The organism is Ectothiorhodospira sp. 9100 (assembly GCF_022227565.1).
Lineage (GTDB): Bacteria > Pseudomonadota > Gammaproteobacteria > Ectothiorhodospirales > Ectothiorhodospiraceae > Ectothiorhodospira > Ectothiorhodospira marina.
In genome coordinates this window covers 1-43,556 of the sequence record NZ_JAJNAN010000025.1, presented here as the reverse complement: position 1 = coordinate 43,556, position 43,556 = coordinate 1, and the positions used below count along the sequence as shown (strand labels likewise).

The 43,556-nt window shown below is 64.0% G+C and carries 42 protein-coding genes; 23 read left to right on the top strand and 19 right to left on the bottom strand.

The window, feature by feature from the left end; all coding sequences use genetic code 11:
- Window positions 1-128: 128 nt before the first annotated feature.
- From htpG to LPW29_RS09315, 11 genes are all read right to left on the bottom strand, one after another.
- A complete protein-coding gene (gene htpG / locus LPW29_RS09365; protein WP_238627773.1) occupies window positions 129-2,015 on the bottom strand; it encodes a molecular chaperone HtpG in 1,887 nt (628 codons plus the stop codon).
- Window positions 2,016-2,164: 149 nt separating this feature from the next.
- The gene (gene soxX / locus LPW29_RS09360) at window positions 2,165-2,914 is read right to left on the bottom strand and encodes a sulfur oxidation c-type cytochrome SoxX (RefSeq protein WP_238627772.1); all 750 of its coding nucleotides are present in this window, start codon (window positions 2,912-2,914) and stop codon (window positions 2,165-2,167) included.
- 15 nt (window positions 2,915-2,929) lie between these two features.
- Window positions 2,930-3,733 carry a sulfur oxidation c-type cytochrome SoxA gene (soxA, locus tag LPW29_RS09355; RefSeq protein WP_090254256.1) on the bottom strand — a complete coding sequence of 268 codons (804 nt, stop codon included), beginning with the start codon at window positions 3,731-3,733 and terminating at the stop codon, window positions 2,930-2,932.
- A 194-nt stretch (window positions 3,734-3,927) separates the two neighbouring features.
- Window positions 3,928-4,395 (bottom strand): methylated-DNA--[protein]-cysteine S-methyltransferase, encoded by a 468-nt coding sequence (locus LPW29_RS09350; protein ID WP_238627771.1) that lies wholly within the window; start codon window positions 4,393-4,395, stop codon window positions 3,928-3,930.
- Between the two features lie 4 nt (window positions 4,396-4,399).
- Window positions 4,400-6,205, bottom strand: coding sequence for a tetratricopeptide repeat protein (locus tag LPW29_RS09345; protein WP_238627770.1), 1,806 nt, complete (start codon window positions 6,203-6,205; stop codon window positions 4,400-4,402).
- Window positions 6,206-6,231: 26 nt separating this feature from the next.
- Window positions 6,232-6,579 carry a 50S ribosomal protein L19 gene (rplS, locus tag LPW29_RS09340; RefSeq protein ID WP_238627769.1) on the bottom strand — a complete coding sequence of 116 codons (348 nt, stop codon included), beginning with the start codon at window positions 6,577-6,579 and terminating at the stop codon, window positions 6,232-6,234.
- Window positions 6,580-6,592: 13 nt separating this feature from the next.
- Window positions 6,593-7,357: a tRNA (guanosine(37)-N1)-methyltransferase TrmD gene (gene trmD, locus LPW29_RS09335; protein WP_090254250.1), complete on the bottom strand. Its 765-nt coding sequence runs from the start codon at window positions 7,355-7,357 to the stop codon at window positions 6,593-6,595.
- A gap of 6 nt (window positions 7,358-7,363) precedes the next feature.
- Window positions 7,364-7,867 carry a ribosome maturation factor RimM gene (rimM, locus tag LPW29_RS09330; RefSeq protein ID WP_090254248.1) on the bottom strand — a complete coding sequence of 168 codons (504 nt, stop codon included), beginning with the start codon at window positions 7,865-7,867 and terminating at the stop codon, window positions 7,364-7,366.
- A gap of 19 nt (window positions 7,868-7,886) precedes the next feature.
- Window positions 7,887-8,147, bottom strand: a complete 261-nt coding sequence (rpsP, locus tag LPW29_RS09325; protein WP_090254246.1) for a 30S ribosomal protein S16 — start codon at window positions 8,145-8,147, stop codon at window positions 7,887-7,889.
- A 147-nt stretch (window positions 8,148-8,294) separates the two neighbouring features.
- Complete coding sequence (gene ffh / locus LPW29_RS09320; RefSeq protein WP_090254244.1) at window positions 8,295-9,656, bottom strand: signal recognition particle protein; 1,362 nt, start codon at window positions 9,654-9,656, stop codon at window positions 8,295-8,297.
- Window positions 9,657-9,690: 34 nt separating this feature from the next.
- Window positions 9,691-10,557, bottom strand: coding sequence for an MBL fold metallo-hydrolase (locus LPW29_RS09315; protein WP_238627768.1), 867 nt, complete (start codon window positions 10,555-10,557; stop codon window positions 9,691-9,693).
- A 67-nt stretch (window positions 10,558-10,624) separates the two neighbouring features.
- Between LPW29_RS09315 and LPW29_RS09310 the strand changes: the two genes are divergently transcribed.
- From LPW29_RS09310 to folE2, 8 genes are all read left to right on the top strand, one after another.
- Complete coding sequence (locus LPW29_RS09310) at window positions 10,625-11,446, top strand: cytochrome C assembly family protein (protein ID WP_090254241.1); 822 nt, start codon at window positions 10,625-10,627, stop codon at window positions 11,444-11,446.
- 117 nt (window positions 11,447-11,563) lie between these two features.
- A complete protein-coding gene (locus tag LPW29_RS09305; protein WP_090254239.1) occupies window positions 11,564-12,856 on the top strand; it encodes an HlyC/CorC family transporter in 1,293 nt (430 codons plus the stop codon).
- A gap of 42 nt (window positions 12,857-12,898) precedes the next feature.
- A complete protein-coding gene (gene radA, locus LPW29_RS09300; protein WP_090254236.1) occupies window positions 12,899-14,260 on the top strand; it encodes a DNA repair protein RadA in 1,362 nt (453 codons plus the stop codon).
- Between the two features lie 83 nt (window positions 14,261-14,343).
- Entirely contained in the window at window positions 14,344-14,604 is a 261-nt protein-coding gene (locus LPW29_RS09295; RefSeq protein WP_090254234.1) for an exodeoxyribonuclease VII small subunit, read from the top strand.
- Window positions 14,605-15,489, top strand: a complete 885-nt coding sequence (ispA, locus tag LPW29_RS09290; protein WP_090254232.1) for a (2E,6E)-farnesyl diphosphate synthase — start codon at window positions 14,605-14,607, stop codon at window positions 15,487-15,489. It begins immediately after the preceding gene.
- A gap of 65 nt (window positions 15,490-15,554) precedes the next feature.
- Window positions 15,555-17,471: a 1-deoxy-D-xylulose-5-phosphate synthase gene (gene dxs / locus LPW29_RS09285; RefSeq protein ID WP_238627767.1), complete on the top strand. Its 1,917-nt coding sequence runs from the start codon at window positions 15,555-15,557 to the stop codon at window positions 17,469-17,471.
- 5 nt (window positions 17,472-17,476) lie between these two features.
- On the top strand, window positions 17,477-17,875 hold the full coding sequence (gene queD / locus LPW29_RS09280; protein WP_090254228.1) for a 6-carboxytetrahydropterin synthase QueD: 399 nt from the start codon (window positions 17,477-17,479) through the stop codon (window positions 17,873-17,875).
- Window positions 17,872-18,708, top strand: a complete 837-nt coding sequence (gene folE2, locus LPW29_RS09275) for a GTP cyclohydrolase FolE2 (RefSeq protein ID WP_090254227.1) — start codon at window positions 17,872-17,874, stop codon at window positions 18,706-18,708. Before queD ends, folE2 begins: the two co-directional genes overlap by 4 nt.
- A 68-nt stretch (window positions 18,709-18,776) precedes the next feature.
- Here the strand turns inward: folE2 and bamC are convergent, their stop codons facing one another.
- Both bamC and dapA read right to left on the bottom strand, forming a co-directional pair.
- On the bottom strand, window positions 18,777-19,925 hold the full coding sequence (gene bamC / locus LPW29_RS09270; RefSeq protein ID WP_238627766.1) for an outer membrane protein assembly factor BamC: 1,149 nt from the start codon (window positions 19,923-19,925) through the stop codon (window positions 18,777-18,779).
- Window positions 19,922-20,815, bottom strand: a complete 894-nt coding sequence (dapA, locus tag LPW29_RS09265) for a 4-hydroxy-tetrahydrodipicolinate synthase (protein WP_090254222.1) — start codon at window positions 20,813-20,815, stop codon at window positions 19,922-19,924. The genes bamC and dapA overlap by 4 nt, the downstream gene beginning before the upstream one ends.
- 160 nt (window positions 20,816-20,975) lie before the next feature.
- On the opposite strand from dapA, the gene LPW29_RS09260 reads away from it, so the two are divergent.
- The 3 genes from LPW29_RS09260 to LPW29_RS09250 all read left to right on the top strand — a co-directional run bounded on the left by LPW29_RS09260 (window position 20,976) and on the right by LPW29_RS09250 (window position 23,559).
- On the top strand, window positions 20,976-21,530 hold the full coding sequence (locus LPW29_RS09260) for a glycine cleavage system protein R (RefSeq protein WP_238627765.1): 555 nt from the start codon (window positions 20,976-20,978) through the stop codon (window positions 21,528-21,530).
- Between the two features lie 43 nt (window positions 21,531-21,573).
- Window positions 21,574-22,065: a peroxiredoxin gene (locus tag LPW29_RS09255; protein WP_238627764.1), complete on the top strand. Its 492-nt coding sequence runs from the start codon at window positions 21,574-21,576 to the stop codon at window positions 22,063-22,065.
- 78 nt (window positions 22,066-22,143) lie between these two features.
- Window positions 22,144-23,559 (top strand): PhoH family protein, encoded by a 1,416-nt coding sequence (locus tag LPW29_RS09250; RefSeq protein WP_090254216.1) that lies wholly within the window; start codon window positions 22,144-22,146, stop codon window positions 23,557-23,559.
- Between the two features lie 53 nt (window positions 23,560-23,612).
- On the opposite strand, the gene LPW29_RS09245 is transcribed toward LPW29_RS09250, so the two are convergent.
- From LPW29_RS09245 to LPW29_RS09230, 4 genes are read right to left on the bottom strand one after another with little or no spacing between them, the layout of a single operon-like run.
- Window positions 23,613-24,698, bottom strand: coding sequence for an AI-2E family transporter (locus tag LPW29_RS09245; protein ID WP_238627776.1), 1,086 nt, complete (start codon window positions 24,696-24,698; stop codon window positions 23,613-23,615).
- The gene (locus tag LPW29_RS09240; RefSeq protein ID WP_238627763.1) at window positions 24,698-25,063 is read right to left on the bottom strand and encodes a Crp/Fnr family transcriptional regulator; all 366 of its coding nucleotides are present in this window, start codon (window positions 25,061-25,063) and stop codon (window positions 24,698-24,700) included. Before LPW29_RS09240 ends, LPW29_RS09245 begins: the two co-directional genes overlap by 1 nt.
- 19 nt (window positions 25,064-25,082) lie before the next feature.
- Window positions 25,083-25,820: a type 1 glutamine amidotransferase gene (locus LPW29_RS09235; protein ID WP_238627775.1), complete on the bottom strand. Its 738-nt coding sequence runs from the start codon at window positions 25,818-25,820 to the stop codon at window positions 25,083-25,085.
- Window positions 25,821-25,861: 41 nt separating this feature from the next.
- Complete coding sequence (locus tag LPW29_RS09230) at window positions 25,862-26,806, bottom strand: LysR family transcriptional regulator (protein WP_090254211.1); 945 nt, start codon at window positions 26,804-26,806, stop codon at window positions 25,862-25,864.
- 91 nt (window positions 26,807-26,897) lie between these two features.
- Between LPW29_RS09230 and LPW29_RS09225 the strand changes: the two genes are divergently transcribed.
- On the top strand, window positions 26,898-27,530 hold the full coding sequence (locus tag LPW29_RS09225) for a TM2 domain-containing protein (protein ID WP_238627762.1): 633 nt from the start codon (window positions 26,898-26,900) through the stop codon (window positions 27,528-27,530).
- Window positions 27,531-27,554: 24 nt separating this feature from the next.
- Here the strand turns inward: LPW29_RS09225 and LPW29_RS09220 are convergent, their stop codons facing one another.
- Window positions 27,555-27,860, bottom strand: a complete 306-nt coding sequence (locus LPW29_RS09220) for a hypothetical protein (protein WP_090254207.1) — start codon at window positions 27,858-27,860, stop codon at window positions 27,555-27,557.
- 95 nt (window positions 27,861-27,955) lie between these two features.
- Window positions 27,956-30,520, bottom strand: coding sequence for an ATP-dependent chaperone ClpB (gene clpB, locus LPW29_RS09215; RefSeq protein ID WP_238627774.1), 2,565 nt, complete (start codon window positions 30,518-30,520; stop codon window positions 27,956-27,958).
- 319 nt (window positions 30,521-30,839) lie between these two features.
- Here clpB and LPW29_RS09210 point away from each other — a divergent pair, with 319 nt between their 5' ends.
- The 11 genes from LPW29_RS09210 to hemG all read left to right on the top strand — a co-directional run.
- A complete protein-coding gene (locus tag LPW29_RS09210; protein WP_238627761.1) occupies window positions 30,840-32,327 on the top strand; it encodes an isochorismate synthase in 1,488 nt (495 codons plus the stop codon).
- 8 nt (window positions 32,328-32,335) lie between these two features.
- Complete coding sequence (gene menD / locus LPW29_RS09205) at window positions 32,336-34,027, top strand: 2-succinyl-5-enolpyruvyl-6-hydroxy-3-cyclohexene-1-carboxylic-acid synthase (RefSeq protein WP_238627760.1); 1,692 nt, start codon at window positions 32,336-32,338, stop codon at window positions 34,025-34,027.
- Between the two features lie 249 nt (window positions 34,028-34,276).
- Window positions 34,277-35,062 carry a 2-succinyl-6-hydroxy-2,4-cyclohexadiene-1-carboxylate synthase gene (gene menH, locus LPW29_RS09200; protein ID WP_238627759.1) on the top strand — a complete coding sequence of 262 codons (786 nt, stop codon included), beginning with the start codon at window positions 34,277-34,279 and terminating at the stop codon, window positions 35,060-35,062.
- Window positions 35,059-35,910, top strand: coding sequence for a 1,4-dihydroxy-2-naphthoyl-CoA synthase (gene menB, locus LPW29_RS09195; protein ID WP_090254197.1), 852 nt, complete (start codon window positions 35,059-35,061; stop codon window positions 35,908-35,910). The genes menH and menB overlap by 4 nt, the downstream gene beginning before the upstream one ends.
- A gap of 293 nt (window positions 35,911-36,203) precedes the next feature.
- Window positions 36,204-37,217, top strand: a complete 1,014-nt coding sequence (gene menC, locus LPW29_RS09190) for an o-succinylbenzoate synthase (RefSeq protein ID WP_238627758.1) — start codon at window positions 36,204-36,206, stop codon at window positions 37,215-37,217.
- Complete coding sequence (gene menE / locus LPW29_RS09185; protein WP_238627757.1) at window positions 37,214-38,647, top strand: o-succinylbenzoate--CoA ligase; 1,434 nt, start codon at window positions 37,214-37,216, stop codon at window positions 38,645-38,647. The genes menC and menE overlap by 4 nt, the downstream gene beginning before the upstream one ends.
- A gap of 18 nt (window positions 38,648-38,665) precedes the next feature.
- Entirely contained in the window at window positions 38,666-39,100 is a 435-nt protein-coding gene (locus tag LPW29_RS09180; protein WP_090254192.1) for a hotdog fold thioesterase, read from the top strand.
- Between the two features lie 278 nt (window positions 39,101-39,378).
- Window positions 39,379-40,869, top strand: coding sequence for a DUF2867 domain-containing protein (locus LPW29_RS09175; RefSeq protein ID WP_238627756.1), 1,491 nt, complete (start codon window positions 39,379-39,381; stop codon window positions 40,867-40,869).
- An 89-nt stretch (window positions 40,870-40,958) separates the two neighbouring features.
- Entirely contained in the window at window positions 40,959-41,432 is a 474-nt protein-coding gene (locus tag LPW29_RS09170) for an SRPBCC family protein (protein WP_090254186.1), read from the top strand.
- Between the two features lie 37 nt (window positions 41,433-41,469).
- Complete coding sequence (gene ubiE / locus LPW29_RS09165) at window positions 41,470-42,180, top strand: bifunctional demethylmenaquinone methyltransferase/2-methoxy-6-polyprenyl-1,4-benzoquinol methylase UbiE (RefSeq protein WP_238627755.1); 711 nt, start codon at window positions 41,470-41,472, stop codon at window positions 42,178-42,180.
- Window positions 42,181-42,245: 65 nt separating this feature from the next.
- A partial coding sequence (gene hemG, locus LPW29_RS09160; RefSeq protein WP_238627754.1) for a protoporphyrinogen oxidase occupies window positions 42,246-43,556 on the top strand: 1,311 nt, incomplete at its 3' end.

Genomic DNA, 43,556 nt, shown 5'->3' with positions numbered 1-43,556 from the left:
AGACAGGCACTGTGCCAGCCCTCGCCCCTCACCCCAACCCCTCTCCCCGCAGGGGAGAGGGGCTCGGAGCGTCTCTTTCATCATCGGGGGTGCCTCACCCGCCGTGATGCACGAGAGTTAACCGTGGGTCAGCCGTGGGTGATCAGGGTGTTGAGGCGCTTGACGAAGCCTGCCGGATCTTCCAGTTGTCCGCCCTCGGCCAACACCGCCTGATCCAGGAGCAGGCTGGACCAGTCCTTGAAACGGGCCTCGTCCGTCTCCTCGCCCATGCGCTGGATGAGGCGATGGCCAGGGTTAACCTCCAGCACGGGCTTGGTATCCGGCAGATTCTGACCCGCCTGCTTGAGCAACTGCTGCATGTACAGGGCCATCTCATCCTCGGACAGCACGATACAGGCCGGGGAGTCGGTGAGGCGGTGGGAGAACCTGACCTCCTTCACCCGCTCGCCCAGGGCCTCCTGGATGCGCGGCAGCAGATCCTTGACCTGCTCCTCGGCCTCCTGCTGAGCCTTTTTCTCTTCTTCCGTCTCGGTATCGCCCAGGTCCAGGTCGCCCTTGGCCACGGACTTGAGGGACTTGCCCTCGAATTCGTGCAGGTGCGAGACCAGCCATTCGTCCACACGGTCGGACAGCAGCAAGACCTCAATACCCCGTTTCCGGAAGACCTCCAGGTGCGGGCTGTGCAGGGCCGCCGTGTGGCTGTCGGCGGTGATGTAGTAGATGGTGTCCTGTCCCTCCTTCATGCGACCGATGTAGTCGGACAGGGAGACATTCTGGGCGGACTCGCCGGTGTGGGTGCTGGCAAAGCGCAGCAGGCGACCAATCTGCTCCCGATTGGCATAGTCCTCGGCGGGTCCTTCCTTGAGCACACGACCGAAGGCGTCCCAGAAGGTCTGGTACTCCTCGGGGTCCTTCTTGGCAAGATCTTCCAGCAGCCCCAGGACCTTTTTCACCGAACCGGAGCGAATGCCGTCGATCAGGCGATTGTTCTGCAGGATTTCACGGGAAATGTTCAGCGGCAGGTCGTTGGAGTCCACTACCCCGCGCACGAAGCGCAGATAGGTGGGCATGAGTTGCTCGGCATCATCCATGATGAACACCCGCTGCACGTAGAGCTTGATGCCGTGGCGACGGTCCCGGTCCCACAGGTCGAAGGGGGCGCGCTTGGGGATATACAACAGCGACGTATACTCCTGACGCCCTTCCACCCGGTTGTGGGTCCAGGTGAGCGGCTCCTCGAAGTCGTGGGCCACGTGCTTGTAGAACGCCTTGTACTCCTCATCGGAGATCTCCGATTTGGAACGGGTCCACAGGGCCGAGGCCCGGTTGACCGTCTCCCATTCCTCCAGGGCCTTGCCGTCGTCATCCCGCTTGCGCATGGTGATGGGCAGGGGAATGTGATCGGAGTAGCGGGTGATGATGTGGCGCAGGCGGAATTCATCCAGGAATTCATCTTCATCCTGCTTCAGGTGCAACACCACCTCGGTGCCACGCTCGGGCCTTTCCACCGTCTCCACGGTGAACTCGCCGCTGCCGTCGGACTCCCAGCGCACACCGTGCTCGGCGCCCATGCCGGCACGACGGGTGGTGAGCGTCACCCGATCGGCCACAATGAAGGAAGAATAGAAACCCACACCGAACTGACCGATGAGGTGGGCGTCCTTTTTCTGGTCACCGGTGAGGCGACTGAGGAACTCACGGGTACCGGAATGGGCGATGGTGCCGATGTTGTTGATGACATCATCCCGACTCATGCCGATGCCGTTGTCGCGCACGGTGACGGTGCGGGCATCCTTGTCGTACTCCACCTGGATGCTCAGGTCGCCCTCGCCTTCCATCAGGGCATCATCGGCCAGGGCCTCGAAGCGCAGCTTGTCGCAGGCATCAGCCGCGTTGGAGACAAGTTCACGCAGGAAGATCTCCTTGTTGGAGTACAGCGCATTGATCATCAGGTGCAGCAGCTGGCTGACCTCGGTCTGAAACTGTCGGGTTTCCTTGTGCGTATCGACGCTCATGGGGGCTCCGCTATTGATAGGTTGGGTTGAGATGTCGCCAAGGTATGGGGATGCGACGCGCGGATTTCAAGGGCATCACGAAAAAGCCCCTCCCCGCGCCAGGCGGTGGAGGGGCCAACAAGGTCAAATCAAGGGATGCCCGTATGGACCTAGAACCCGGTACTCCCCGGCGGGGCACTGACCGGATCCATTTCGGCATCCGTATCGGCGTGACGAGCATTCACCGGAGACTCCGGGTCCAGCAGGTAGGCCATGATGTGCGAGATGCTTTCCTGCTCCAGGAACCCATTGTGTCCCATGCGCGGCATGGCGGTGCAGGGGAAGTAGGCATGGGGGTTATAGATCATCTCGTACACGAAGCGCCGTACCGCCTCGGTATTGCCACGCAATTCCCCATAATTGCTGAGGCTGGGGCCGATATTGCCATAGGCCAGCTCTTCCGGGTCCATCTGATGGCAGGCATAGCAATTGCCCCCCACCGTGCGTTCCGGATTGTCGTACCGGTGGCCAATCCGGTAACCATAGCCGCTGCGGGCCAGTTCGGCCCCCTTCTCCCAGTCACCCAGCTGGATGCCGCCTTCCGGGTACTCAAAGCTCTCCCGGGCCATGGCAACGATGCGATTGGCGACCTCTCCGTGGGGGCGGTTGCGGGTATCGCTGCACAGGCGTTGCAACTCGTCCTGCTGCATGCGTTCCCGCGCAGTCCCTCCCTCCTGCACCTCTTGATCCAGTTTGAAGCTGTTTGATTCGAAGATCAGATACTCCGCATACTCCTCGGCGGACATCTCCGTCAGATCGGGCTCATCATCGCTCTGTTCGCCCACCTGCACACACCCGGCGAGCAAACCCGCAGACAGGGCCAGCCCCATGTAGGTCATATGTCTTGTCTTGTTGGTCATATCGACTCCCCCTGATCAGCGCTTCAGATCCGGCAATGTAGCCTCACCACCCCGGGCCTGATCGGTCCAGTAGGAGAGGATGGCGATGGATGCATCGGACCCGAATTTCACGCCGGCCTGGCGCATCTGGTAGTAGCAGCCACGCACGCGGTGCTGCGAGCTTCGCACTACACCATGGCCAATACGATAGGCTGGCCAGGAGACCGCCTTGGACCATTCCTCCTGATGGGAGACCACGGGCAGGAAGGAGAGACGGATGCGTTTGCGGGGTTCGCTATGGCAGGAGACGCAACCAAAATCCATGTTGCCGGCGCGACGATAGAACAGCACCTCGCCGGCATCCCGGGTGAGGCGTTCCATGGGGTGATCCATGGGCGGATCCCAGGCCATGCCGTTGGACTGGGCTGCAATGTAGGTGTAGAGGGCGGTCAGATCCGCCTCGCGGGTGTCCGAGGAGTGCTTGCGGGCGATCGGATCATCTTCCTCCGTGAATCCCTGCAAGGTCTTCATGCAGTGGATGAGACGGCTTTCCAGATCCATCACCCGGCCGGTGTCCTCAAAATACCGGGGCATCTGCACATAGGCACCCTCGAGCACACCGGGACCGAGACCGAAATCACACTGCTCAAGAGAGACATTCTTGGGGCCTCGAGGCTCATGAAACAAATCCTCGCCCCGCCACTCGGTCAACTCGGCGGGATTGTTATCGGCCAGCATCATGAGCTGTTCGCGCCCTGTGAGATAAGGCGAGTCCGATGCGGTCGCCCCCCCGACCACGCTTGCGGCCAAGGCCGTGGCGACCAACCATTGCTTGATCATTTCCGTCTCCTCCACGAATTATTGTCTTGAAGGCCTCCTCCCGCCCCCCTGATGCCCGGGAGGTGATGGCGGACCTTGGGAATAGACTGCGTTCAGAACCGGGAAATGTCAATCGTTTTGGAATAACGAAATAACTATTAGTGATTTCTTATGAAGAGCCGCTCCCACAAGGCGGCAAGAGCAATCTCAGGGGGTCAGCGGTTTTTTTCGTGGGTGAGGAGCCATTGCTTGATGCGGGGGCCGGCGCCCTGGGTTGCGCCGCCATAGCCGCCTACGCCGCCGTGGGCGGGGATGATGCGATGACAGGGGATGATGATGGGCAGAGGATTACCGCGGCAGGCGCCGCCGACAGCCCGGGCGCCGGAGTTCAATTGCCGGGCCAACTGGCCATAGGTGATTGGGGCACCCGAGGGAATACGGCACAGGGCCGCCCACACACGCAGCTGAAAGGACGTGCCCCCTGGGGCCAGGGGTAGATCGAAGCGGAAGGCGGGATCCAGGAAATACGCTGCCAGCTGGAAGGCGGCCTCGGCGCCAAGGCCCGGGGGCGGCGGGCACGGGGCTTCACCGCCAGCGACATAATCCAGGGCTGTCAGGCCGGCGGCATCCCAGGTCAGCGCGATACGCCCCAGGGGGCTTTCGATCACCGCCCGGGATGGCATCCGGCTAATCCACCAGCATCAGTTGCTGGAGGCGCTGGCGGAGCATGATCCGTCGGCCCGGCTCGGTGGCCCGCTCCAGCAGGTCTTCATACAGGGCTCGCGCATCGTCCACCAGGCCCGCATCGGCCAGGGCCTGGGCGGCCTGGAAGCGGGCACTCAGGCCCCAAAGGTCAGTGCTGTTACCCGCCATGGCCGAGCGCAGGTAGTAACGCGCCGCCTGCGCATGCTCGTCCAGGGCGCGATAGGAGTCCGCGGTCCAGAACCACAACTCCCGCCGCTGGCGCGCCTCCACAAGCCGGGGGGCCAGCGCCTGGAAAAGGTTCAGGGCCTCGTCATGGCGGCCCACCGTCTGCAGATCGAACATCACCTGCATGAAGCGATCTCCCGGGTCAGCCTCCAGGCGGCGCACATCAGAGAGAACATCATACAGGCCATCAATCCCTGCCTCCTCCTGCCCACCCAGGATCAGGGCCCGAGCCCGGCGAAGCCCCCAGTCGAAGGGATCGACCCCCTCCGGGGGACGGTGCAGGCCCGCCATGAGTGCCGAGGCGGTGGCAAGATCCCCCGCCTCCAGCGCCTGCTCCACCAACAAATGGCGCACCGGATCCGGCACCTGCCCGGGGCTGCCGAAGGGCCCCTCCCCCAGATACAGTGCATGGAGCAGAGCCGGACCGTGGCCCTCCACCCGCGCCAACTGCTCGCCCAACTGACGATGGGCCTGTTCACGACCGGAAGGGGAGGGGGATCTCAAGGCCACCAGGGCCAGTATCCCGCGGGAGAGATGAGGTTCGCGGCTGTGCAGTTGCGCGGCCCGTTCAAGCCAGTCTGCATCGTCGCCGAGCAGCCACTGTCGGCGGTTGGCCTCACGTTCACCCAGGCGGGCATAGTGTTCCCAGAGCAGATCGGCAGAGAGGTGAAAGACCTCATCCCCATCCCCCAGGATTCGCTGGGATGCCAGGGCGCGCTCCATGATGGCCAGGCCATTGGTGGTGTCACCGCCCCTCTGGACAGCATGCGCGGCTATTGCCTGATAGCGGGCACCGTCCCGGGTGTCTCGCCCCACAGCCTGGGCACGGGCGAGGGCCTGCTCCAGGGTGTCCGTCGCGGAGAGGTCTTCCGCACGGAGGCGCGCCAGCAGACGCAACGCGTCCGCCTCAGATTCCTCCACGCTTTCCAGCGCATCGACCGCTTCCCGGGGACGTTCCAACTGCAGCAGCAGGTGAGCCTCCATCAGGGCCACCCGGGCCACATCATCCGGATAATCAAAACGGTAGCGCCGCAGCGCCGTGAGGGCGTCCTCGGGACGGTCGTCCAGATCATAGGATTCAGCCACCAGGCGACGCCAGGAGCGAAACCAGCTTTCGCTGGCGTTATGGCGACCAAACCAGATCAGAGGGCGCAGGACATCGCGGGCCTCGTGACCCCGGCCCAGGGCAATGAGGGCGTGGGCCTGACGGGTTCGCGTCCAGATGACGAACTCCACCGGCATCTCCACCGGGATTCGGGCGGTGCGCTCCACCACCTGCTCCCAGCGACTGTTCATGCCCAGGATTTCGATGCGGGCCTGCTCCCGCTCCATCCAGCGCACGGGTTCGGCGCGCGGGTCGGGCATTTCCTCCGCCAGCAGGTTCAGAGCCAGTTCCGCAGCCCCGACACGGGCCATGGCCATGGCCTCGTCCACCACACGGTCGGCCTGCGCCGATGTCATGCAGAGCAGCAGGAGACACAGCAGAACCAGACGATGCGGAACCTGGGTCACCGCACGCACGACAAAGCGCCCCGGCACGCCGGGACGCTTTGCAGAATCCATACGAATGAAACCCAGGAGGGCCGTACTTACTTGACGTCTTCCTTGATGCGAGCAGCCTTGCCGGTACGTCCACGCAGGTAGTACAGCTTGGCGCGACGGACTTTACCGCGGCGCTTGACCTGGATCTCGGCCACCGACGGGCTGTAGGTCTGGAAGACCCGCTCCACCCCTTCGCCGTGGGATACCTTGCGCACGGTGAAGGCGGAGTTGATGCCGCGGTTACGCTTGGCGATGCACACGCCTTCAAAGGCCTGCAGGCGCTCGCGGTTACCTTCCTTCACCTTTACCTGGACGACCACGGTGTCGCCAGGGGTAAAGTCGGGCACCTCGCGGTTCATCTGCTCGGCGTCCAGTTGCTGGATGATGTTGCTCATGGTTCGACCCCTGTCAGTCACTGCTCGGCGCGGCCTGCCCCTCGGCATGCTCGCGTTGATATTCTTCCAGCAGGCGGCGATCCGCCTGACTCAATTCCTGTTGCGCCAGTATGTCCGGGCGGCGCATCCAGGTACGCCCCAGGGCCTGTTTGCGACGCCAGCGCTCGATCCGTCCGTGATCGCCGCTGCGCAGCACCGGGGGCACTTCCAGCCCATCGATCATCTCCGGGCGAGTGTAGTGCGGACAATCCAGCAGGCCCGTTGAAAAGGAATCCTGGGCGGCGGAGTCCTCGTCGCCGAGGGCCCCGGGCAGCAGCCGGGCGCAGGCATCCATCAGCACCATGGCCGCCAGCTCGCCGCCGGATAGCACATAATCCCCGATGGACCATTCCTCGTCCACTTCCAACTGAATGAGGCGTTCATCAATACCTTCATAGCGCCCCGCCAGCAGGATCAGCCTGGACTGACCGGCCATGTCATGGACAGCGGCCTGGTCCAGGCGGCGCCCCTGCGGGCTCATGTACAGCACCTTGGCCGGCCGGGGGTCGGCCCCACGGGCCGCACCAATCGCCCGACGCAAGGGCTCCACCTTCATCACCATGCCCGGCCCTCCCCCATAGGGGCGGTCGTCCACGGTGCGATGTCGATCCTCCGTGAAACACCGAGGATCCCAGCACTGCAGGGACATCAATCCCCGCTCCCGAGCCCGGCCGGTAACACCGCATCGGGTCACTGAGGCGACCCACTCGGGAAACACGCTGATTACATCGAAGCGCATGGGATCCTAGAAATCCGGATCCCAGTCCACTCGCATCCTTCCGGCCTCCAGGTCGATCTCGTGGATCACCCGTTCCCGTAGATAGGGGATCAGGCGCTCCCGGTCGCCACGGACCACCAGCACATCGTTGGCACCGGTCTGAATCAGGTTATCCACCTGCCCCAGCAAGATGCCATCCAGTGTTTCCACTGTCAGACCGATCAAGTCGGCCCAGTAATATTCACCTTCGGGCAGAGGTTCGAGCTGTTCTGGCCGGATCGCCAACTGACAACCCACATAGGTGGCTGCCACATCCCGATCATCCATACCCGCAAACTTGGCTACCACCCCCTTACCCTGGGGGCGGCCGTCCTCCAGGGGGACAGCCTGCCATTGCCCATTCCGCTCCATGAGCAGGGGCTCGTACTGCAGAATGCGGTCACGCGGGTCGGTCTCGGAGAAGAGCTTGACCCAGCCGCGAACACCGTGAACGCCGGATATCCGGCCAACAACAATCGGGTCCGAGCCCACGTGCCTGCCTCGTGGCGCCTTAGGCGGCAGCCTGATTCTGCTTCTGGAATTCCTTGAGCAGCTTGGCCACGCGCTCGGAGGTCTGAGCGCCCTTGGACAGCCAGTGCTCCATGCGATCGGAGTCCATGTGCAGGCGCACCTCCTGACCGCGCGCCACCGGGTTGAAGTAACCCAGGCGCTCAATGTAGCCGCTGTCACGGCGACTGCGGGAGTCGGTGACCACAATTTTGTAGAAGGGCGCCTTCTTGGCGCCGCCGCGAGCGAGTCGAATCGTTACCATCTGCGCTTAGCCCTGCTTGTCAGGTATTCCGAGCGGGGGGGTTCCCCGGAGAAACGCGGCATTATACACACGCCGCCCCCGGGCACAAGTAGGGACCGGGGGCCAACACCCCCCTGGCTCCCGGAAGACCCCCTTGCCACCCCGGGGTTAAAAGGGCATCCGGCCGCCCGGCATGCGACCCTTCAGGGACTTCATCATCTTGTTCATGCCGCCCTTGGAGAACTGTTTCACCATCTTGCTCATCTGCATGTGCTGCTTGAGCAGACGATTCACATCCTGCACCTGCGTGCCGGAGCCGGCGGCAATGCGGCGCTTGCGCCGACCCTTGATGATTTCAGGATGACGCCGCTCCTTGGGCGTCATGGAATTGATGATGGCCACCATGCGGCCCATGTCCTTGTCGTGAGCCTTGTTCTTGATGGCATCGGGCAGGTCGCTGGTGCCCGGCAGCTTTTCCAGGAGGGAGTTGACGCCTCCCATTTTCGACATCTGCCCCAACTGGTCCCGCAAGTCCTCCAGATCAAAGCTCTTGCCCTTCTTGATCTTGCGGGCCAGCTTTTCCGCCTTGCCCTGATCCACCTCGCGGGTGGCCTCCTCCACCAGGCTGACCACATCACCCATCCCGAGGATGCGCGAGGCCACCCGGTCCGGATGAAAGGGCTCCAGGGCAGTGGTCTTCTCACCCATCCCCAGAAACTTGATGGGCTTGCCGGTGATGTGGCGCACCGACAGGGCCGCCCCGCCGCGGGCGTCTCCATCGGCCTTGGTGAGCACCACGCCCGTCAGCGCCAGGGCATCATTGAAGGCCTTGGCGGTGTTGGCGGCGTCCTGACCGGTCATGCTGTCCACCACGAACAGGGTCTCGGCGGGGTTGAGGGCCTCGTGCAGACGACGGATCTCGTCCATCATCTCGGCATCCACATGGAGACGACCGGCCGTGTCGATGATGAGCACATCCCGGTGTTGCTTGCGGGCCTGCTCCAGTGCCGCCCTGGCAATATCCACCGGATCCTGTCCGGCGTCACTGGGGAAAAACTCGGCCCCCACTTCGCCAGCCACGGTCTCCAACTGACGAATGGCCGCTGGCCGGTAAACGTCACAACTGGCCACCATCACTTTTTTGTCACGGCGTTCGGTCAGCCAGCGTGAGAGCTTGCCCACGGTGGTGGTCTTACCCGCCCCCTGCAGGCCGGCCATGAGGATGACCGCCGGGGGCTGAACATTCAGGTTCAGGTCGTCGTTGCCCTCGCCCATGACGGCGATCAACTCATCGTTGACCACCTTCACCAGGGCCTGCCCCGGGGTCAGACTGGACAGCACCTCCTGCCCCACCGCTCGCTCCTTGACCCGGGCAATGAATTCCCGAACCACCGGCAGCGCCACATCCGCCTCCAGGAGGGCCTTGCGCACCTCCCGGATGGTCTCCTGGACGTTTTCCTCGGTCAGTCGCGACTGCCCGCGCAGGCGCTTGATGGTGCCCTGAAGGCGATCTGAAAGGCTGTCAAACATGGGAACCTGCCTGGAACGTCGGTAAAAGCGCGGATTATATCTTGAATACATCCCCGCTGCCGAGGCGCACCAGATCTCGCTCGGGCAGCCGCCGCCGCAAGTCCGCGAATATCTCGGACTCCGCGCCGGGCTTGAGATGGGTGATCCCCACCCTGGGCTGGTGCCGCAGCTTGACCAGATCCTGGGCCAGCAGACTGGGGCAATAGTGGCCGGCTCGACGCCCCAGGTCGCGCTCCGCCTCGGGAAAGGCACATTCCACCATCAGCCAGTCCAGGCCCGCATGGTCATTCAGCGCGGCCCACAGATCGTCATTACTGGTGGTATCGCCGGTAAAGGCAAAGGCGCCACGGCCATCCTCCACCCGGTAGCCCACCGCCGGCACCGTATGATTGGCTGGCAGCATATGCACGCGCCGGCCATCGATATCCAGGGGGCGCGTGGCATCCATCTCCTCGAAACAGACCACGGGCCGCTCACGCTCCGGTAACTCGAAAAAGTCGGGCCAGATCTGCCAGTTGAAGATGTGGTGGTGAATGATACGCATGCAGTCGGAGCGGGTGTGAATCACCAGCGGCCGGGACTGCAACCGACTGAACAGGGTATCCACCAGCAAGGGCAGGCAGGCAATGTGATCCAGATGCGTATGGGTAATGAAGACGTGCCGCAGCCGCGCCATGGCCTCCAGGGACAGATCGGCCACGCCCGTGCCACAGTCGATGAGGATGTCATCATCCACGAGCAGTGCCGAGGTACGCCGCCCCGCACCGATACCGCCACTGCAACCCAGCACCTTGATCTCCATGGTCTGCACATCCCCGTCCGCGGCACTGAACACCCTGGGGCTCGATCGTAGCATGGCCGCGAAGGCGGTGACCAAGTCAACGGAGGCCCATGCGCGCATGCACCTTCACCGGGCCTCGATTTTATGCAATGATTCTCGGTCGAAATTTAAGGTTTGGAATCCCTGCATGCTCGTAGCCGCCTTCGGATTACTCGCCACCGTGTTCTACTTCATGGGTGGAGCCCTGTTGATGCAGCGGCTACGCCGTGCCGCCGGCGGGGAGCCCCCCACCGAAAAGGGCAGACCCCTGCTGTTTGCCACGTGGGGCGCCGCCATCGTCCTGCACGCCGTGGTGCTCTACCACTTCATGTTCGGGGCCAACGGGTTTGGCATCGGCGTCTTCAGCGTTGTCTCGATGACAGCCTGGATCATCGCCGTGTTCCTGTTCGTCTGGTCGCTACGCCACCCCATCCATGTGCTGGGCATCATCCTGCTGCCGTTTGCCGGCGTCACCGTGGCGCTGGAGATGGCGCTGGCCGGCGGCACGCCCACGGCCGCGGTCAGCGATCCGGGGCTGCGTGCCCACATGCTGCTGGCCATGATCGCCTTCAGCCTGCTCACCATCGCCGCCATTCAGGCCGGGCTGCTGGCCCTGCAGAACTACAGCCTGCATAACCATCGCCCGGGCGGGTTGATCCGGGCACTACCGCCACTGTCCATGATGGACTCCATGCTGTTCCACATCATCGGCTGGGGCTTCATCTTCCTTACCGCGGCGCTGGCCACTGGCCTGTTCGTGCTGGATGACATTCTTGCGCAACAGCTGGTCCATAAAGTGGTGTTCGCCATCATTGCCTGGGTGGTGTTCGCCATCCTGCTCTTCGGACGCTTCCGTTTCGGCTGGCGTGGTCGCAAGGCCGTGCGCTGGACGCTCATGGGCTTTGCCTGGCTGGTGGTGGCCTACGTGGGCACCAAAGTGGTCATCGACATGATGCTGGGCGTCGGCTGACGCCCCCGCGCGCGTCGGCCCGTCACGCGGGGGGCACTGGCAACCCTTGACAGGGTGGCCGGCCTCTCCGTGTAATGCGGAGGATGTACAACTTCCCCACGGGATGTTAAAGCGACCTTGGAACAAATTCCTCTAGGCGCACTGGCGGCGGTGCTGGTGACGCTGTTTTTCTGTTCGGCCTTTTTCTCCGGGTCGGAAACCGCCCTGATGTCACTGAACCGCTATCGCATGCGCCACATGGCGCAGGCGGGGCATGGTGGTGCGCGGCGCGCCCAGAAGCTGCTGGACAAGCCCGACCGGCTGATTGGCCTGATTCTGCTGGGCAACAACTTCGTCAACATCCTGATCACCCAGCTGGCCACCTATATCGGCTTCAGGATCCATGGCGACGTGGGCGTGGCCGTGGCCACCGGCCTGCTCACCCTCACCCTGCTGGTCTTTGCCGAGGTAGCCCCAAAAACCCTCGCCGCCCTGCACTCGGATCGTATCGCCTACCCGGCCGCCTACGTCTTCACGCCGCTGCTGGTGGTCGCCTATCCCCTGGTATGGACGGTGAACCTGGTGGCCAATGCCGTGCTGCGCGCCGTGGGCATCCGCTCTCATGACCGCGCCCACCACGCCCTGTCCAGCGAGGAATTGCGTGTGGCGGTGAACGAGGCGGGCAGTCTGATCCCCGCCCGCCATCAGCGCATGCTGGTGGCCTTGCTGGATCTGGAAAAGGCCACTGTCGAAGACATCATGGTGCCCCGCAACGAGATCGTGGGTATCGACCTGGAGGATGACTGGGAAGAGATCGAAGACCAGATCATCCACAGTCAGTACACCCGCCTGCCGGTCTTCAAGGGCAACGTGGACAACATGCTGGGTTTCATTCACCTGCGACGGGTATTGCCCATGGTCCACCGGGATGAATTCACCCCCGACCAGCTGCGCGACAACCTGCGCGAGCCCTACTTCATCCCCCAAGGCACCAACCTCAACCGCCAGTTGCTCAATTTCCAGCGCGAGCAGCGGCGCATCGGCATGGTGGTGGATGAATACGGCGACATCGAAGGCCTGGTCACCCTGGAAGACCTGCTGGAGGAGGTGGTGGGCGAATTCACGACCGACCCATCCGCCGTCTCGCCCGAGGTGCTGCCCCAGGAGGATGGCAGTTATCTGGTGGACGCCACGATCCACCTGCGGGAACTCAACCGCATCGTGGGTACGCGGTTCGCGGTGGACGGTCCGCGCACCCTCAATGGCATGCTGCTGGAGTACTTGGAAACGATCCCGGATGCGAATACCAGCGTCCTCATTGACCGCTACCCCATCGAGATCGTGCATGTGAAGAGCAACGCCATCAAAACCGTGCGCATCGGCCCGCGCCTGCCCGCCAAGGCCGGGGGCCAGGACAGCAGCACTCACTGAGCCTGTTCAGGCCCCGCCCCGGCAACTCACGGAACCACGATCATGGCCAAGCCCCGCGTCCAGCATGAATGCACCGCCTGCGGGGCCCTGTCTCCCAAATGGGCCGGCCAGTGCCCGGACTGCGGCGCCTGGAACACCCTGACGGAAGTGATGACCCAGCCGACGGCCCATGCTGCCACCGGCAGCCGCTTCGCTGGCTACGCAGGCGGTCCCGCTCAGGTAAAGCGCCTGGGCGAGGTCACCACCGAAGGCGATGCCCGCAACACCACGGGCATCTCGGAGCTGGACCGCGCCCTGGGCGGCGGACTGGTGCAGGGCTCGGTGGTGCTCATCGGCGGCGACCCGGGCATCGGCAAGTCCACCCTCCTGCTACAGGCCCTCGCCACCCTGCCTGACCTGGCCAGCCTCTACGTCACTGGCGAGGAATCCCCTGAACAGGTTTCCCTGCGCGGCCGCCGCCTGGGCCTGCCCTGTGAAGACCTGCGTCTGCTCACCGAGACCTGCGTGGAACGCATCATCGAGCATGCCCAGCGGGAAAAACCCCAGGTCATGGTGGTGGACTCCATCCAGACGATCCATTCCGAACAACTGCAATCGGCCCCCGGTTCGGTGGCCCAGGTCCGGGAAAGTGCGGCAATCCTGGTACGCTATGCCAAGCAGACCGGTACTGCCGTGTTCATCGTGGGCCACGTCACCAAGGAAGGCCAGATTGCCGGCCCACGTGTGCTGGAACATATGGTGGACACGGTGCTCTATTTCGAGGGAGATCCCGGTGGCCGCTACCGCGTGCTCAGGGCGGTAAAGAACCGCTTCGGCGCCGTGAATGAACTCGGGGTCTTCGCCATGCTGGAGACGGGCCTCAAACCGGTGAGCAACCCCTCGGCCATCTTCCTGTCGCGCCACGAGGAACCGGTGCCCGGCAGCGTCATCATGGTCACCCGGGAGGGCACGCGTCCCCTCATGGTGGAGGTACAGGCCCTGGTGGCCGAGAGCCACGCCCCTCAGCCCCGGCGCGTGACCGTGGGACTGGAACAGAACCGCCTCGCCATGCTCCTGGCGGTACTGCATCGTCACGGCGGCCTCGCCCTCTATGACCAGGACGTCTTCGTCAATGTGGTGGGCGGCGTGCGCGTCACGGAAACCGCGGCCGACCTGCCCATGCTGCTCTCCGCCTTGTCCAGCTTCCGCGACCGCCCCCTGCCCCATGAACTGGTGAGCTTTGGCGAGGTGGGCCTGGCCGGCGAGATCCGTCCGGTCCCCAATGGCGAGGAGCGCCTGCGGGAGGCCGCCAAACACGGCTTTACCCGCGCCGTGGTACCCGCCGGCAACGCACCCCGCAAACCCATCCAGGGCATGGAGATCACCGCTGCCAGCCGCCTGGCCCAGGTCCTGGACGTCATCTGAGACCGGTCACCCAGGCAACCACAACGGCGCTTCGTGCTACCCTCTGTTTCGCGTATCATTCCACTCCCAGCCCGAGGCCCAGAATGACCACAGGCGACACCCCCGACAACCCTGCCGAATTCGAAAAGGACCTGGAAGCCCTGGAGGCCCTGGTGGCGCGCATGGAACAGGGGGAATTGTCGCTGGAAACCTCGCTGGAAGAATTCGAGCGCGGTATCGCGCTCACCCGCCGCTGCCAGAAGGCCCTGACAGCGGCGGAACAGAAGGTGCGTCGACTCACCGAGGATGGCACCGAGATCGATCTCGACACGCCCGAACCAGCGGGCCCGGACGGAGAAGACTGAGTGGAATCACGTATTTCCGATCTGCAACAACGGGTTGAAGCCGCCCTGGCCGGCTGGCTGCCCGAATCCAACATCCTGCCAGGCCGTCTCCACGAGGGCATGCGCTACTCTGCCCTGGATGGCGGCAAGCGCATCCGCCCGGTGCTGGCCTATGCCACGGGCAGTGCCCTGGGTGTGCCCCTGGATCAGTTGGACGGTCCTGCCTGCGCCGTGGAACTGATTCATGTGTATTCCCTGGTGCATGACGACCTCCCCGCCATGGATGACGACGACCTGCGCCGTGGCAAACCCACCTGTCACAAGGCCTACGACGATGCGACCGCCATCCTGGTGGGAGACGCCCTGCAGGCCCTGGCCTTCCAGATCCTGGCCACCGACCCCAAAATGGTGGACGACCCGGGTGCCCGGCTGCGCATGGTGGATCAACTGGCCCGCGCCTCGGGCTCCCGGGGCATGGTCGGCGGCCAGGCCATCGACCTGGGCTCCGCCGGCAAGCAACTGGATATTGCCGAACTGGAGGGCATGCACGTGCACAAGACCGGCGCCCTGATCCGGGCCGCCGTGCTCATGGGCGCCACCAGTCGTCCTGACGTGGACCCGCAGACCCTCGAGGGCCTGGACCGCTTTGCCAAATGCATCGGCCTGGCCTTCCAGATCCGCGACGACATCCTGGACGTGGAAGGCGACACCCAGACCCTGGGCAAGACCCAAGGGGCAGACCAGGCCCTGGGCAAGGCCACCTACCCGGCCATCATCGGTCTTGACGCCTCCAAGCAGCAGGCCCGGGAGCTGGTGGACCGGGCCCTGGACGGCATTGCCGGGCTGGATGAACGGGCCGACCTGCTGCGCTGGATCGCCCGCTTCATCGTCGAGCGTATCAACTGAAGGGTTCGGCTTGCACACCCGGCCACCCCCCGTGATAATGAAAGTTTTCCTCGAATGGCAGTGAGATGACACAGACTGATTCGTATCCCCTGCTCTCGCGCATCCACGGTCCGGAGGACATCCGCGGCTGGTCCATGGATGAACTCTCCTCCCTGGCGGAAGAGATGCGGGCCTTTCTGCTGGAATCCGTCTCCCGAACCGGCGGCCACCTGGCGGCCAACCTGGGTACGGTGGAACTGACCATTGCCCTGCACCATGTCTTCAACACGCCCGAGGATCGTCTGGTGTGGGACGTGGGCCACCAGAGCTATCCCCACAAGATCCTTACCGGCCGGCGCGAGGCCATGCAGTCCCTGCGCCAGAAGGACGGCCTGGCCGGCTTTCCCAAGCGCGACGAAAGCTGTTACGACTGCTTTGGCGTGGGCCATTCCAGCACCTCCATCAGTGCCGCCCTGGGCATGGCCCTGGGGGCCCGCCAGCAGGGCGAACGGCGAAAATCCGTGGCCATCATCGGCGATGGCGCCATGACTGCAGGTATGGCCTTTGAGGCCCTCAATCATGCGGGCGACGAAAAGGCTGACCTGCTGGTGGTGCTCAACGACAACAACATGTCCATCTCGGCCAATGTGGGTGCCCTCAACCGACACCTGGCCAGCCTGCTGTCCGGCCCCATGTATTCCAGCATGCGCGAGGGCAGCAAGCGTGTCCTGGACCACGTGCCCCCCATGCGGGAATTCATGCGCCGTGCCGAGGAACACGTGAAGGGCATGATTGTTCCCAGCACCCTCTTCGAGGAACTGGGCCTGAACTATTTCGGACCGGTGGACGGTCACGACGTGAACGGCATGGTGAAGATGCTGCGCAACCTCTACACCATGGAGGGCCCGATCCTGCTGCATGTGGTCACCCACAAGGGGCGTGGCTACGGACCGGCCGAGGAGGATCCCTGCACCTATCATGGCGTCGGGAGCTTTGACCCTGACCAGGGCATTCAGAGCGGCAAGAGCAGCGGTTCGCCCACCTACACCCAGGTGTTTGGTCAGTGGCTATGCGACCAGGCCGAAGCGGATGAGCGCATGGTCGCCATCACCCCCGCCATGAGCGAGGGCTCGGGCATGACGGCTTACGTGGAGCGCTTCCCCGAACGCTACCATGACGTGGGCATTGCCGAACAACATGCCATCACCCTGGCTGCGGGCCTGGCCTGCGAGGGCGTGAAGCCCGTGGTGGCCATCTATTCCTCATTCCTGCAACGCGGCTACGACCAACTGATACACGATGTGGCCCTGCAGAACCTGCCCGTACTGTTTGCCGTCGACCGCGCCGGCGTGGTGGGCCCTGACGGCCCCACCCACGCGGGAAGCTTCGATCTCTCATTCCTGCGCTGCATCCCCAACATGGTCATCATGGCCCCGGCGGACGAGAACGAATGCCGGCGCATGCTCTCCACCGGTTTCCTTCTGGATCAACCCGCCGCCGTGCGCTATCCCCGTGGCAAGGGCCCGGGCGCCCTGCCCGAACCGGGCCTGGTCCCCCTGCCCGTGGGTGAGGCGGAAGTCCGCCGCCGCGGCAAGGGCGTGGCCATTCTGGCTTTCGGCACCCCCCTCGCTCAGGCCCTCGAGGTGGGTGAGCGACTGGACGCCACGGTGATCAACATGCGTTTTATCAAACCCCTGGACGAGCAGCGGGTGCTGGAAGCCGCCCGGGCGCACGACCTGCTGGTCACCGTGGAAGACAACGTGGTGGCCGGCGGCGCCGGCGGTGCTGTGGCCGAGTGCCTGGCCCACCATGACATGGCCATCCGGCTGCTGCAGCTGGGCTTGCCGGATCGTTTCCAGAGCCACGGCAGCCGCGAGGAACTGCTGGTCGATGCAGGCCTCGACGCCGACAGCATGGAGGCCGCCATTCGCAAGCGCCTGGGCCCGCAGGCTTGTGCCAGTGCGGCGGGTGGCGTAATATCCGACAAAATTGGTAAAGTTTAATCGCGGTGCCCAAATATACTCTCAAGGTGCTGACCGACTTCGCGTCAGCGCACACCCTGCGGGACTATCCCGGAGATTGCGCCCGGCTGCACGGCCACAACTGGAAAGTCGAGGCCGAAGTGGAGGCCTCGCAGCTCGATGCGCTGGGTATGGCGGTGGACTTCAAGACCATCAAGGGGTTGGCGCGGGAGATTGCCGGCCAGCTGGATCACCAATACCTGAATGATCTGGAACCCTTCCGGGACCTGAACCCGACCGCCGAAAACATTGCCGCGTGGTTCTTCCACGAAATGACGGCACGACTCGACGCCCCCCATGTGCGGGTCAGCGCCATCACCCTGTGGGAGACCGAGAGGGCTTGTGTGCGGTACTCGGAAGACCAGTCAAAGGACTCAGCCTTATGAGCACAATCGTTCCGAAGTTGATCACGCCGGCCATCCCCGACGTGCAGGCCAGCGCGGATACCCGCGAGATCCCCATCAACAAGGTGGGCATCAAGGACATCCGCCACCCGGTGCGGGTGACCGATCGCACCGGCAACGACCAGCATACCGTGGCCCGATTCTCCATGTATGTGAACCTGCCCCATAACTTCAAGGGCACACACATGTCACGTTTCGTGGACATCCTCAATGCCCACGAGCGTGAAATCACGGTGGAAACGTTCAAGCTCATGCTGCATGAGATGGCCGAACGCCTGGAGGCGGCCGCCGGTCATCTGGAGATGAACTTCCCTTATTTCGTGAACAAGCCGGCCCCTGTCACCGGGGTGTGCAGTCTCATGGACTACGATGTGAGCTTTATCGGCGTGATCCAGGACGGCAAACCGCAAATGAACATTCAGGTTCTGGTCCCCGTGACCAGCCTGTGCCCCTGTTCCAAGGGCATCTCCGAGTATGGCGCTCACAACCAGCGTTCACACGTCACCGTGAACGTGCGCATCAAGGACTTCATGTGGGTGGAAGAACTCATCGACCTGGTGGAGAAAGAGGCCTCTTGCGAGCTTTATGGACTGCTCAAGCGCCCGGACGAAAAATACGTCACCGAGCGGGCCTATGATAATCCCAAGTTCGTGGAAGACCTGGTGCGGGACATTGCCGTGCGCCTGAATCAGGACGAGCGCATCTCCGCCTACTCCGTGTCATCGGAGAATTTCGAATCCATTCACAATCACTCCGCCTACGCCCTGATCGAACGGGACAAGGAACTGGAAGCACTGGCACTGGCCGGGGCCTGAGCCCCCAGCATGTGCTCATGGCCGGGCCCTGGCCCGGCCATCCCGTGGCACTTCAGCCCAGCGGGCGTCTATTCAACACCCTCGAACTGGTTACGAATGCGTTCCAGTACGGCCTCGGCCTGCTGGGCATCCAGAATCTCCCCCTCCTGATCCCTCGCCACGATTCGCACGCGCCCCTCGGCTTCACCGAGCAAGATGCGGTACTGGGTATCCCGGCGCAGGGCTGGCGCCTCTTCACTACCGAACAGGCGACTGAGGAACCCTCCCTCCTCGGCATCCTGCTCCGGGCGGTAGGTGACGAAATATGTCCCGGCGCTGCGGTCCTGATCATCCACCAGCAGGGAGGCACGATCCAGCATCACACCCAGACGACGCCACACACTCAGAAAACGATCCTGAATCTCCAGTACCGGTTCCCCCTCCATCTGAGTGATGCGCAGTGACGGCGTCACATCCCGGGCCTCCTCGGCCACGGCCTGTGCCGCCTGTTCTTCCGCCGGCCCCAGGTGGCTCATGATCTGCACCAGCATACGGGCCTCGGCCTCGGGATCGGCCGGTGCCATCCGCCAACGCACCTCATCCTGGCCCACTGCCACCTCGCGGGTACTGCGATGACTGACAAACACCACGGCGGCGGAATCCCCGTCCGGCTCCACCCTCACCCGGAACTGATCCCGCGTACTGGCGTCGTAGGAATCCCCGAACACACGTCCGATCAACTGGCGGATGCCCCCTTCGATGGGCACACCGGCCTCCATCTGCATCCACTCCGTCTCGAGCAGGCCCTGGCGCGGCTCATGCCGAGCCAGCGGCACGTCCTGCTGGTCGAAAAATGCACGCAGCCGCGGCCAGAGTTCATCCGGTGGCATGTCCACTTCCAGCCAGCGCACGGGACCGTCCCTGACCACCCGAACGCCCTCGGGATAACTCAGTACCCGCTCAGAGCGCATCGCCGTACCCTGCGAGCGCTCCTGGGCCTGAGTCTGCACGTTGCTTGCCGCCCCGCCTGCACTGGCACGCCCCGCCGGGGCATCGGGAATCCGGAACGAACCATCCACTTCGGGAGCCACCAGATCAGGCGGCACCTCCAACGGAGGTGTCTCGGCACGGTCGGCGCTATCACGTTCACCGAGCAGACCGCAGCCACCAATCAACAGGGTGCCCGCCAGGACCGGCAGCAGGTGCCGGGGCTTTGGAAAAACCGATGATGCTTTCATGAATACGAGGGACTCAGGGGAATGTCGGCGGCCTTGAGGGCGTCACGCAAGGGCTCACGCAGGTGCTCGGACAGTGGCGTCAGGGGCAGGCGGATCCCGGGAGGGATCAGCCCCATTTCGTGGAGCGCCCACTTCACCGGGATGGGATTCGACTCCACAAACAGTGCACGATGCAGCCCCCGGACAGGGGCCTCGGCGGCCTCCGCGGCGGCCCGGTCACCCGCCAGGGCCGCCTTGCACATCTCGTGCATTGCCCGAGGCGCCACATTGGCGGTCACAGAGATCATGCCTCGCCCACCGGCCAGCATGAAGTCAAGGGACGTGGGGTCATCGCCGCTGTAAAGATCCAACCGATCGCTACAGCGGGCCAGCACATCCCGTGCCCGTTGAACATCGCCTGTGGCCTCCTTGAGACCAATGATATTGGAAATGCTGGACAGACGTTCCGCCGTCTCGGGCAACAGATCCACCGCCGTGCGGCCGGGCACGTTGTAGAGGATCTGAGGGATGGGCACCGCATCCGCCACGGCCTTGAAGTGGCGATAGAGGCCTTCCTGGGTGGGCTTGTTGTAGTACGGCGTCACCAGCAGACAGGCATCGGCCCCGGACTGCATGGCCAGACGGGTAAGCTCAATGGCCTCTGCCGTGGAGTTGGCCCCGGTTCCGGCAATCACCGGTACCCGTCCCTTGGCGAACGCCACCACCTGCCGCACCACCTGGCAATGTTCACGCACATCCAGGGTGGCGGACTCACCTGTGGTGCCCACGGCGACAATGGCGTCCGTGCCGTGGTCCACGTGAAACTCCACCAGCGCCTCCAGCGCCGCCTCGGCGAGGGAACCATCCTCGTTCATGGGCGTGGCCAGGGCCACCATGCTGCCGTGAAACATCGAAACCTCCGCACTGGATACAGGCCCACATAGTAATGTCCACCCCCTCCCCCATCAAGCGTGATGGCATGCCAACGACCACCACACCCCACCATCACGGTGGCTTTACCCTCGGGCTCCTTGATAATCTCTGGGATCAGCCGCACCGGATTCCCCCAGGATGCCCCAATCCCCGCGTCACTCCCGTAGTACCCATCTGCTCATCTCAGCCATGGGTGAACAACAACCCGGACTGCTGGACCACCTGACCCGGGCAATACTCGACAGTGGCTGCAGTATTCAGGACAGTCACATGGCCGTGCTGGGCAATGCCTTCACCGCCACCCTACTGGTCTCAGGCAATTGGAACACCCTGAGCAAACTCGACGGCGCCCTGGTCAGCCTGGCCCGCCAGCAGGGCCTGGACGTACACACCCGGCGTACTGGCCCCGGACAGCGGGAAGGTCATAGCCTGCCTTACTCGGTGGACGTGATCGCCCTGGACCAACCGGGAATCGTTCACCAACTGGTCGGCTTCTTCTCCTCCCGAGGCGTGACGATTCGCGAGATGAACAGCCAGGCCTACACCGCCGCCCATTCCTCCACCCCCATGTTCACGGCCCACCTGTCGGTGGAAATCCCCGCCACCGAGCACATCGCCTCACTGCGGGAGGATTTTCTGGACCTGTGCGATGAACTGAACCTGGATGGCGTGATCGAACCGATCAAGGGTTGAGTCCACCTCACCCCGACCACCCCACTGCCAGAAGGAATGTCTCATGTCCCAACCCGCCCCCCAGGTTGCCCTCGACCAGCCAGTGCCGGACTTCGAATTGCCTGCCACCGGCCATGACGCACCGCTGCGCCTGTCGGACCTGCTGGGAGACCGACATCTGGTGCTGTATTTCTACCCCCGGGACGATACTCCGGGCTGCACCACCGAGGGCAAGGACTTCACTGAACACTACGCGCGTCTGGAACAGGCCGGCGCCCGCGTGCTGGGTGTCTCCCGGGACACGCTCAAGTCCCATGACAAGTTCAAATGCAAGTACGGATTCCCCTTCGAGTTGCTCTCGGACGAGGAGGAACGGGTCTGCGAGTTGTTCGGGGTCATGAAACTGAAAAACATGTACGGTAAACAGGTGCGCGGCATTGAGCGTTCCACCTTTCTCATCGATCGCCAGGGTGTCCTGCGCAAAGAATGGCGCAAGGTCAAGGTGCACGGGCATGTGGACGCAGTCATCGAAGCCCTGGAGTCACTGGACCGGTAGCCCACTCGCCGGCCCAGGATCCACCGGGGCCCTTCCTGCCATCAGCAACTCCCAGGGTGCTTCCATGGTAAAGACGGCATGGTAAAAAAAGAGATCCACGGCAAGCGGCTGCTCGTCCTGGACACCAATGTGCTCATGCACGACCCCACCGCCCTGTTCCGCTTCCAGGAACACGACATCTACCTGCCCATGGTGGTGCTGGAAGAACTGGATCGCAGCAAGAAAGGCGTCTCGGAAGTGGCCCGCAATGTGCGGCAGGTCAGCCGCTTCATCGATGAACTCATGGGAGAGGCCCGTCAGGAAGATATTGCCCGCGGCGTGCCCCTGACGGGCGTGGGCTTTGCCGATCCGGCCAGACTCAATGGCCACGGCCGTTTGCTGTTCCAGACCCACGCCATGGCCAGCCGACTGCCGGACACCCTGCCCGGAAACACGCCGGATCACACCATTCTGAGCACCGCCCTCACCCTGCAGCAGGAACGCCCGGATCAGTGCGTCACGCTGGTATCAAAGGACATCAACCTGCGGATCAAGGCCACCGTCCTGGGCATCCACGCAGAGGATTATTACAACGACCAGGTGCTGGACGACGTCAACCTGCTCTACGCCGGCACCCACGAACTGCCGACCGACTTCTGGGACAGTCACGTCAAGGCCATGGACTCCTGGCAGGACAGCGGCCGCACCTTCTATCGCATTACCGGCCCCATCACCGGACAATGGCACCCCAACCAATTCCTGTATCGCACGGACGACCCCGCCTTCGTGGCCATGGTCCGGCAGGCGGAAACCAACACCGCCGTGGTGGAGATGGTCCGTGACTACACCGGGCCGCGTCACACCGTATGGGGCATCAACGCCCGCAACCGGGAGCAGAACTTCGCCCTCAACCTGCTCATGGACCCGGAAGTGGACTTTGTCAGCCTGGTGGGCGCGGCCGGCACGGGCAAGACCCTGCTCACTCTGGCCGCCGGCCTGGCACAAACGCTGGAGGAGAACCTCTACAAGGAAATCATCATGACCCGGGTCACGGTACCCGTGGGCGAGGACATCGGCTTCCTGCCGGGCACCGAGGAGGAAAAGATGGCCCCCTGGATGGGCGCACTCATGGACAACCTGGAGGTACTCACACAAGCCGACACCGGCGGCGACTGGGGCCGTGCCGCCACCCAGGAATTGCTCAAGAGCCGGGTGAAGATCCGCTCACTGAATTTCATGCGCGGCCGCACCTTCCTCAACCGCTACGTAATCCTGGATGAAGCCCAGAACCTTACCTCCAAACAGATGAAGACCCTGATCACCCGTGCCGGCCCCGGCACCAAGGTGGTCTGCCTGGGCAACGTGGGCCAGATCGACACCCCCTACCTCACCGAGACCAACTCCGGGCTCACCTACGTGGTGGACCGCTTCAAACACTGGGAACACAGCGGCCACGTCACCCTGCAACGCGGCGAACGCTCCCGCCTGGCGGATTTTGCCTCCACGAACTTGTAAGCCAGGCCTTCGCGGGCGAGGCCCGCTCCCACGGCTCCCCACAGCTGCCCCGATCAAGCGGCTTCATCCTGGGCTTCTTCTTCCGGGACATTCTCGTAGCGGGGCCAGGAACGGATCACGGCCTGAATCAGGGTGGCCAGCGGAATGGCAAAGAATGCCCCCCACAACCCCCATATGCCCCCAAAGATCATCACCGCCGCGATGATCGCCACCGGATGCAGGTTCACCACCTCGGAGAACAACAACGGCACCAGCACATTGCCATCCAGGAACTGGATCACACCATAAGCGATCAGCACATAGGTGAACTCACTGGTCAGCCCCCACTGGAAATAGGCCACCAGTGCCACCGGGAGGGTCACCACCGCAGCCCCCACATAGGGAATGATCACCGACACCCCTACGGTGAAGGACAACAGCAGGGCATAGTTCAGATCAAAGAAGATGAAAGTGAGATAACTGGCCGCCCAGACAATGAGGATCTCGATGAACTTGCCACGTACATAGCTGGCAATCTTCAGGTTCACCTCCTGCCACACCTCGGCGGCCAGGGCGCGATCCCGGGGCAGGAAGCCGGTAATCCATCTCAGGATCGCGTCCCTGTCCTTGAGCAAAAAGAAGACCATCAGGGGCACGATCACCAGGTAGACCATGATCGTGGCCATATGCACCGCCGAGGCCAGTGTCAGATTGACCATACGCTGCCCCAATGCGACCGACTCGGCGCGGATGGAGCCCATGATCTCGCGCACCTGCTCCTCAGAGATGAACTGCGGATAACGCTCCGGTAATTGCAACAGGATGTTCTGCCCCTGAGCCACCATGTTGGGCAATTCACGCACCAACTGAGTGATCTGCTGCGTGAGCACCGGCACCACCACGAGCAGTGTGGCCACCAGCATGGTCAGGAACAACAGGAACACGATGGCCACCGCCGGCATGCGAGGAATGCGCCAGTCCTGCAGTTGACGCACGGCCCCCTCCAGCAGATAGGCAAAGATCACACTGGCCAACAGGGGTGCCAGCAGCTTGCCGGCGAAGATGACGATGGCAAATCCCAGGGTGAGCAGGAACGCCAGGATCACCACTTGGGGATCGGAGAAATGCCGGTCGTACCAGCGCTTGAGGACCGGGATCATCATCTCTCGCCCTCGCCTTCGCACAACTCACGGTAATGGCGCGCGAAGACCGCTTCCAGGTCATCAATGACCTCCCGGGCCTCACGCCCCTGGAGCATGTGCTGACTCATGAGCATCGAGGTCTCATTGAGCAAGCGTGCCTTGTCCAGCATGGGGTAGGTACTCGACAGACGCTTCATGGCCTTGATCACCGTCTCCTCTTCCGGCCGCGGTATGGCCTGGGGCTCGGGCACCGGTACATCCTTCCGGCCACCACGGGTGGCCAGAAACTCGGCAAAGGCCAGCAGCATCTCCCGTTCCGCCTCCGGCAAATCCCGATACAGCCCCACCAGGCGTTGCTGGGAATCCTTTTGGAGAGGGTTCATTCCAGACACGTTCAAACAGTTACTCCATCTTCAGGCTGAATACAGGCATCTTGCGACGCTCCTGCATCAGTTGCAGTTCGGTGACCAGCGCCATCACCACCTGGTCAGTGATCTTTTGCATGCCACCCCACTCCCGCCGGGCCTCCACCAGTAGTTCCGTGATCACTGGAGGTGGATTATGTCCCTGCTCCATGATGATGTCTTCCAGCATGCCGGGTTTCACTTCCGGACGGAACAGCAGGCCATAGGTGAGCGGATCCGGCCTGACGGCCAACCATCGGCCCGCGTCATCCACAAGGAGGGGTTCCAGCCCATCGGGCAAGGTGACCGAGCCATGATACAGGGTCAGTACCCGCTGCCCGTCCAGTGCCTCGGCCAGCGCATCACCCGCCCCGGCCGCGGTCTTGCGGGCGGTGACAAAACCAATGGTATAGGCCGGCTCCATGGAGGCGGCCCCCCCGGCCGCCTGAGCCACCAGCAGGCCGCCCATCCCCAGGCCGACCACCGGTCGCCGAGCCTTCTGAAAGATACGGATCAATTGCAGTTCATCGGCAACCTGTGGGTTGTTCTCCTCATCCGCCGTGGGCCAGGCCCCGCCCAACAGCCACAGGCCGTCGAACTGGCCGGCAGATCCAGGCAACCCCTGCCCCACAAAGGGCCGATAATAACTGAACCCGATGTCCCGTTTTTCCAGCTGGGTCTCGATCAGGCCGAGAAATTCCGAATAGGTGTGCTGAACAACCGCATAATTCTTCATCATCGGCTCCTGGCGCGGATCGCGGGCCGAGGCCCACCGGATCAGACGCTGACGCTGGATGGATGGCCTGTGGAGGCGCCGTCGCCGGACGGCTGCCTGTCACAGTAGTCGCGGGCAAAGCTGAGAAGTTCCTCCACGGCCCGCAAACGAAACTTCTGGCGCTGATGCACGAAAGCAAACTGCCGGGTCAGGCCGGGTTCCAGAGGGATGCCCTCCAGACGATTGAGGGCCAGTTCCTTGTCCAGGGTGGCGCGAGAGAGGATGGAGACCCCCATGCCCGCCTCCACGGCGCCCTTGATGGCCTCGGGACTGCCCAACTCCAGGCTCACGGTCAGGGCATTGCGCCCCATCCCCAGCTCGATCAGATAATCGGCGATCACCTCCCGGGTGCCGGACCCCTCCTCCCGGCAGATAAAGGGATAAGGCAATACCTCTTCCATGGTTACCGATGCCTTTCCCGCCAGGGGATGCCCGGGGGGCACGATCACCACCAGTTGATCCATCTGACAGACTTCCACCTGCAGATTGCGGTTCGAGACCGGTCCTTCCACCACCCCCAGATCGATGATGTTGTTCTCCACCATGGAGACGATGCCCTCGGAGTTGGCCACCTTAAGGCGGATGTTCACCTCGGGATGCTTGCGCTTGAAATTACCCAGCAGGGCCGGAAGCATGTATTCGGCAATGGTGGTGCTGGCCCCCAGGGTGAGAGCACCGGAGACATCCCCGGTGATCTCGCGGATGGCATTCTCCATCTCCCCATAGGCCTCGAAGATGCGCTCGGCATAGCGAAAGGCTGCCCGCCCCGCCTCGGTGAGGCTCACCCGATTATGGGTGCGATCAAACAGCCGGGTGTTGAAATGTTCCTCCAACTGGCGCACCTGGAACGTCACCGCGGGCTGCGTCATGTGCAAGGCCTCGGCCGCCTTGGTGAACGAGAGCAGTCGGGCCACGGTGTAAAATACTTGAAGTCGTCGGTCAGCCATTTTGCAAATTCCCTGTCGAAGCCTTACCTTGCCATGGTACTAAGTAATCCACCTCGGGGCACTTCATGACCATCACAGGGGAGCCTCCCGCATGAGCAAGGCCTGGAAACAACTGGATCTGGAAGGCGCAGGGCTGCAGACGATGAACGCCCGGCTCACCCGGGATATGCGTCGCCGCCCCCTGGCCTACGGGCTGGCGTTGGCCTTCCCCTTGGGACTGCATCGATTTTACCTGCGCGAGCCCCGGGGGGGGGCCGCCTATCTGGCGCTCACCCTGCTCAGCTTCGGCCTGTGGATGGCGGGGGGGAGTCTCTGGGCCCTGGTACCACTGGGCGTGATGCTGGTCGGGGTGGTCTTCGACCTGTTCTGGATGGATGGTTACATCACCCGCTATAACAAGGCCCTGCGCATGCGCCATTTTCTCAGGCCCGGCCACGAGCCGCCCAGGGATTACCGGGGTCGCGTGCACAAGACGGGGATGCTGGAAGCCTATCAACAGCAGAAGGAACAGGAGCGGGCCGGCCATCAGCCGATGTCCATGGAAGACCCGCAGACCGGGGCCTCCCCGGGGCATGGGGATTTACAAGGCATCCCCTCCTTCAACGAGCAGGAGGCCATGCTGCGGGAACTTGCCAGGAGCCGTAACCAACGTCGAGTCTCATCCCGGGATCGAGACAATGCAACCGACGGCGACGAAGGAGCCAGAAAACCGGACCGGACATAAACCGTCATCCGGCCCCCTGCTGGCTTACGGGTCGCCGGGACGCCAGACGCCGAAGGCCTCCTGGGGCGGCTCCTGCTGAACCGGAGCAGCCTGTTGCTCCCGTTGCTGGCGCTCCACATCGTCATGCACATGACGCATGAACGCCGCCAGCTGCTCGAGAAACTCCTCTCGCTTGGCCGCGGGGATGGGCTGGCAACCCAGCAGGTAGCCACTGATGGCCGACATGTACTGCACGGTCACCAGGGGATCATGACAACGCTCATCGTGCTCCACCAGGATATCCTGGAGTTTCTGCACGAGTTCACCGGAAAGCTGCAGGGATTCAGACATGGTGCCAAGGATACTCGGTGTGAATTGTGCCGGGCAAGACGCAGCATTGATCGCCCGGGCCGCGGGCCGTTCGGAAACGGCCCGCAACGACGGTCTCAGGCAAACGTCAACTGCCCATCGGTGACAGCCACCCGGATCACATCCCCGGGGCCATAATCCCCCTTGAGGATGCGCTGCGCCAGGGCATTCTCCAGTTGCTGCTGGATGGCCCGCTTCAGCGGACGGGCCCCATATACCGGATCAAAGCCCGCCTCGCCCAGGCGATCCAGGGCGGCATCGCTCACTTCGAGGGAAAGATCCCGCTCCGTGAGCCGCTGGCGCAGATAGTCCAGCTGAATCAGTGTGATGGCGCGAATCTGCTCGCGCCCCAGGGGATGGAAGACCACCACTTCGTCCACCCGGTTGATGAACTCGGGACGGAAGTGGTTACCCAACTCATCCATCACCGCCGACTTCATCTGGTCATAGTGCTCCTCTCCAGCCATTTCCTGGATGAGTTGAGAGCCCAGGTTGGAGGTCATCACGATCACCGTGTTGCGAAAGTCCACGGTGCGCCCGTGGCCATCGGTCAGCCGCCCATCGTCCAGCACCTGCAACAGCACGTTGAAGACATCCGGGTGGGCCTTTTCCACCTCGTCCAGCAGGATGACGGAGAAGGGCTTGCGGCGCACCGCCTCGGTGAGATAGCCGCCTTCCTCATAGCCCACGTACCCGGGAGGAGCACCAATCAGACGGGCCACCGAGTGTTTCTCCATGAACTCCGACATATCGATACGGATCATGGCATCCTCGGTATCGAACAGGAAATTGGCCAGCGCCTTGGTCAGCTCCGTCTTGCCCACCCCGGTGGGGCCCAGGAACAGGAACGAACCATTGGGGCGGTTGGGGTCCGAAAGCCCCGCCCGGGCCCGACGGATGGCGTTGGATACCGCCTTGACCGCCTCATCCTGTCCCACCACCCGGTGGGTGATGTTTTCCTCCATGCGCAATAGCTTGGCCCGCTCGCTCTCCAGCATCTTGGACACGGGGATACCCGTCCAGCGCGACACCACCTCGGCAATCTCCTCGTCCGAGACCTTGTTGCGCAGCAGCCGCATCTCCGACATCTCCGCCTGGGCGGCCATGTCCAGGCTGCGCTCCAGGTCGGGGATCCGGCCGTACTGCAACTCCGACATGCGCCCCAGGTCTCCGGCACGACGGGCTGTTTCCAGCTCCACCCGGGCACGCTCCAGTTCCTCCTTGATGGCAGCGGTACCGGACAGGGCAGCCTTCTCGGACTTCCATACCTCTTCCTGATCGGAATACTCCCGCTCCAGCTTATCGATTTCCTCCTGCAGGGCGTCCAGGCGCTTGCGGGAAGCCTCGTCGGACTCCTTCTTGAGGGCCTCACGCTCGATCTTGAGCTGGATCAGACGCCGTTCCAGGCGATCCAGACTCTCGGGCTTGGAGTCGATTTCCATGCGGATACGGCTGGCCGCCTCGTCCACCAGATCGATGGCCTTGTCCGGCAACTGCCGGTCGGTGATATAGCGATGGGACAGGGTGGCGGCAGCGACAATGGCCGGGTCGGTGATCTCCACCCCGTGATGCACCTCATAACGCTCCTTGAGACCACGCAGAATGGCGATGGTGTCCTCCACGTTGGGCTCTTCCACCAGCACCTTCTGGAAGCGCCGCTCCAGGGCGGCATCCTTCTCCACATACTTGCGGTATTCATCCAGGGTGGTGGCGCCGATGCAGTGCAGTTCGCCCCGGGCCAGGGCCGGCTTGAGCATGTTGCCAGCGTCCATGGAGCCCTCGGCCTTGCCGGCGCCCACCATGGTGTGCAGCTCATCGATGAACAGGATCACCCGACCCTCCTGCTTGGACAGATCGCTGAGCACCGCCTTGAGGCGCTCCTCAAAATCCCCGCGGAACTTGGCGCCAGCGATCAGGGAGCCCATATCCAGAGACAGCACGCGACGGTCCTTGAGCCCTTCGGGTACCTCGCCGTTGACGATGCGCTGAGCCAGGCCCTCGACGATGGCGGTCTTGCCCACCCCGGGCTCACCGATCAGCACCGGGTTGTTCTTGGTGCGCCGCTGCAGCACCTGAATGGTACGGCGGATTTCCTCATCGCGACCGATCACCGGATCCAGCTTGCCCTGCTCAGCCCGCTCGGTGAGATCAATGGTGTACTTCTCCAGGGCCTTGCGCTGATCCTCTGCATTGGCGTCCTCCACCCGCTGGCCGCCCCGCAACTGGTCCACCGCCTTGTTCACCGCATCCTGGTTGGCACCCGCCTTGTGCAACAGATCCTTGAGGGCCCCCTTGGCCTCCAGGGCGGCGAGCACGAACAACTCCGATGAGATGAACTGATCCTTGCGGGACTGCGCCAGTTTGTCGCATAGATTGAGTAGACGCCCCAGATCGTTGGAGAGATGCACATCCCCCCCGGTCCCTTCCACCCGAGGCAGGCGCTCCAGGGCCTCGCCCAATTGTGACCTGAGCAGATTGACGTTCACGCCGGCCTGGGAGAGCAGTGGGCGCACGGAGCCGCCCTCCTGATCCAGCAGTGCGATCATCATGTGCACCGGTTCGATCATCTGGTGATCACGCCCCACCGCCAGGGACTGGGCATCGGCCAAAGCCGATTGAAACTTGCTGGTGAATTTATCCATGCGCATAGTGGCGAAACCCCTTCGAGATATGTCAGATTAAGAGTGTAGATGGGGCCTGTTGCCGGGTCTTTCAAGCGCAGCCGTGACCCAGCGTCCAGCCGCGGGTCTCATAACCGATCGCCACTTTTCGGGGCCAAAAAAGCGGCGATGGAACATATCGAACTGATTTGCGTCATAACCCTGGAGGCCGGTGTTTTCTACACTGGGTCCACCCCTCAAGCCATCCCGGATGGGCCGAGATCATGCTCGCGCGGCCGGCCACGGTAAGTGGAACCCAGGTCATGACCACTGCAGGCGCCACGTTTTCAGAGGATTATCCGTGTCATCAGCCAGCCAGCATACGGCATCGCCCGAGCAGTCCATGGGCCCGGACCGCCCGGGGCTGAGCCGGAGTGCCCCCCCTGACTGGGCGCGCGAGGCCTGGACACCCGAACTGCGGCCCGGGCTGCCCCTTCACGGCCCCTCCCCGCACGAACCCACCGTGGACCGCTTGCTGGACGAGATCAAGAACTGGCGTTTCCGCGAGGGGGAACTGCTGCATGCCGCAGCCACCGTGCCCACCATCGACCCCTTTCACTGGCTGGAGAACAATCCTGGCGAATCCCGGTGCCTGTGGCAAAACAGGGAACGGACCCTCACCCTGGCCGGCATCGGCGCCGCGGCGGAACTGAGCGCCGACACCGCCGAGGACTACGACCGCCTGCTGGAACGCATCAACCACATCATCGGCGATCGAGACACCGCCTTCGTCGGAGGTTTTGCCTTCGACGGTCGTTCCGGCGAGGGGGAATGGCATGATTTCCCCGCTGCCCGCTTCGTGCTGCCGGCCATCGAACTGCGCCAGCGAGATGGCCATTTTCGGCTGGCGGTCAACCTGCGTGCCAGTACCCGGCGCGAATTCGTGCGCCGGAAGACCCGGTTGATCACCAGCCTGTGCCGCCTGCGTTTCACGCCACCGGCGTCGGCCGACGCGCCCTGGCCCATCCGCGTGACCCGGCGGATGGATGACATGAGCTTCGACGAATGCCAGGGGCATATCCACCATATCCTGGAACACATTCAGCAGGGGGGTATCCACAAGGCCGTGCTGGCCCGCCGGGTGAAACTGCAGCTCAACGACGCGCTCCCCGGGTTCGCGGCCTTGAAGCGCTGGCATCATACCAACAGCGGCAGTTTCTGCTTTGCCCTGGAACATGGTCACAAGCTCTTCATGGGGTGCTCGCCAGAGCGCCTGTTCAGTCGGGAGGATCGTCGTGTGTGCACCGAATCCCTGGCGGGTACCGTGCGCCGTGGTCGCAGCCGCCAGGAAGACGCGCAACTGGAGCACACCCTGCTGCAGGATCCCAAACTGATCCATGAGCATGAACTGGTCACCCGCTATGTACGCGAGCGCATTGCCCCCTGGGTGACCCACACCGATTGCCCCACCGAGGCCGGCGTGGTGAAACTGGATCGCATCCAGCACCGCTATCTGCCCATCCGCGCCACCCTGCGACCCGGCGTGATGGATGATCAACTGCTCAGGGCCCTGCACCCCACGCCCGCTGTCTGCGGATTCCCGCGCCAGGAGGCTCAGGAGCTGATTGCCCGTCGGGAAAGCATCCATCGGGGCTGGTACAGCGGCGTGGTGGGCATGATCTCGCCACGGCGGTCGGAGTTTGCCGTGGCCATCCGCTCGGCCCTGGTGGAACGCAACCGGGTGCTGTGCTATTCCGGCGTGGGCATTGTCGAAGGCTCCACTCCAGAGGCGGAGTGGAACGAACTGGAAGCCAAGATCGAGTCCTTCCTGGCCGTGCTGGGGTCCTGACAGCGGGGATGCGGGCGCCCTTCAGTCACATCAACCAGGCCTGGTCCACTCTGATCCTGGAGCGTCTGCATGATCAGGGTGTGCGGGATGTCTGCATTGCTCCAGGCAGCCGCAGCGCGCCACTGGCCCTGGCGGCAGCGCATCTGGCCGAGCGGCGCGACGACCTGGTGCTGCACACCCATTTCGACGAGCGCGGCCTGGGCTTTCTCGCCCTGGGGCTGACCCGGGCCAGTGGTCGACCCACCGCCCTGATCACCACCTCGGGCACAGCGGTGCCCAACCTGCATCCCGCCCTGGTGGAGGCCTTCCAGACCCACCAGCCCCTGATTGCCCTCACCGCCGACCGGCCTCCGGAACTGATCCATTGTGGTGCAAATCAGGCCATCGAGCAGCCCGGCCTGTTTGCCCTGCATGTGCGTGCACAACTCAACCTGCCGCCGCCGGACACAGCCATCAGCGCTGGAGCCCTGGGCGCGGACATGGACCAATGCCTGCAGGCCCTGCACGGCGCCGATCGGGGACCAGTGCATATCAACGCCCCCTTTCGAGACCCCCTCTACGGCACGTCGCAGCTGGCGGACTTTGGCCCCTGGCTCTCGGATCTGCGCGCGCCCACGCGCATGCCCCCCATCCACGAGGCCGTGGCCCTGCCCCGCCTGCATGGCCCGGTGGCCCTGGTGGCGGGACAGCTGGACCCCGATGAGGCCGAGGCGGTGCTGGCACTGGCTCAGCGAGCCCATCTGCCCATTCTGGCTGACATCGGCAGCCAACTCAGGCTGATCGACCATCCCTGCGTCGTGCCCTACCCGGACCTGCTGTGCGCCAGCCCCAGCGGCCAGCACGCACTGGCCGGCCTCGGCCAGGTGATTCAGTTTGGTGGGCGCATCACCAGCAAACGGCTCAATCAGTGGCTGGCCGGGTTTGCGGGTGAGTACTGGCTGGTCAGCGCCCATTCGGGCTGCCTGGACCCGGAACGCCGCGCCATCCCCATTCAGGCGAACATCCCGGCCTTTTGCACACAACTGGACCCTCCCCCTCAATCGGACACGGGCCTGGTGGCCGTGGCCCGGGCGCTCGCACCGCATCTGGAGGCGGCCACCGAGGAGCCATTCTCGGAGCTGTCGGTGGCCCGCCGGCTCAGCCAGGAGATCCCCCAGGAGATGGCCCTGTTCCCGGGCAACAGCCTGAGCATCCGGCTGCTGGACGCAGTGGCCGAGCCAGGCCTTGGCCAACGCTGCGTGACCAGCCGGGGTGCCAGCGGCATCGACGGTCTGGTGGCCACGGCGGCGGGGTTTGCCCGGCGCCACCCCGGTGGCCTCACCCTGCTGCTGGGGGATCTGTCCCTGCTGCATGATCTCAACAGTCTGGCCTTGACCCAGGGCAGTCCATCCCCCCTGGTGATCGTCGTGCTCAACAACGATGGTGGGGCCATCTTCAATCTGCTGCCGGCCCGGAGCCAGGGCGAGCATTTCCAGCCCCTGTTCCAGTTGCCCCATGGCCTGGGTTTTGAGCATGCCGCAGCCCAGTTTCACCTGAGCTATGCAGCCCCAAAGGATGTCGAGGCCTTCGCCGAGACCTACCGGGCTGCCTGCCGGCGCCCCGGGGCCACCCTCATCGAACTCACCTTCCCCCCGGATCGGGGCAGCCGGGCCTTGTCGGGGCTGATCCAGTCCATCCGCAATGACTCGCCCAAGCCCTGACCCCTTAAAGGCCCCCCTGCCCCTGATCCATGCCCCCCTGGTGGGAGTGGCCCTTGGCCGCGAAGGCTCCAGCCAGTGGCTCCATGAGGCCTCTAGCTCCGCGACTGCCCCTCTTGTGGGAGCGGCCCTTGGCCGCGAAGATCGAAGCCCCACCCGCATCGTGACCAAGGCCTTCGCGGCCGAGGGCCGCTCCCACAAAAGCCCCTCCCACGGGGGCCGTGCCCACCTGCCGGCGGGGAGTGGGCCTTGATGCCTTCAACCACCCTGGTCCTGCTGCATGGCTTCATGGGCCGTGGTCACGACTGGAGCGAGGTGGCCGGGCACCTGCCGGCGGGGATGCACTGCATCACCCCCAACCTGCCCGGGCATGGCGACGCCCCCCTGGATCCCATCGGGGCAAACCCGCCATTCGAGGCCTACTGTGAACAGGTCTGGACCGGACTGCATGCCCAACTTCCGGAGCGGTTTGCCCTGGCCGGGTACTCCATGGGCGGGCGTATAGCCGCCTGGCTGGCCGCCCGACATCCCGAGCGGGTGGCGGCACTTGTCCTGGAGGGTGCCCACCCGGGACTCAGCAGCGTCGCCGACCGCCAGGCACGCCTGGACAACGACGAGACCTGGGCCCGACGCCTGGAACAGGGCCCCTGGCCCGATGTCCTGGATGCCTGGTACCGCCAGCCGGTCTTCGCCTCGCTGGATGACGCCCAGCGCCGGACCTTCATCGCCGTTCGAGCCTCGCAGGATCCAGGGCAGCTGGCCCGGGCATTGCGTGCCGCCAGCCTGGGTCATCAGCCCTCGCTGATCCCGAGCGTGGCGGGGTTGGACATCCCGCGCACCTTCATCGCCGGGCGCCAGGATGAGAAATTCTCCGCCCTGGGCGAACACTGGTCCCAGGGCTGCCCCGGCCTTGAACTTGTCAAACTGGATGGTCTGGGGCATAACTGCCACGCCGAGGCCCCGGAAACCGTGGCCCGCATCATTCATCGCACCTGCTGCGGCCAGCAGACCGTTACCAAGAGCATTGACAGCCCATGAGTACAGCAAGCCCCTCCAGCATCATCCCCGCCGCCGACTGGCAGGATCACAGCGGCGCCTTCCAGGATGTCCTCTATCACAAGGCGGAGGGGATCGCGAAGATCACGATCAACCGTCCTCAGGTGCGCAATGCCTTTCGTCCGCTCACCGTCAAGGAGATGCAGCAGGCCCTGGCCGATGCCCGCTTCGACGAGAACGTGGGCGTGATCATCCTCACCGGTCAGGGGGATCTGGCCTTCTGTTCCGGTGGCGACCAGCGGGTGCGTGGCGACTCCGGCTACAAGGACGATCAGGGCGTGCATCACCTGAACGTGCTGGACCTGCAAAAGGACATCCGCTCCTGCCCCAAGCCGGTGATCGCCATGGTGGCCGGCTACGCCATTGGCGGCGGGCATGTACTGCATCTGATCTGTGACCTGAGCATCGCCGCCGAGAACGCCCGCTTCGGCCAGACCGGCCCCAAGGTGGGTTCCTTCGATGGCGGTTTTGGTGCCAGCTACATGGCCAGCGTGGTGGGCCAGAAGAAGGCCCGGGAGATCTGGTTCCTGTGCCGCCAGTACAACGCCCAGGAGGCCCTGGACATGGGCCTGGTGAACACCGTGGTGCCCCTGGAGCAGCTGGAGCAGGAGACCGTGGCCTGGTGCCGCCAGATCCTGGAACACTCCCCCATCGCCCTGCGCATGCTCAAGTCCGCCTTCAACGCTGGCACCGACGGCCAGGCAGGCATCCAGGAACTGGCCGGCAACTCCACCATGCTCTTTTACATGACCGAAGAGGGTCAGGAGGGCCGCAATGCCTACCTGGAAAAGCGCAAGCCGGATTTTGGCAAGTTCAAACGCCAACCCTGAGTGCACGCCCTGTCTCATGGGAACTCCCCACTGCGGTCACTCCCTCCCGTAGATGCTGGCAGGCACAAGCCCTGAGCCAGCCCTTGTGGGAGCGGGCCTCGCCCGCGAATGGCGGTGGGTACAGGTCCCAGGGCGCGGCTTCGCAGCGCATCGCTGGCAGGCCAGCTCCCACAGGGGTTCGGTAACGCCCACCGTTGGGGGCAACTCTTCACAAGGGGACGACTTCCAACTGGGGCATGACTCCTATAGGGGCCGCTACCCCACCAGTGCTCACAGAGGGACAAAACCTACAAATGAACTCCAGTTCCGATCAGGCCCTGACCAGGCTCACCCTCTGGCGCTACCGCGTCCCCCTGCGAGAACCCCTGGCCCTGGGCCCGTGCACCCTGTCCCACAGGGAAGGGCTTCTCCTGGAGTGGCAGGGCGTGGATCAACCGGTCATCTGGTCCGAGATCAGTCCGCTGCCAGGCTTCAGCGATCATGACCTCACCACCTGCACTGAACACTTGAGGCAACTGCTGCAGGCCCCGGGGGCACTGAAGGATCGACTGGACCCGGGACAACCCGGGCTCCCCGCCGAGGTGCGCTTCGGCCTGGAGAGCGGCCACCTGCAATGGTCCACCCCCTTGCCCCCGGCCCGTCCCCTGCCCCGTTGCCAATTGCTGCGCCACGACGCTGAGCTGAACACGGCCCCCCAGGCACCCTGCATCAAACTCAAGGTGGGGCGATCCTCCCCAGCGGCAGATGCGCAGCGCATTCAAGGGTTGATCCGTCAGTTACGGGACGACCAGCCACTGCGTCTGGATGCCAACCGTAGCTGGACCCTGGAAACCGCCCGGGATCTGAGCCAGCGGATCGATCACCGCCATGTAGCCTTCATCGAGGAGCCCCTGCTGCCTGGCAGTGACTATGGGGAATGGTTTGCCGCCACCGGCCTGCCCTTTGCCTGGGATGAGACCCTGCGGGAACTCCCCCCGGAGGCCATTGAGGCCCGGCTGGACACCCCCGGCCTGGCGGCCCTGGTGATCAAGCCCATGCTCAGCGGCCTTGCGCGCGCCGAGGCCTGGGTGGCCGCGGCCCGGAGCCGGGGGCTGGGCGTAGTACTCAGCGCCGCCTACGAGAGCAATCTCACCCTGGACCTGTACACCCGCCTGGCCGAGCACTGGGGTCTCACCAGCCCCCAGGGCCTGGATACCTTTGCCCCCTTCACCCATGCCCTCATCGAACCCATCCGCAGTCAGCCCGAACACGCCCAGCGGCCGGTGCTGGGGCGTGAGGACCTGCACTGCCTGGGGCACTGGACATGAAACCTTCCGCGGATGACACCCTGCCCTGCCTGCTGGATGCGGCGGCCCGCCACTGGCCTGATCACACCGCCCTGATCCTTCCCGGACAGGCGGATCTGAATTTTGCCCAATGGTCCGAACGGGTGACCGAGCGGGCGCTGTCACTGAAGGCCCAGGGCGTGGCATCCCACCAATGGGTCGTCATCAGGGCAGATCGCAGCGCGGACACCCTGTTGGATATCTTCGCCGTGCTGCGCGCGGGGGCACGCCTGTTGCCGGTGAACCCGGCCCTGCCGTCGGCGCTGGTGGATGCCCTGATGGCGGCGCATGCCCTGGACTGGCGGATGCCCGAACCCGGGGGGAGGGTCGCCGCCGGCCCGGGCGGAGATACCGGCACCCTGCCCCGCCCTCACGCCCCGGCCATCGCGCCCACCGCACTGCAATGGCGCTTCCCCGCCGATGACATCCGCACCGGGGTGCTCACCTCCGGATCCACCGGCCAGCCCAAGGTGGCCACGCACAGCTACACCAATCACCTACTGAGCGCCGAAGGGGCCAATCGCGCCATCCCGTTGCGGACGGGGGACCGCTACCTGCTCTCCCTGCCGCTTTTCCATGTGGGCGGGCTGGCCATCCTGTTCCGGTGTCTGCTGGGGGGCGCATCCCTGGTGCTGGGCGGACGGGCCGAGGATGCGGATCACCTGGCGGCCACCGGTGTGACTCATCTCTCCATGGTGGAAACCCAACTGCAGCGCCTGCTGGCGCGGGGCCGGCCACCGCCCGGGCTCGAGGCGATCCTGCTGGGCGGGGGCCCCGTACGCCCCTCACTGCTCGGGGAAGCCCGGACACGGGGACTGCCGTGCTGGATGAGTTACGGGCTCACCGAAATGACCTCCCAGGTGCTCAGCCAGGGGCCCGACGGCCGGGTTCGGGTACTGGATCATCGGGCATGTCGGGTGGACGGCAACGGCGAGATCCTGGTGCGGGGAGGCACCCTGTTCAAGGGCTATCTGCGCGACGGGGAAACGGACCCGGCCACCGATGACGATGGGTGGTTCCACACCCGAGACCTGGGCGCCTGGGATGAGCATAGCCTCAGGATCACCGGACGCCTGGACAACCAGTTCATCAGCGGGGGCGAGAACATCCAGCCGGAGACGGTGGAGCAGGCCCTGCATCAGCACACAGATGTGGTTCGGGCCGTGGTGGTGCCCTGCGCCGATCACGAGTTCGGGCAACGACCCGTGGCCTTCGTGGCAGTCCGCGCCCCCCTGGAAACCGAAGTCCTGCGCGCCTGGTTGCGTGAGCGCTTACCGCCGTTCATGGTGCCCGTCGCCTTTCAGGCGCTGCCCGCCCAGGCCGACCTGAAGGTGAAACGGCAGGAACTGGCCCAAAGGGCGGAGGCCAGGGAGCCCGAGGTGCTGTATCCTGAGGATCAAATCCCTGTTTAACCCCTGAGAGAGCAGTCCATGTGGAAGCGCCCCATCGACATTGATGCCCTCAACGACATCACCCGCGACACCCTGATGCAGTCCCTGGGCATTCGCATCACCCGGATCACCGAGGATGCCGTCTACGGCACCCTGCCCGTGGACGAACGCACACGCCAGCCCTTTGGGCTGCTGCATGGCGGCGCGTCCGTGGCCCTGGCCGAGACACTGGGGAGCGCCGGGGCACACCTGGCCTCGGAGCCGGGCTACATGGCCGTGGGCCTGGAGATCAATGCCAATCACCTGCGACCGGCCCGCGAGGGGGAGGTGACAGGGTGTGCCCGTCCGGTGCATGTGGGCAGTCGCACCCAGGTATGGGAGATCCGCATCCAGGATGAACAGGGCCGGGAGATCTGCATCGCAAGGCTCACCACCCTGTTAACGGAGGCGCCAGCCGGTCACAGGAGTGCATGACCAGGGCGCCAGACCTCCCGATCGGGATCGGGCTGCCGGCGAAAGGGGTCAGGGTCATCTCGGGAGTCTTTCCTGGCATGGGCGTCGCGGGCGGGGCCCGCTCCCACGGGGGCAGCGCTGCCCCACGGGTGACACCCGATCACCCCGCCTCCTTGTGGGAGCGGCCCTTGGCCGCGAAGCGGGTGGTCAGGTGGCTTCAAAGGGCAGGAGTGGCATGGGCTGTTCGCAGCCGAGAGCCGCTCCCACGGGGATCAAGTGATCAGAGAGGGGAGATTTTCATGGCCATAGACACCCAACATACACCTGCCGGGGACACCCCGGACGAACGCCCCATCACGCTGGTCTTTGGTGCCAGCGGTTACATCGGCTCCAACCTGGTGCCCCGGCTGCTGGCCTCCGGCAAGGCGCGGATCCGCGCCTGCTCCCGGCGTCTGAGTGTACTCCAGGCGCGAGGCTGGGATGAGGCCGAACTGGTCGCCGCCGATGCCCTCAAACCCGAGACCCTCGGCCCGGCACTGGAGGGTGTGACCACGGCCTATTATCTGGTGCACTCCATGGGGGCCGGCAAGTCCTTTGGCCAACTGGACATTCAGGCGGCCCGGCACTTCGCCAAGGCGGCCGCCGAAGCGGGTGTGCAGCGCATCGTCTACCTGGGCGGCCTCGCCCCGGCCTCTGCCCGCAGCGAACATATCGTCTCCCGACGTCAAACCGGAGACGAGCTGCGGCGCGGCCCGGTCCCGGTCACCGAACTGCGTGCCGGCATCATCGTCGGCCCCGGATCCGCCGCCTTCGAGGTGATGCGTGATCTGGTGCTGCACCTGCCGGTCATGGTCACGCCCAAATGGGTCTCACGCACCTCGCCGCCCATCGCCCTGGACAACCTGCTGGAGTATCTGCAGCGGGCCCCTGATGTGCCCGAAACCGCCGGCCGTATCCTCGACACCGGAGGGCCGGAGTACCTCACCTACGGTCGCATGATGCAGATCCTCGCCGAAGAGGCGGGGCACAAACCGCCGATGATCATCCCCGTACCCTTCTTGTCGCCCAAGCTCTCCTCCTACTGGCTCCGCCTGGTCACCTCGGTGCCCACCTCCATCGCACGGGCCCTGGTAGAGGGACTCAAGGAAAACTATGTGGCCGAGGACGATGAAACCCGAAGCCTCATGCCCCAGGACCTGCTGGATTTTCGCAGTGCGGTGCGCACGGCCTTCGAGGCGGAGGCCGAAAACGCCCTGGCCGCCCGCTGGACCGAGGGCGCCTTCATGTTCCGGGACTATCGGGTGGACTACAGCTATTACGCCAAGACGGCCGGCGGCTCCGCCGTGGCCGCTGCCCCCGTGGACACGGTCTGGTCGGTGGTCACGGCCATTGGCGGCGAACACCGGTATTTTGCCTACAACCCGCTGTGGAAAATCCGCGAAGTGGCCGACTGGATGCTGGGGGGCCCCGGTCGTAATTATGGCCGCCGCCACCCCACGGAACTGCGCGTGGGCGACATGGTGGACTCCTGGCGCGTGGTGGGACTGGAACCGGGTCGGCGCCTTACCCTGGGATTCGGCATGCGTGTGCCAGGGGCCGGCGTGCTGGAAATCGACCTTGCGCCCGAGGGGAATGGCACCCGCATCAACGTGACCAACTACTGGCATCCCGCCGGCGTCTGGGGACTGCTCTACTGGTATGCCATGGCCCCGGCCCATCTTTTCGTCTTTACCGGCATGGCCCAGGGCATTGCCCGGCAGGCAGAAACCGCCGTCCTTGCAAGTACTTGACCCATGGGGCCGTCTTTGACATAACCCTTGCGTCATCATGCATACTCGGGCGGTCATTTCACCATCAGCAGCCCACGGGAGGGACAGCCATGCCGGTCATCGATCACGACATGATCTTCCCGGCGGAACCAGATGAAGTCTTTGCCCTGATCCGCCGGGTGGATGAGTTTCCGCGTTATGCCGATGCGGTCGAATCGGTCACGCCGCTCAATGACACCACCTATCGCTGGAAGGTCCGGGCCAACGGCATGGTATTCAGTTGGGACGTGGCCATCATCGAAGAAGAGCCCCCCCATCGATTGACCTGGAAATCGCTCAGCGGCATCCGTAACACCGGTCGCTACCGCCTCAGCTCCGTCCCTGGCGGCACTCGAGTGAAACTCTCGATCGAGTATCATCTGCACAATCGCCTGCTGGACAAGACCGTGGGACGGGCCGCCCGCCCCCTGGTACATCACATCAGCGGTCAGGCCTTCGAGCGCGTGCGCCGGGCGCTGATCGAGGATCAAGCCCAAAACACATCGGCCCAGACAGGGAACACCGAGACGCCCCGCCAACACTGAGGCCTCTCTGGGCCAAGACCCCATGGGAACCCCCTGAATGGAAAAGCAGCAACGCATCATCCAGATGTTCAACGACATCTCGCCCACCTATGACCGACTCAACCGCATCCTGAGTTTCGGGGTGGACCGGCGCTGGCGCCGCAACGGCTGCCTGGCGGCCCTCAAGGCCCATGGCCGGCCCGTGAAGCATCTGGTGGATGTGGCCACGGGCACGGGGGATCTGATCCTGTTCTGGCGTGAAGCCGGCAAGGCCAGCGGCATCACCATCGAGCGCGCCACTGGCGTGGATCCGGCCATCGGCATGCTCACCCTGGCCCGACGCAAGGTGAAGAACGCCGAGTTTCAGGAGGCAGAGGCCGCCGCCCTGCCCATGGAAGACAGCAGCGCCGACATGGTGAGCATCAGCTATGGCATCCGCAACGTGGTCGACGTGGACGGGGCCCTGCGAGAGTTCCACCGGGTGCTGGAGCCAGGTGGCCACGTACTCATCCTGGAATTCATGAGCCACCCGGAAGCCACCGTCATGGACCGGATGAGCCGCTTCTACATGAACAACGTGCTGCCCAGAGTGGGCGCCATGATCTCCAAGGATAACCAGGCATACACCTACCTGCCGGAATCCATCCAGGCCTTTTTCAGCACCGAACAATTGGTGAACAAACTCACCGCTGCAGGCTTTGAGATGGTGCAGGTCAAGGACGACACCTTCGGCATCTCAACGCGCTTCATTGCCCGCAAACCGGGTTGATCAGCGTCGCCCTGTCTTTCTGAATCATCTCATCATCGATCCAATCATCCACGGGGAGTTCACTCATGCGAGTGGCAATCATCGGGGCCGGCATCAGCGGCCTGAGCACGGCCTTTTACTTCAACCGCTCCAGAAGCGATGCGGAACTGCACATCTTCGAGGCCAACGACCACCTGGGCGGCACGATGCACACGGTGAACAAGGATGGCTTTCTGTTCGAGGAAGGCGGTAATGGCTTCCTCAGCAACAAGCCAGACATGCTCAAGCTGGTGGAAGACTGTGAGGGCTCACATCTGCTCATGCGCAGCGAAGACGCCGCGCGCAAGCGCTTCATCTACACCGATGCCATGCACCCATTCCCCGACAGCCCCGGCAAGTTCTTCAAGTCCGGCCTGCTCACCTTCCCGCAGAAACTGCGCGTGGCCGGTGAAGTCTTCACACCCGCCAAACGGGATGACAGCGACGAAACCCTGCAATCCTTCGGCTACCGCCGTCTGAGCAAGGCCTTCACCGACGTTTTCCTGGATGCCATGACCGCCGGTATTTACGGCACCACGGCCGACCGTGTCTCCGTACGGGCAGCCTTCCCTCTGGTGGCCGCGCTGGAAAAGGAGCACGGGGGCCTGTTCAAGGGCATGATCAAGCGGCGCAAGCAAAGCGCTGGCCCGGGCGGCGTACTGATGAGCTTCAAGGGCGGCATGAACACCATCGTCGACCATCTCAAATCCAAGATCAAAGCCCAGTGGCATACAGGACACCCCGTGGACAGGGTCACCGCCACGGAGAACGGCTATCAGCTCGCGGTGGGTGGCCAAACGCACGATTTCGACCAGATCATCATGGCGGTCCCCGCCTATGCGGCAGCCCCGATGCTTTCCGACCTGGATCCTGAATTGTCCCGTCAGTTGGACGCTCTGGATTACTCTCCCATCGCCGTCGTCGGCTTCGGCTGGAAGGAACTGGATCACCCGTTGGATGGCTTCGGATTGCTCACCACTGCCAAGGCGCCGCTGCCTTTCCTGGGCGTGCTGTGGGATAGCAGCATCTTCCCCGATCGGGCACCCGACGGCATGAAGAGCCTCCGGATCATGCTCGGTGGTCAGCGCGCCCCCCATAAGGTGGACCAGGACCCCGAGACCCTGATCCAGGAATCCCGGGAGGGGCTGGTCAAGGCCCTGGGCATCGACAAGGCCCCGGACGCCACCATCGTCAAGCGTTGGCCCAAGGGGCTGCCCGGCTACCCGGTGGGTCATATCGAGGCCGTGGATCGCATCATGGCGCAGGCCAGCCAGCATCGCGGCCTGCACCTCACAGGCAACGCCTTCCGAGGCATCGCCATGAACGACTGCGTACGTAACGGCCGCCTCACCGCAGAA

Coding starts and splice junctions, on each gene's coding strand:
- LPW29_RS09310 (WP_090254241.1), top strand. CDS start 10,625: ATGCTCGTAGCCGCCTTCGGATTACTCGCCACCGTGTTCTACTTCATG.
- radA (WP_090254236.1), top strand. CDS start 12,899: ATGGCCAAGCCCCGCGTCCAGCATGAATGCACCGCCTGCGGGGCCCTG.
- menD (WP_238627760.1), top strand. CDS start 32,336: ATGCGGGCGCCCTTCAGTCACATCAACCAGGCCTGGTCCACTCTGATC.
- htpG (WP_238627773.1), bottom strand. CDS start 2,015: ATGAGCGTCGATACGCACAAGGAAACCCGACAGTTTCAGACCGAGGTC.
- LPW29_RS09240 (WP_238627763.1), bottom strand. CDS start 25,063: ATGAACCCTCTCCAAAAGGATTCCCAGCAACGCCTGGTGGGGCTGTAT.
- LPW29_RS09180 (WP_090254192.1), top strand. CDS start 38,666: ATGTGGAAGCGCCCCATCGACATTGATGCCCTCAACGACATCACCCGC.
- soxX (WP_238627772.1), bottom strand. CDS start 2,914: ATGACCAACAAGACAAGACATATGACCTACATGGGGCTGGCCCTGTCT.
- LPW29_RS09220 (WP_090254207.1), bottom strand. CDS start 27,860: ATGTCTGAATCCCTGCAGCTTTCCGGTGAACTCGTGCAGAAACTCCAG.
- rplS (WP_238627769.1), bottom strand. CDS start 6,579: ATGAGCAACATCATCCAGCAACTGGACGCCGAGCAGATGAACCGCGAG.
- LPW29_RS09350 (WP_238627771.1), bottom strand. CDS start 4,395: ATGCCATCCCGGGCGGTGATCGAAAGCCCCCTGGGGCGTATCGCGCTG.
- menH (WP_238627759.1), top strand. CDS start 34,277: ATGCCTTCAACCACCCTGGTCCTGCTGCATGGCTTCATGGGCCGTGGT.
- ffh (WP_090254244.1), bottom strand. CDS start 9,656: ATGTTTGACAGCCTTTCAGATCGCCTTCAGGGCACCATCAAGCGCCTG.
- bamC (WP_238627766.1), bottom strand. CDS start 19,925: ATGAAAGCATCATCGGTTTTTCCAAAGCCCCGGCACCTGCTGCCGGTC.
- clpB (WP_238627774.1), bottom strand. CDS start 30,520: ATGGATAAATTCACCAGCAAGTTTCAATCGGCTTTGGCCGATGCCCAG.
- menB (WP_090254197.1), top strand. CDS start 35,059: ATGAGTACAGCAAGCCCCTCCAGCATCATCCCCGCCGCCGACTGGCAG.
- dxs (WP_238627767.1), top strand. CDS start 15,555: ATGACACAGACTGATTCGTATCCCCTGCTCTCGCGCATCCACGGTCCG.
- LPW29_RS09295 (WP_090254234.1), top strand. CDS start 14,344: ATGACCACAGGCGACACCCCCGACAACCCTGCCGAATTCGAAAAGGAC.
- menE (WP_238627757.1), top strand. CDS start 37,214: ATGAAACCTTCCGCGGATGACACCCTGCCCTGCCTGCTGGATGCGGCG.
- LPW29_RS09345 (WP_238627770.1), bottom strand. CDS start 6,205: ATGGATTCTGCAAAGCGTCCCGGCGTGCCGGGGCGCTTTGTCGTGCGT.
- LPW29_RS09175 (WP_238627756.1), top strand. CDS start 39,379: ATGGCCATAGACACCCAACATACACCTGCCGGGGACACCCCGGACGAA.
- dapA (WP_090254222.1), bottom strand. CDS start 20,815: ATGTTTCACGGCAGCATGGTGGCCCTGGCCACGCCCATGAACGAGGAT.
- LPW29_RS09230 (WP_090254211.1), bottom strand. CDS start 26,806: ATGGCTGACCGACGACTTCAAGTATTTTACACCGTGGCCCGACTGCTC.
- rpsP (WP_090254246.1), bottom strand. CDS start 8,147: ATGGTAACGATTCGACTCGCTCGCGGCGGCGCCAAGAAGGCGCCCTTC.
- soxA (WP_090254256.1), bottom strand. CDS start 3,733: ATGATCAAGCAATGGTTGGTCGCCACGGCCTTGGCCGCAAGCGTGGTC.
- folE2 (WP_090254227.1), top strand. CDS start 17,872: ATGAGCACAATCGTTCCGAAGTTGATCACGCCGGCCATCCCCGACGTG.
- LPW29_RS09170 (WP_090254186.1), top strand. CDS start 40,959: ATGCCGGTCATCGATCACGACATGATCTTCCCGGCGGAACCAGATGAA.
- LPW29_RS09245 (WP_238627776.1), bottom strand. CDS start 24,698: ATGATCCCGGTCCTCAAGCGCTGGTACGACCGGCATTTCTCCGATCCC.
- ubiE (WP_238627755.1), top strand. CDS start 41,470: ATGGAAAAGCAGCAACGCATCATCCAGATGTTCAACGACATCTCGCCC.
- trmD (WP_090254250.1), bottom strand. CDS start 7,357: ATGCGCTTCGATGTAATCAGCGTGTTTCCCGAGTGGGTCGCCTCAGTG.
- LPW29_RS09250 (WP_090254216.1), top strand. CDS start 22,144: ATGGTAAAAAAAGAGATCCACGGCAAGCGGCTGCTCGTCCTGGACACC.
- LPW29_RS09255 (WP_238627764.1), top strand. CDS start 21,574: ATGTCCCAACCCGCCCCCCAGGTTGCCCTCGACCAGCCAGTGCCGGAC.
- menC (WP_238627758.1), top strand. CDS start 36,204: ATGAACTCCAGTTCCGATCAGGCCCTGACCAGGCTCACCCTCTGGCGC.
- LPW29_RS09315 (WP_238627768.1), bottom strand. CDS start 10,557: ATGCGCGCATGGGCCTCCGTTGACTTGGTCACCGCCTTCGCGGCCATG.
- LPW29_RS09260 (WP_238627765.1), top strand. CDS start 20,976: ATGCCCCAATCCCCGCGTCACTCCCGTAGTACCCATCTGCTCATCTCA.
- LPW29_RS09235 (WP_238627775.1), bottom strand. CDS start 25,820: ATGAAGAATTATGCGGTTGTTCAGCACACCTATTCGGAATTTCTCGGC.
- LPW29_RS09225 (WP_238627762.1), top strand. CDS start 26,898: ATGAGCAAGGCCTGGAAACAACTGGATCTGGAAGGCGCAGGGCTGCAG.